Raw genomic sequence first — 57671 nt, forward strand, 5'->3', positions numbered from 1 at the left:
GTACCTTCAGACCGCTCAATCAGCGCCCTCGTGAATAAGGCGGGTTTAGGCGATAGCCGCCTGATAACGACGCTCAACATCTTCCCAATTAACGACGTTAAAAAAGTCTGCTACGTAATCAGGACGCTTGTTCTGGAACTTCAGGTAGTATGCGTGCTCCCAAACATCCAGAACCAATACCGGCGTATTGCCATGCATTAGCGGGCTATCTTGGTTCAGGGTGTTTTCAACAACCAGCTTTTTCTCAGGTGTCACGGAGAGCCATGCCCAACCGCTACCAAAGCGACCCAGCGCTGCTGCCTTGAACGCTTCCTTGAACGCGTCAAGACCGCCTAGCTCGGCTTCAATCGCTTTTGCTACATCACCCTGAGGCTGGCCGCCGCCATTAGGTGACATAATTTGCCAGAACATAGAGTGGTTGGCATGGCCGCCGCCGTGATTAATAACGGCTTGACGCTTCTCTTCAGGTACACGATCAAGATTGGCAACCAGCTCTTCTACCGGCACGTCTTCAAGGCCCGTGCCTTCAAGCGCAGCATTCAAACTAGTGACGTAAGTGTTGTGGTGACGAGAGTGGTGAATCTCCATCGTCATCGCATCGATATGCGGCTCAAGTGCGTCATAAGCGTACGGTAATTCTGGAAGTGTATGTGCCATGCTAACTTCTCCTTAAGTGGCTTTTGTTACGTTCACATAACTAAGTGTGGTCTTACCCCACCTTTTTCAACCATCACGGCTATAATTAATTACCGTGAGTAGCGATTATTGATAACCGATACATTTTATACCCCAGTACCTTAGTCAACTATTGGCAGTTTATCGAATTCATCGCCAATAAAAAAGCCGACTTCTGGTGAAGTCGGCTTTTAGCCAGTTTAGATTCAGTGGCTTATAGCTTGCTTTCAAGCTCCGGCAGAACCTCGAAGAGATCACCCACCAAGCCGTAATCGGCGACTTGGAAGATTGGCGCTTCTTCGTCTTTGTTGATCGCAACAATGACTTTGGAGTCTTTCATGCCCGCCAAGTGCTGAATAGCGCCAGAAATACCCACGGCAATATACAGCTCAGGGGCCACAATCTTACCGGTTTGGCCAACCTGCATATCATTGGGCACAAAGCCTGCGTCTACGGCCGCTCGTGATGCACCAATGGCAGCACCCAGCTTGTCAGCGATGCCGTCAAGCAGCTTAAAGTTTTCGCCGTTGCCCATACCACGACCACCAGACACCACGACTTTAGCACCGCCAAGTTCCGGACGATCGGATTGCGCCAGCTCTTGCTTAACAAAGCTAGACTGACCATTTTCGACCACTACGTCTACCGCTTCTACAGAGGCGCTACCCGTGCTCTCGACCGCATCAAACGCAGTGGTACGCACGGTCATCACTTTCAGTGCGTCGTCGCTTTTTACTGTGGCGATGGCGTTGCCCGCATAAATGGGGCGCAGGAAAGTGTCAGCACTTTCAACGCCAATCACGTCGGACAGCTGGCTAACATCTTTTAAGGCAGCCAAACGCGGCAGTACGTTTTTGCCGGTGGTAGAGGCGCTAGCCAACACGTGGGTATAGTCGCCAGCCAATTCAACCAATAGCGCGCCCATTGGCTCGGCAAGCTGATGGGCGTAAACAGCGTTATCGGCAACGCGAACTTTATTGACGCCTTCAAGCTTTGCAGCAGCATCAGCCGCCGCCTGAACGCCTTCACCGGCCACCAGCACGTCAATGTCACCACCAATCGCCTTGGCAGCAGCAACTACGTGAGCGGTTGCGCCCGCTAACTGACCTTCATGAAGGTCGGCAAGTACCAGAATGCTCATGAGATCAGCTCCTATTAAAGCACTTTGGCTTCGTTTTTCAGTTTGTCGATCAATTCATCTACCGAGGCGACTTTAACACCACCTTTGCGCTCTGCCGGGGACTCCACTTTGAGCAAGCTAACCTTAGAGGCCACTTCAACCCCGTAATCAGCGGGCGTTTTGGTATCCAGCGGCTTCTTCTTAGCCTTCATGATGTCGGGCAGCTTCGCGTAACGCGGCTCGTTCAAACGCAAATCGGTGGTAACGATAGCGGGCAGAGAAAGCGCTACGGTTTGCAGACCACCATCGATCTCGCGAGTAACATTCACCTTGTCACCGTCAACAGCAACCTCAGAGGCAAAAGTACCTTGGGGTAGATTGGTCAACGCGGCCAGCATTTGCCCCGTTTGATTGTTGTCGGTATCGATGGCCTGCTTACCAAGAATCACTAAGCCAGGTTGCTCTTCGTCAACAACCTTAGCTAGCAACTTAGCCACCGCAAGCGACTCAACGCGCTCGTCGGTTTCAATATGAATAGCACGGTCTGCCCCAAGCGCTAGCGCGGTGCGCAACTGCTCTTGAGCCGCCTTGGGGCCAACGGTAACGGCCACGACTTCTGTCGCAACACCTTTCTCTTTGAGGCGCACCGCTTCTTCTACGGCAATTTCGCAGAAGGGGTTCATCGCCATTTTGACGTTGGTAAGATCAACGTCAGAGTTGTCCGCTTTCACGCGGATTTTGACGTTATAGTCGATGACGCGTTTAACCGCGACGAGTACTTTCATAGATTCCTCGCTTGGCTTGTGATGGAAGCCGTTAGCTTGTCTCAGCATCGTACCAACTGATGCTTCTAAAATAGGGGCGACGTGTATTTAAATACGCCACCTTAAAAAATTCATGCAAGCGTTTGATAGGTCTGTAAATGAAAAACCCTATCAATTTGCCACAACCTAGTGACTAGCGACAACACCGATTAACTACGGCCTTGGTCGTAGCAGCGATGTAAACTCCATGGATAAATGGTGCTTTTGCCATCGTAGGGGTGACCTTACAGGGGTATTATGCCTATCATGGGGCATAACCAGAAGCAAACGACCGTTTAAAATTAAGGCCATCTTTTTATAAACTAGTTCTCATAACGCTCATTTGACGTTTGTACAGGCTAGTTTTGGTAAATAATGGCTCTTATGAGAATAAGGAGAAGCCGGGTGGAAAATGTTGAACGCGATGTCATGGACTTCGATGTAGTCATTGTCGGGGCTGGCCCCTCTGGTCTAGCTTCCGCTTGCCGTCTGATGCAACAGGCAAATCAAGCGGAACAAGAGTTGACGGTTTGTGTCGTCGAAAAAGGCTCCGAAGTCGGCGCCCATATCCTTTCTGGTGCTGTCTTTGAGCCCCGCGCACTGGCAGAGCTATTTCCTGATTGGGAAGAGCGCGGCGCACCGCTTAACACACCTGCCGTTCGTGACGATGTTTATCTATTAAAAGATGCTCAAAAAGCGCAAAAAATCCCTAATGCGCTAGTGCCAAAAAGCATGCATAACACTGGCGGCGAGCTTAATCGCTATGTGATTAGCGCAGGCAACCTATGCCGCTGGTTGGCAGAGCAAGCCGAGTCCCTTGGGGTGGAAATATTCCCTGGTTTTGCTGCCCAGGACGTGATTATCGAAGATGATGCAGTACGCGGCATCCTCATTGGTGACATGGGTGTTAGCGCAGATGGCACTCCTAAAGATGGCCATATGCCAGGCATGGAGCTGCGCGCGAAATACACACTATTTGCCGAAGGTGCCCGCGGCCACTTGGGTAAACGGTTAATCAAAGAGTTCTCACTAGATGCTGGTCGTGACCCACAGCACTATGGGATTGGCTTGAAAGAACTGTGGGATGTTCCCGCCGACAAACACGAACCCGGACTTGTGCTTCACGGCTCGGGCTGGCCGCTTGAAAAAGACACTCACGGCGGCTGGTTCCTTTACCACGCGGAAAATCAGCAGGTCGTCGTTGGCCTCATTATGGATCTTGGTTATAAGAACCCCTGGCTGTCACCTTTTGATGAATTCCAGCGTATGAAGCATCACCCGGTGCTTAGCCAATATTTAGAAGGCGGCAAACGCGTTGCTTATGGTGCGCGCGCCATTACCAAAGGCGGTTTTAACTGCCTACCGAAAATGACGTTCCCGGGTGGCCTGTTGATTGGCTGCGATGCGGGCACGCTGAACTTTGCCAAAATCAAAGGCCTGCACACAGCAATGAAATCTGGCATGGTCGCTGCAGAAAGCGTCTTTGAAGCCATTAAGGGGGGTGATGAAGGTGCTCAGGAGCTGGCTAGCTTCACTGAGAAATGGCAGGCTAGCTGGGCCTATGAAGAGCTGAAAGAGAGCGCGAGCTTTGGCCCTGCTATGCATAAATATGGCACGGTAGGCGGCGGTGCTTACAACTTCGTCAATCAACTGCTGGGCAATAAGCTACCCAATGTTCATGACACCACCACCGACCACGGCGTGCTGAAGCCTGCTGCTGAGTTCGAAAAAATTACTTATCCGAAGCCCGATGGCAAATTGTCGTTTGATAAATCGACTTCCGTCTTTTTGTCCAACACCAACCACGAAGAAGACCAGCCCTGCCATCTGCGCCTAGCAGATCCAGAGCTGCCGATTCGCGACAACCTGCCAACCTATGCAGAACCGGCCCAACGCTACTGCCCTGCGGGGGTTTATGAAGTGGTGGAAGATGATCAAGGCAAGCCACGCTTCCAGATCAACTTTCAGAACTGCGTGCACTGCAAAACCTGCGATATTAAAGACCCTGCCCAAAATATTACCTGGGTAGCACCAGAAGGCGGCGGCGGGCCTAACTATCCCAATATGTAACCATCCGACTATGTAATCCGCATCACTAGAGTGCCATACGGCGCGGCCAGTTACGCTGGCTGCGCCGGTGGCTCTAAGCACTCAATCGGCGCGCGTCGAGCAATGAGACGACGCCGGCCAGCCTGTGCAAAGCGCACATCGATGACAGGATCGGAGGGGTTACCTTCTACCGAGGCCACCTCCCCTTCTCCAAACACGGCATGCATCAAGCGTTGTCCTGGGTAAAAGTGTGCATCAGCCTGATAACCTGCCGCTGCCTCATTGATCTGCGGCGCTGCCAGCTCAATATCCGTTCGCCCTAAGCGCTCAAGATAGCGCTTCACCAAGCTCGGCGATGTTACCTGCACAGCCGTTGCGGGTGTATCTTGGCGCGACAAACATGACGCTACCCGCAAACTATCCTGCCAGGCGCTTTCCGCAATAAAGCGACTAGGCCGATGAACACCCCCATCATGCAGCACCAGCAGTTGCTCTTGAGCGCGTGTAATCGCCACGTAAAACAGTCGTCGCTCTTCTTCTAACCTCTCATCATTGAGCGGATTGTCTCGACTGTAGTGCGGAAAGTCCTCTTCGTTCACTCCGGCAACGGCGACCAACGGCCACTCCAGACCTTTCGCTCCGTGAACCGTGCTAATCAGAACACCGCCAGCCTGGTTCTCCACCGGACGCTCGAGCAGTTCGATAAACGCATCTGGATCTTTCACGCTATCGGCCTGCTCGATAAGCACATCCAATAGACGAACGTCCTCTTCGCCCTTATCGCGCCTTGCCGCTGCTCGCTTCAAGGTTTTTTCCGCTTCGATCGTTTCCACCACATGACTCAGCAGCTTTGCAGGCGGCCAACCACTTAATTTGGGCAGCTCACATAGCAGCGCCCAGCGTTTTTTAAGCGTGCGGCGCTGCAGCGGCTTTAGAGAGGTTAGTACCGGCTCGTGGCGTTCAGGCCAGCGTTGGGTGCTGGCCAGCTGATAGGCAAGCTGCTGAAGCCGCTCACGGGCAACAAAAGGCGTTGGCTGAGAGAGCAAAAGCAAGAGTTGCTCTGGGTCGTGCAGCAGCTCTGGCTGGCGAGACAGTTTCAAATAGCCAGCCAATGCCTGCACGAGAGGGAGTCGGAAAACGAAACGATCTTCTCGTTGAAGACGAAATGGAATACCTGCCTGCAGTAACGCCAACTGAAATGGCACCGAAAGCGCCCAACTACGAACCAGCAAACTAACATCGCTCAACGCGCGCCCCTGCGCTTGCCAATCGACTAAGGCATCAAGCAGCAGTCGGCAGCCCTGGCCGACAGATATATGGGTCTCAGGATTATTAGCATCCGCCAAACAGAGCTGGTCTGGTCGGCGCTGATTAGCCATGATGGCATGGTTTGCGGTCAGCGCCAGCGCGTGGCCATGACGAAACGTGATAGAGAGCGGGTAGTTTGTGGCGCTGCCAAACGTGGCGGTAAAGTTATCCAGCATGGTGTCAGGGCGTGCGCCCCGCCATTCGTAGATGCACTGATTCGCATCACCTACCGCCATCACATTGGCGCTGGAGCCCGCCAACACCGCCAGCAACCGCTGCTGGGCAGTATTAATATCCTGGTATTCATCAATGATCACATGATCAAGAAAACCTTCCACACGACTGCGCAAGGTCTGTTCGGCTTCTAACACTTGCAGGGGCCGATAGAGCAAGTCAGCGTAGGTCATGACGCCTTCAACGTGCAGCAGCCGTTCAGCTTCATCAAATGCGCTGGGAAAGTAGTCAGTATCCGGCTCGTAATTAAGACGCTTGTAAAGTACATCAGCCGATAGCATTTCCGCTTTTACCAGCCCACAGAAGTGAGCAAGCGCTTCTAATCGATCACCTTCGATAGCCGCATCGCGACGCTCAACGGCATCGTGAAGCACATTCAGGCTTGCCTGACGTAACAGGCGCTCTAGCTGCCAATCAGCAGACAGCAGGCGTCTCGGTGCAAGCGCCCCCCAGCGACACAGACTCTGCGTCAACCGATGACCAAGGGAGTGAAAGGTGCGCACATCTGGCAATGGTTGCCCTTGAGGCGCCATGCTGATCAGGCGGCGTTGAAAATCGTCTCGGGCTGAGCGGTTAAACATCAGCACCAGCATACGCTTCGGCGATACACCAGACGCCAACAGGTGGAGCACCCTTGCCGCCATGGTGGTGGTCTTACCCGCCCCTGCAACAGCAGCTACGCGGGCATGCCCCTCGCGATGCTGGACAACGGCTTGCTGTTCAGCGGTTAACTTCACGTCACCTCGCCTGGCATCGCATCATTGGCATTAAACTGACCTAAGACATACCAAGATCCTGCGCTGTAGAGTCGGCATTGGCATTCGCCGTCGTCTGCCTCGCTCAGCGTGGCCTGCTCTACCAATCGATAATACACATTGCGATGCAAACGAGCCGCTAGCCCAAAGCGCACGATACACTCAGGGGCAAGGACACCCTCAGGCGTTTTGGAGAGACTAAGCGGATGCTCTGCATCCACACGCACAACGTCATCGAATTGGGTCGTCAGCCACCAGGCATCATCGTGAAAATCTGCTTCTACCGCCACGAACGGGCAGTCAACCACGGTGACACGCCAACGCTCAACAGGCGTTACCAGGCAATAGCCATCGGCATCGCGGCGTAATAGGCTCGCTAACAACCGTGGTATGGCAAGGCGCTCAAACGGCTTTCCTTCATGCAGCCACGTGCCATCAGCCTGAATAACGATATCAATATCGCCACTAAGTGCTGGCTGCCACTGATCAACGGGGGGAATCGTCGCCGAACCGTTAAATTGCTGCATAAGCCGATCAATATTCATCGCTTACCTCCCAGGCTGTGCTTACAGCCACTTATACCACTAAACCGGACTGCGCCAACGCTTGCTTTACGTTATCAGGTGCATCGGGCACGGCAGCGCGGAACAGATGATAAAAATTGGCGGTGGTTTGCATCGCCACTTCATCAACGCTGATCCCTCGTTCTTTAGCGATACACTCTGCCACCTCAACCACCCAAGCGGGTTCGTTGGGCTTGCCACGATAAGGAACAGGCGCCAAATAAGGGCTATCGGTTTCAATCAGCAGCCGGTCAAGCGGCAGTTTTCTGGCCAGCTCTCTAAGCGACGCAGCATTGCGGAAGGTAATAATACCCGATAGCGAGATATAGAACCCAAGCCGCACAGCTTCACGCGCCATGTCTAAATCTTCAGTAAAGCAGTGCAATACGCCACCTACCTCTGGATTAGTGTGCTCACGCAGCAATGCTAAGGTGTCTTCTTTCGCTTCACGGGTATGAATAATTACCGGCAGCTCTAGCTCATTGGCCGCAATTAAATGGCGCTTAAATCGCTCGCTCTGGACCTCTACGGGCACGCTGTCCTGATAGTGATAATCCAGCCCTGTTTCACCGATGGCGACGGCATCGTACTGCTCAGCAGCATCAACAATATCGCTGACGCTTGGCTCTTTCGGAGCCTGATGAAGTGGATGCAGTCCCGCCGAAATAACCACGTCGTGGTGCTCACGAGCGATTGCCGCCAACCCCGGCATCTCCTCAAGCGTCACCGCAACAGCTAAGAACTGGCTCACATTAGCAGCACGAGCAGCCGCCAGCGTTGCGGCAATATCACCGTCGTGGGTTAGCTCAGATAAACGGTCTAAATGGCAGTGGGAATCAACAAACATGCAGCTCTCTTAAATTCTCGTAAACAGGTGAAGGGCAGGCTTTGTTCAGTGTTATTGCGGTGCTAACTCGCGGCTATCAAAGCGTAAAGGACGGAGGTGCTTTATCTAATTGGCCAGCCAACAACGTTTCAATGCGATCACGTACTGAGTAGTCCTGCTGGCTGAAATGTACCCCAATACCTGGCATTCGCTGTCCACTCACGCCCTCAGGAGAAATCCAAACAACATGGCCGGAGATAGAAAGACGTTCACTCTCTCCTGGCAGGGTCAGCAATAGATAAACCTGCTGTCCAAGTCGATAGAGCGCTTTAGTCGGGACAAAAATACCGCCTCTATCTAGAAAAGGCATATACGCGGAAAGTAACGTCGGTATATCCGGCATTGTCAAAGAAAGCGCTTTTTGAACCGTCATAACAGCCTCCTTGGCAACAACCCTATGGCAACAACGTTAGGAGCGTAACAGCGCCGACCAGCGCACCAGCCACGCTTCAAGCACTAGCTGAGGGTTTGGGTTAGCGCCGACTGCGAATAAACGGCGCTGCTCTCGGGCATAATCCAGTAATCGGAACCAATCCTGCACCCGTCCATTTTTCATCGCTTGACGGTATAACGGCTCTAAATCGGGGTTATGCAGCACCGAGGTTTCGCCAGACAAACCCAGCCGGATCAAGTCTTCAAGCCAAGCAATACCGTACCACAAGATGGCATCAATGGCCTGACGATCAAGCCTAGCAGCCTCTGAAACAGGCTCAGCACCACGCACTAACTGCTCGAAACTGTCATGTATTTGATGGCGAAGTGCGCGCTCCTCAGGCGTTGCCAACTCCACTGCAAGCAGCGGCAAGCCACCCGACACTCGCCACCAAAAATGTGCTTCGTCGCTGCCAAGTTTTTCAGTCAACCAGCCTTGGCAATCCTCAAAGGGAACACTGGCTAATGGCCACTGCTGACAGCGGGAGCGAATCGTGGGTAGCGTTCGCGAAGGCACGTCTGACAGCAGAATAAATAGCGTTTTATCGCCGGGCTCTTCAAGGCTTTTGAGCAGTGCGTTTGCCGCTGCAATATTCATTGCTTCCGCGGGGGAGATCACGATCACACGATAACCCCCCTGCTGCGCGGTTTGCGAAACAAAGCGGTTTACATCACGTATGGGATCAATGCGAATCTGGCGCTTACCCTCTTCTGGAGAAATGCGCATCAAGTCGGGGTGGTAGCCTGAAGCCAGCATGGCACAGCTATGACAATGACCGCAGGCTAGCTCGCCAGGTTGTGCGCATAACGTTCGTGCGATCAACGCTTCCGCCAACTGCTGCTTGCCAACTCCGTGAGCACCGCTGATTAATAGCGCATGCGGCAGTCGTCCTTCATTGGAAAGGCGAATCAACTGCTGCCACGTAGACTGATGCCAAGGCAGCACTCCCGTTATTGCCATATAGCCACTCGCTCTTCTAGCGCTTGAGCTAGAGACGCTTGCACTTGATCAAGCGCTTGCCCCGCATCAACAATTGCGAAGCGCTGGGGGGCGGCAGCGGCGCGCGCTAAGTAAGCCCGCCGCACTGCTTCGAAAAAGGTTATTTGCTCTTGTTCAAAGCGATCACGCTGCGTTTGCTGGTCTCTTAAACGCCCTTCAAGACGCTCTTTCGCAGCATCGGGTGACATATCTAGTAGCAGGGTTAGATCTGGGGAGAGGCCTTTTTGCACAAACTGTTCCAGTTGAGCAATCCGATCTGTCTCAATACCGCGGCCACCGCCCTGGTAAGCAAAGGTAGCGTCGGTAAAACGATCACAGATCACCCAGGCACCGCGCTCAAGGGCTGGCACTATTTTTTGCGCTAGATGCTGGGCTCGCGCGGCAAACATTAATAGTAATTCGGCATCGCTGTGCAAGGGCTCATCGAAAGAGGGATCAAGCAGCAATCCTCGAATCGCTTCAGCGCGCGGCGTCCCCCCAGGCTCACGGGTTCGCACAACCTCTATCCCGCGCTCTTGTAGCCATGTCTCTACAAACGCCACGTTAGTAGATTTTCCGACTCCCTCACCACCCTCAAGGGTGATGAAGCGTCCGCGCTTGCTCATTGAAGCCCCTTACTCAGTAAATTCGAAAAAAACACATCGCACTTAAACAATGACTTAACCTAATTAGCGATTGCGAATATAGCGATTAACCGCATTATTGTGCTCACGTAACGTACGTGAAAAATGATGGGTACCGTCACCGCGCGAGACGAAGTAAAGCGTTTCTCCAGGCAGCGGATTCACAGCCGCTTCAAGGGAGGCGCGCCCGGGTAAGGCAATCGGCGTTGGTGGCATGCCGTCAATCACATAGGTGTTATAGGGGGTCGCCTCACGTAAATCTGCACGCGTGATCCTCCCTTCATAGCGTTCGCCCATGCCATAAATGACGGTGGGATCTGTTTGCAAACGCATTCCCTGTTCCATACGACGCTTGAAGACACCTGCGATCTCCCGACGCTCTTCCGGCGCGCCTGTTTCACGCTCAATGAGCGATGCCATAATGAGCGCTTCGTAAGGTGTATCGATGGTCAGGTCATCATCACGCCCGTCCCAGACTTCTGCTAGAATCTGCTCCATGCGGGAAAGCGACTGACGTAGAATATCAACGTCACTCATACCCAGGTGGTAGCGGTAGGTATCAGGGAAAAACCAGCCTTCAGGAAAAGTACCCTCTCGATCCAGCAACGACATAATTTCGTCGTCACTTAACTCTGCCGTCCGATTCTCAAGTTTTGGCGCACTGTCCAATAGCTCGCGCATCTGGCGGAATGTCCAGCCTTCGGGAATCGTTAACGGATAAGTGACAACGTTATTGCTGCCCAAGAGAGCAATCAGTTCAAGACCGCTCATGCCTGGGGTTAGCTGATACTCCCCCACCCGCAAGCGTGGTACACGCTCAGGCTCAACACGCGCCAATAATTGAAATGCCCAAGCATCTTCAATAAAGCCCTGGCTTTCCAGATCTCGAACGACCTGATTGAACCCAGCCCCCGCAGGAACCTGGTAAAGCGCTGGCTCCTCAAGTGTGACCGGTGCCGATAAGCGCTGCTGCCAGTAAGCATAGCCGCCCACAACGGCTGCGAATCCAACCACGACCACGACACCTACGGCAGCTAAAAACCGTTTCACCATGACACCTCAATATTGTTGATAAAATTCTGCCTAACGGGATGTCGGCGAATAGCCAAGTAAGTCATGGCCTATTGTTTGCAACCTATCTTGGCCTGTCAGCGGCCAGGACTTCAGGACTACACCTGTTTCACTTAACAGCTTATTCACTGGCCATACACCTTGTACCGAGTTAGCTACCCAAAGACGCTCAACGTCATGGATAGCGTTCAGCGCAATAGGGGCTTCCTGTACTGCTCCATGATCCAATAATGCCGCTCGCAGCGTACCCGCCACGCCGCACTGCGATAATGGCGGTGTGAAGAGCACTCCCGCTTGCTGCCAAAAGACATTCATACTGGTGGCTTCTACCAGCCAGCCATCAGCATCTCCAAGCAACCCCTCGGCGATGTCGGGATCATTCCACTCCTGGCGCGCTAGCACATTTTCCAATCGATTAAGGTGTTTAATGCCTGCTAAAAGCGGCTGATGCCCCAAACGCAACTGACAAATCCGTACGTTAACTCCCTCATGCCAACGGTCAGCATTTACCACAAAAGGCATTCTACGGCTAAGCAAGCGAGGTTGAGAGCTATCCGGCGTTGCATACCCTCTCCCACCACTTCCTCGGGTTAGGATTAGTTTGAGTATTTCAAGCTCGGCGTTAGACGGAGATTGCCAGGTGGCGACCAACTGCTCCATGGAGGGCAACGGAATATTCAAACGCTGACAGCCCAGCCGTAAGCGCGCGTAATGATAATCCCATAGCACAGGGACACCAGCGCGCAGCAGCACTGTTTCAAATACTCCGTCACCATACGCAAGCCCTCGGTCGTCAAACGGCACCTGGGGCATTGGCATTGCGTGCTATACCTTTTTAAACAGCAGTGAGCCGTTGGTACCACCGAACCCGAACGAGTTTGAGAGCGCTATTTCAATGGGCATCTTCCGCGCGGCGTGTGGTACGTAATCAAGATTGCAGCCTTCCTGCGGGTTATCCAGGTTAATGGTCGGCGGCGCAATCTGGTCGCGAATAGCCAGAATACTAAATACCGCTTCAACCGCTCCTGCAGCACCTAATAGGTGGCCAATCATTGATTTGGTAGAGCTCACGGCAACCTGCTGAGCTGCGCTACCAAGCACTTTTTCAATCGCCCGACTTTCTGCTAAGTCACCCGCTGCGGTAGACGTGCCATGCGCGTTAATATAGTGCACATCCGTTGGATCAATACGCGCATCTTTAATGGCATTGCTCATGGAGAGTGCAGCACCACGTCCATCTTCCGGCGGCGCCGTCATATGGTAGGCATCATCACTCATACCAAAGCCTGCAAGCTCTGCGTAGATATTGGCACCACGCGCTTTAGCGTGCTCGTACTCTTCCAAGACAAGCACACCCGCACCGTCTGACAGCACGAAACCGTCACGATCAGTATCCCATGGGCGACTCGCCGCCTGAGGGTCTTCATTGCGGGTAGAGAGCGCTCGCGCGGCCGAAAACCCGCCCAATCCTAGTGGGGTAGTGGCCATTTCCGCACCGCCACAGATCATCACATCAGCATCGCCGTATGCAATCGTGCGAGCACTGTAGCCAATATTATGGGTACCCGTTGTACACGCTGTAGTGATCGCGATATTCGGGCCTTTGAAGCCGTGCTGAATCGCCATGTTGCCAGAAATCATATTAATGATTGAACCTGGCACAAAAAACGGCGAGACGCGGCGTGCGCCACCTTTATTCAGCGCATTATGGTTATGTTCAATCATCGGCAAACCACCAATGCCTGAACCGATAGCCACCCCAATGCGCTCAGCATTCTCTTCGGTACATTCAAGCCCCGAGTCCTGAACGGCCTGGGCTCCCGCCGCCATGCCGTACTGGATAAACAAATCCATCTTGCGTGCGTCTTTAGGATTCAGATAGGGGCTAATATCGAAATTTTTAACCGACCCTCCAAAACGCGTGTTGAAGCCACTTGTATCAAAGTGCTCAATCGGTGCTATGCCACTTTTGCCGGCGACAATATTTGCCCACGACTCATTAACACTGTTACCCACTGGGGTCACCAGGCCTAACCCAGTTACCACTACCCTTCTTCGCGCCATTAGCTTTCCTCCAGGCATCCATGGTGACACGACCCATCTGGGTCATTTGCTGCAGAGATTTGGTGACTAGTATAACGGAGATTGAACGTTATATTCATTGTGACAACAAAGCAAAAAAGCCGCCCCTACTCAGGACGGCTTTTTATACGGGTGGGTAAGCACCCCACCCTGGTTCACTGCTTCGACTCAACCCTTACTGATGGGCGTTTACGTAGTCGATAGCTTCTTGAACCGTGGTGATTTTTTCAGCTTCTTCGTCAGGAATTTCAGTATCAAATTCCTCTTCAAGCGCCATCACCAGCTCAACGGTGTCAAGAGAATCAGCACCCAGATCTTCAGTAAAAGAAGAGCTGTTCTGGATATCTTCTTCTTTAACGTTCAGGCGCTCTGCCACAACTTTCTTAACGCGCTCTTCAATAGTACTCATCAACGTACTCCAGTCGTTCACATTAGCCGTTTTTGATAACCAGCCATTTGGAAACCGCAAGCCAAAAGCTGCGGGGTAGTTTATAGACGCCCTTAAGCTGACGCAACCGCCAAACCCAAGGCCATCAACGCATATTCATGCCGCCGTTCACGTGTAGCGTTTCGCCAGTGATATAACCTGCAGCATCACTTGTCAAAAATCCAACGGCAGCGGCAATTTCCTCAGGCCCGCCTAAACGCGAAAGAGGAATTTGCTTAAGCAGCATTTCATGCTGCGCTTCAGGCAACGCTTCGGTCATATCCGTTGCAATAAACCCAGGCGCAACCGCATTAACCGTAATTGCACGGGACGCGACTTCACGCGCTAAAGCACGGCTAAAGCCTTCCATTCCCGCTTTGGCGGCGGCGTAGTTAGTTTGGCCTAGGTTACCCATCGTTGCCACTACAGAACTTATCGACACGATACGCCCAAAGCGTGCCTTTGTCATACCACGCAGACACGCCTTGCTAACGCGATAAACAGATTTGAGATTGGTATCCATCACGGAGTCCCACTCATCCTCTTTCATGCGCATTAACAAATTGTCACGGGTAATGCCGGCATTATTGACCAAAATCGTGGGCGCACCAAAACGTTCGCCAATTGTTTTGAGCACCTGATCAATACTCTGCTGATCAGTAACATTAAGGCACATACCGGCACCTTCAATACCATGCTCTTTTAGATCAGCATCAATTTTTTCAGCGCCAGATTCGCTAGTGGCAGTTCCCACCACAATACGTCCTTGGCGCCCAAGCTCATGAGCAATGGCCCGCCCAATACCTCGGCTAGCACCAGTGACCAGTGCAACTCTTCGTTCTTGAGTCATAACGTTCTTCCTTCAACCTAACTAAGCAAGGGTAGCGGAAAATAGCGACTTAACACGCACCATTTTTCACGCACCACCCGCCGACGCCTCACGTGCTAACTCAAGGGCTGAATCCAGGCTATCAGGATCATTTACCGCCAACCCTTTGGCACTACGCACAATGCGCTTATTCAATCCGGTAAGCACTTTACCAGGCCCACATTCAATGAACACATTAGCACCTTGCTCGACCATCGCTTCAACGCAAGATGACCAACGAACGGGCTGATACAACTGTTCGATTAGGCGCGTACGCAATGTCTCAATATCGGCATGAGCTTGCGCATCGACGTTTTGAATAACCGCATAACGAGGGGCACGCAGCTCAATTTTTTGCATAGCTTCGGAGAGTCGCTCAGCAGCTGGCCGCATTAACGCACAATGGGAGGGTACTGACACCGGCAGTGAAAGCGCTCGCTTGGCGCCCGCTTCCTGACAGGCTGCGATAGCACGCTCCACGGCATTTTTGCCACCTGCGATAACAACCTGCCCAGGCGAGTTGTAATTAACGGCAGACACCACTTCTCCTTCAGCCGCTTGGGCACAGGCCGCTTCAACTGCGCTATCGTCAAGCCCAAGGATCGCTGCCATGCCCCCTTCTCCTGCAGGGACAGCTTCCTGCATGGCTTCACCACGCAGGCGAACAAGGCGCACGCCTTCAGCGAACCCCATCACTCCAGCGCAAACCATAGCACTATATTCACCAAGACTATGGCCGGCCATGACACTTGGGCGAGGCCCTTCCAACTCTTGCCAGATACGCCAGATAGCTACGCTGGAGGCAAGTAGTGCCGGCTGAGTGCATGCCGTCGCATTCAACGCTTCTTCTGGACCTTCCTGGACGACTTTCCACAAATCGTAGCCCAGAGCGTCTGACGCTTCCTCAAATGTAGTTCCCACCACACTGTAGCGCTCGGCTAGCTCTCGCAACATTCCAAGCTGCTGAGAGCCTTGCCCGGGAAAAATGAGGGCAAGGGGTTGAGACATGTCGTTCACCTTTGCTCTTGTAGGCATTTGCTCAGTTGAGCGATAAGCGTGCTATTGGCGCCGTTGCTAAAACAGTTTTTGGCACACTCTACTACCACCAATAGCCCGCAAAAAAATATAACGTTTTATTATCTAATGCGCTGATAGCGCTCAAGAACGCGACCAGCGTGCTGCAATTCGTACAGGCAAATCATGCTCCACTTCTTGCAATGCACGCTGAATAGCATAATAAAAACCATCCGCTTGGGTGCTGCCGTGGCTTTTCACCACAATACCCTGCAACCCCAAGAGACTGGCCCCATTATAACGCACAGGATCTAGCTCCCGCTTAAGCCTCTTCAGTACAGGCCTGGCCAGTATACTTGCCAAACGCCCACTCAGGCGTGATTCAAACGCCATTTGTACACGCTCCACCAACATACGAGTCAAGCCTTCACTGGCTTTCAACGTGACATTACCAACAAAGCCATCGCAAACCACGACGTCAAGATCGCCCTGAAAAATATCCCCACCCTCAGCATAGCCAAGGTAGTCAAAGCTTAAATCGCTAGCACTTTCACGCAGCAAACGATCCGCTTCGCGCACATTCGCACTTCCTTTCGTGGCTTCAGAGCCCACATTCAACAAGGCAACACGAGGCCGCTTAATGCGATCCATACACTGAGCCATGGCGGCACCCATCATGGCAAAATCAAACAGCCGGGATGCGGGCGAATCTACATTTGCCCCTAAATCAAGCAAATAACAGCGTCGCCCTCCACGCGCGGGGATTGCGGTACTGATTGCAGGCCTGGAGATACCAGGCAACATACCAAGCTCGCGCCTCGCCAAAGCGACCAAGGCTCCGGTATTTCCCGCACTCACGCCTGCAACTGCTTCACCTGAAGACAGGCTGCGCAGCATACACGCCATGCTGGTAGCATCTCCGCGGCGCATTGCCCAGGCAGCAGTTGCCGCTTGAGAAACACTTTCTGGAGCATCGGCTGCCACCAAACGTGACGTTGCCGCAGCCAAAGGCTGCGGCAAACGCGAAAGTTCAGCATCAATCTGCTGACGCGGACCAAACAGAGTTAATGCTAGGTCGGGGCGTTCAACAACCGCCCTTGCGGAGCCTTCGATAATGGCACGGGGGCCTTGGTCACCCCCCATTACATCAATCGCTAGGCGCACACAGCACCCACCCTGTTTTGCCGCTCATAAAAGCGCTAAGGCTTAAACTTCGACCACTTTACGACCGCGGTAGAAACCGTCGGGAGAAACGTGGTGACGCAGGTGAGTAGTACCGGTTTCCTTGTCCTGAGACAGAGTCGGTGCGCTCAGCGCATCGTGGCTACGACGCATACCGCGCTTGGAACGAGTTTTACGGTTCTGTTGAACTGCCATGGGTGTTTACTCCAAGGTAATTAAGGTAAGTGATGCTTACTTTTTGCCTTTCAAAGCGCCACTGCTTTTCAAAGCATTAAGCACTGCGAAAGGGTTCTTGGCCGGAGCGGAGTCTTCCGCCGTGCCTTCGGTCTTGCTGACCAGCTGCTCCGCCGAGACATGGCATTCGGTCTCATCGTGATAGACCACCTGCGGCAAGCTAAGGATAAGTTCATCCTCTATTACCGTCAGCAAGTCCAGCTGTTCATTTTCCACCAGCACCGGCTCATGACTAGCAGGTAGCTCGGCAGCCAAAGCTTCGTCTGCAATCATTCCTAATAAGAAATCACTGGAAACGTCTTGGCTTAGCGGCACTAGACAACGGCGACAAGGCAACGCCAGGGTCGCTTGCAAATGGCCACGAATTTCGCGACGGCCTTGGGCATCAACGCCAAACTCGAGTACGACATGACAGTCGCCGGTTTGGTCACCTGCTTCTTCAGCTAGGCGTGGCAGCTTGTTCAGCGCCACAATGCCTTCTAGTCGTTCGCGGCGGGCTGCAAGCTTATAAGGCTCAACCCGGCTGGGGATTTGTGAGGTCAACATAGGCGCGCAATGATAGGCACTCGCCCCCCCGCTGTCAAAGCTGTCGGTGCAATTCTTATGAGATTATCTCCCAAAACCACGTAAATAGGCAGGCTACCAAGGTTTCGTTACACTCCTTTGAACGCCGATTAATGCTCAACCAGACCTATTAAGGAGAACACTGTGCCTCAAACCGATAACGCGCCACTTGTCCTGGCATCAAGCTCTCGCTTCCGCCAAGCGCTACTGGACAAGCTATTACTGCCCTATCAGTGCTGCTCTCCAGACATCGACGAAACGCCCTATCCTAATGAGACGCCCAACGCCTTAGTGCACCGCCTGGCACTCAGCAAAGCCAACGCCGTTGCTGAGCGCTTCCCCAATCATTGCATCATTGGCTCTGATCAAATAGCTCTGTTTGAGGGTGACATTCTCGGCAAACCTCATACAGAAGAGCGCGCTCGGGAGAATCTGGCGCGCTTTTCTGGCCAAAAAGTGACTTTTTTGACGGGCTTAGCATTAGTTGATACCCGCCACCAACGGCATCACGTCCATATCGAGCCGCTTGAGGTGGTTTTTCGCTCACTGAGCCAGCAAGAAATTGCACGATATGTTGCCCTTGAGCAACCTTTAGACAGCGCTGGCAGCTTCCGCATGGAAGGACTGGGGATTAGCTTGTTTGAAAAACTCGAAGGCCGAGACCCAAACGCACTCATAGGGCTCCCACTCATCGCACTATGCGACATGCTTCGCCAAGCAGGTATGAACCCACTCGGCGACGCTTAGTCGTTACTGAGCCTGAAAGCGCAAAGGAGCATGCGCATGCTGAAGCCCCAGCACTTCGGCAGCTGTTTGCGTAAAGCGGCGTGTCAAACGCTCGAAGGGGTCTAAGCTGGGCGTATAGTTCTCCCATTCAGCCTCGCCTACCTGCTCACGAGCTACTTGCTCAAGACTGGCCAGCTCATCTATCAAACCTAGCTCTAACGCTTGTTCACCGCTCCAGATAAGCCCTGAGAAAATTTCAGGGCTGTTGCTCAAACGATCACCACGCCCTGCCTTCACATCGTCTATAAACTGCTCATGGGTTTGAGTCAGAACGCCCTGCCAGAAATCAGCAGCCTCTTCATCAAGCGGCTGAAAAGGATCCAAAAAAGCTTTGTTTTCACCGGCAGTCATTACGCGACGCTCTACGCCAATCTGGTTGATCGCTTCCTGGAAGCCAAAGCCAGCATAGATAACACCAATAGAGCCAACCAAGCTTGCACGGGACGCCACGATGCTATCGGCAGCAGAAGCAACGTAGTAAGCGCCGCTCGCACCAATATCCTCTATTACGGCAATAATGGGCTTGTCGCCCTGATCACGCAGCCGCATCATTTCGTCGTAAATACGCTGCGATTGCACAGGGCTTCCACCAGGACTATCAATGTGCAACACAACAGCAGCAGCGCTCTCTGATGACCATGCACGATTCAACCCTTTAATGATGCGTTCAGCATTTGCTGGTGCATCACTGGCAATCACACCATGTACTTCCACCAGTGCTACGTGGCTCTCGGTGGGCAATGAGGCCGTTGGCTCAGCGAGAAACACGCGGTATAGCATTGCTGTTAACGATATCAATACAATCGCTAGCAACATCAAACGAAAGAACAGCTTCCAGCGCCGGGTTCTGCGCTGTTCCTTTAAAACACCGCCAACCCAGCGGTCCATCATTTCCAACTGCGCTAACCGCTGGCGCTCGCGCAGTGTTTCGGCATCATCACTCTCCGCTCCCGGGAGCGGTTGCTTTTTAGCCTGCTGGACAACCTCCGGCCCATCGGTCCAACGGTCACCACTCTCCTGGCCAGGAAAGTCATCACCCGCCTGAGCGCCTCTACCATCACCACTTCCATCGCGCTGCTGCTCATCACTCATATACGATTCCTAGTGTTCGCTTGATCGTACAACCACTACCCACAGGGGTTGCTAACGCCGCTAACCGTGAAGCCAGTCGAACAGGCTATCTACATCATCCGCCAGCCATACAGGCTGACTAGCCGCTAACCGAGCGGGAGTATGCACACCGTAAGTAACACCCACACGATCCATATTAATAGACCTTGCCATTTCAAGGTCATACTCGGTATCACCCACCATCACAGCGCGCTCAACAGGCACTTTTAGCTCTTCGAGCAGTTCAAGCAGCATCTGCGGATGAGGCTTAGAGCGCGTTTCATCTGCTGTTCGGCTAGCATTAAACCAACCACCTGACTCTGTTTCGGCAAAAACCCGATCTAGACCACGACGGCTCTTCCCCGTCGCCACCGCTAAACGCTGATAAGGACGTTCACGCAGCCGGGCAACTTGCTCTTTAACGCCTTCAAAAAAAGGCATGGGCGTCGAATCACCATGAACGAAATGGTAGGCATAGCGTTGACGCAAGCGCTCGGCCTGAACCGCTTCAATACCAGGACATAACGTCGCTATCGCCTCAGGCAGGCCCAAGCCAATAATATTCTCGATAGCACTGACGTCTAACTCATTCCACTCGGCATCAGAAGCAGCTGCCTGCATGCAGGCAACAATTTTCGGCACGGAGTTCATCAATGTGCCATCCCAATCAAAGATAATTAGCTCATAGCGCATGTCGCTTCCTTATTTACGAGCGCGTTTTAACGTTTCTTCCAATGCCTCAGGCAGCGGCGCTTTCACCGTAACGGGTCGACCATTGCCAGGCTCAGGAAACGTTAATGCACGGGCATGAAGAAATAGACGCCCCAAGCCAAGGCGCTGCGCCATATGATTACTTTCGCGGGTACCGTATTTATCGTCGCCCAATAAGGCGTGCCCAGCATGAGCCGCATGGACACGAATCTGGTGGGTGCGGCCTGTCACAGGCTCCGCCTCTACCAGCGTGACCTTTTCAAAGGTTTCTACTACCGAAAAGTGAGTCCGTGAAACCTTGCCATTTGGATCTACCCGCACTCGCCTTTCACCGTTACCCGCATCAAAGCGATCTAAGCGAGCACTCACATAGCTCTTCCGAGCAGGCCAACGACCAGCCACTAACGCTAAGTAGCGCTTGTCCATTGCATGCTTTTTCAGCGATTCGTTAAGTGTGACGAGCGCATCACGAGATTTTGCCAACAGTAGGCAGCCCGATGTATCACGATCCAATCGGTGGACAAGCTCTAAAAAAGTAAGGTCATCGCGCACTTGCCGAAGCGCTTCAATGAGACCAATTTTGACGCCACTTCCGCCATGGACGGCCAATCCGGATGGTTTGTTAATCACCATCCAATCGGGTCCTTCCATAATGACGCTACCAATTAATAAATCACGTAAGTTGTCACTCACCTCTTTAACCGCTTCTCTCGGTGCTAATCGCAGCGGCGGCACACGCACTAGATCACCCGCTTGAAGTCGATAATCTACTTTGACGCGCTTTTTATTAACCCTTACTTCGCCTTTCCGCACAATGCGATAAATCAATGCACGAGGAGCACCTTTTAAACGCGTCATCAGAAAATTATCGATTCGCTGACCTGCTTGTTCCGGGGCGATATCCACCCACTGTACTTCCCGCCCTTCGGACATTAACGCTCACTCCTGGTGTGATCTAATAGCGACAGGCTAAAAACGGCATTCTAGCGTAGACCAATGCGCATTGCGTCAATTGCTGGTAGTTGTCTTTACTGTTATATTCCAAAACGTTCAGCGGCCAAGTGTGGCTTACCCGTAAACAGACACGTCGTAACGGGAGTACTACCACGCTTGCCAAGCGCCTGCCCGACAAACACGCAGGCCAGAGCACAGGCAAAATGGCGTAGTGTACGCATTACCCACACGCCTTACGTACTGGATATACAGTTACTCTGTCGCATGCTTTTTGACGGCAGAGACACTTTTGCTTCGCCCGCAATGGCAGGCAATTGAATTAACAAACGTCACGCCCCAAGCAGCCTATCCTGTTCGTCACAAGGTGCTGCTTGACTTGGGGCGCCAAGTTCAACGCTGTGCCGATGACCGGCGTTGACGAATCGATGAATGCCAGGTGTTGGCGGTGTCAGCAGAGCCGGATGGACGTGACAGCCACCGAAACATGTTCTGCCTCCGCCACGTACTCAACGCCCTTTCGGCCGGGTCGGCATGATTGCCTTCCCGGCTTAATGCGTCAGCATAGCAATGCGCCGAGCACAAGCACGCAGCACCCAGCGATTCGTCTACGCCACGCCTAGACGGCTCGTCGGCTCGCAATGCTATGTGAGACAATATGAAACGGATGCTGATTAACGCAACCCAGCCAGAAGAGCTGCGGGTTGCGCTGGTAGACGGGCAACGCCTTTACGATTTAGACATCGAATCTGGCGCTCGAGAACAGAAGAAAGCCAATATTTACCGGGGCAAAATCACCCGGGTAGAACCTTCCCTTGAAGCCGCTTTTGTTGATTTTGGCGCCGAACGCCATGGTTTCCTGCCACTAAAAGAAATTTCCCGCGAATATTTTATCAAAGATGTGTCTGGTCGCCCTAGCATCAAAGAGGTGCTGAAAGAGGGCCAGGAAGTCATCGTCCAAGTTGATAAAGAAGAGCGTGGCAATAAAGGGGCAGCACTGACTACCTTTATTAGCTTAGCGGGCCGCTTTCTTGTTCTGATGCCGAACAATCCCCGTGCAGGTGGTATTTCACGCCGCATTGAAGGTGATGACCGCAGCCAGCTGAAAGATGCCATGGGCCAACTGACAGTGCCAGACAAAATGGGCCTGATCGTTCGCACCGCCGGTATCGGCCGTAGCCCAGAAGAGCTGCAGTGGGACTTGGATTACCTTGTCCAAGTGTGGGAGTCCATTACCACTGAAGCTGGCAAGCGCTCAGCCCCATTCCTGATTTACCGCGAATCTAATGTCATTATCCGCGCCATGCGCGATTACCTGCGCCAAGACATTGGCGAGGTGTTAATTGACAGCCCCGAGATTCATGCAGAAGCGCTGGGCTTTATTCGTCAGGTAATGCCCTCTTATCAGCAGAAAATTAAACTTTACGCCGATGAAGTCCCTCTTTTCTCGCGCTTCCAAATTGAGTCGCAGATCGAAACTGCTTACCAGCGCGAAGTAAAGCTTCCCTCTGGTGGCTCTATTGTTATCGATCATACCGAAGCGCTAGTCTCGATTGATATCAACTCTGCCCGGGCCACACGCGGCAGCGATATTGAAGAAACCGCGCTGCAAACCAACTCTGAAGCAGCCGATGAGATTGCGCGACAGTTGCGCCTGCGTGATATCGGTGGTCTCGTGGTTATCGACTTTATCGATATGGGCCCTGCGCGCAATCAGCGTGAGGTTGAAAACCGCATGCGCGATGCCCTGAAGCTGGATCGTGCACGCGTTCAGATTGGTCGGATTTCTCGCTTTGGCTTGATGGAAATGTCACGCCAGCGGCTGCGCCCCTCGCTAGGCGAAACCAGCGGCGTTGTTTGTCCGCGCTGTAACGGCCAAGGCACTATTCGTGATGTTCGCTCGCTTTCGCTCTCTATCATGCGCCTGATCGAAGAAGAAGCCATGAAAGAGCGCAGCGCACAAATCCGCGCCATTCTTCCAGTACCTGTCGCCACCTACTTGCTGAATGAAAAGCGCAGCGTTCTGGCAGACATCGAATCACGTCAAGGCGTACGCGTAGTTCTCCTGCCGAATCCCGAGATGGATACGCCGCATTACGACGTTCAGCGACTGCGTGATGACCACCTAGACGATGATGAAAGCCTGACGTTATCCAGCTTCGAGCTTTCGACTGATACTGAAGTAGGCAAAGAACCCGATCCTAGCTTCACTCCGCCCGCCATGCGCGCTGAAGCAGCGGTTAAAAGCGTTGTACATAATGCACCCGCGCCCGCCTCTCTTCAGACTGAAGAAAAGGCAGAGAGAGCTGCCAAAGCAGATAAAGCCGTTACAGCGACTCCCACCGTCACTGAAGAGCAACCCAGTGTGATTGGCCGCTTTATCAGAGGCTTTGCCAAACTGCTAGGCGGTGAAGATACCAGCACGAGCCAGCCCGAACCGGAAGCTCCTGTTGCCCGCAAGCAGCCTGAGAGAACGAGCAAAAATCGCTCACAGCGCAGCGAAAGCAAGCCAAAGCCTGCCCGTGAACGTGGCGAAAGCGCCAGCAGAAACGAGCAGCGCAGTCAGCAGCAATCGAGCAATCAACAGCCGAGTAACCAGCAGCCTAGCCAACCGCGCAACGCTGATAATAACGACGACGCTAACGATAAACGTAGCGGTCCTAGTCGTACTCGCAACCGTCGACGCCACCCTCAGCAAGATGAGGCCAAGCTCCAGGACAATGATCAAAAGAGCAGTCGTCAAAAAGAGCAGCAGACAAACCTAGCGACTAAAGAGTCATCTAAAGATGAGGCGGCTAAACCTACTGCTCAACCAGAAAATCGTCGCGATAAACCACGTGATGCCAAACCGAAAAACGAAGCTGCCCGTGAGCCCGCATCACAAACGGACGACAAACAGGATGACGGCAAGCCGAAACGCACGCGTAACAATCCGCGCAACCGCACGCGTAAACAGGCCGTTAATCCTCAAGCCGAAGCGGAACAGCTGAAACTGCAAGCCGCAGCGGCTGAAGCTCCTTCTGCAGACGCTCCTTCTGCAGACGCTCCTTCTGCAGACGCTCCTTCTGCTGAAGCTGCTGTTGAATCACCGGCGGTAGAAGCGCCTGCTGTTGAAGTGAACAGCAGTAAAGCAACGCCGGCCAGCCCCTCTTTACAAGATGAGGCCAGCACAGCTGCCACACCAAGCGTTGAAGTAGCCACTGAAGCGCCTGAACCAGCTGTAGAGGAATCAGCAGCTGCCGATGGAACAACGGCTGAGCGCCCTGCCGAAAAGGCGGAGAAAGCACGCAAGGCTACGCGCCAGCGTCGCCAACCTCAGCAAGCGGCAGAGAAAGCGGAACCTGAAGCAGAGGAAGGTGTAGAGAAAAGCGCTGAGGCCAAACCTCAACAGCCAACTGATGACGCAACTGCTGCTCAAGAAGCGCCCCAAGAGGCGGCTAGCGGTTCGTCTGAGCTCGTGAAAGCTGATGCAGGAGTAGAGCTGGAGGAAGGGAGCACTTCAAACGTGAAAGAGTTTGATACCGCCAACAGCGAATCAGTAAGCTCACGTGACGAAGAAACTGCAAAAGAGACTGACAAGCCCCAGCAGTCGCTATCTCAAGCTGCTGAGCCTCAAGAACCTTCTGAGTCTCAAAAACCTGTATCTCAAGAACTTGTGCGTCAGGAACCTGTATTGTCTCAAGAACCTCAGGAGACGGCACAAGAGACATCCGCAGACGCCGACACACATGCAGAAGCGCCGAAAGCTGCTGAGACTACTGAGACTGCTGAGACTGCTGAGACTGTCGACAGTGACGCTAACACTCAGACACCGTCGCAAAGCGTAGCAGCTAGCATTGAAGCAAGCTCACCAGAGTTTGCTGAGCAGCCGGAAGCATCTTCTTTAGACAGCGACGCAGTGAGCAATACAACTGCTTCAGACACGAGCGCTGCTTCAGAAACCGCGAATGACAGCGCTGCTGCTCAAGAAAGCACAGAGCAGCCTACATTGGCGACTAATGAAGAGGTTCAAACGCCTTCACCAGAGGCCCCCGTTGAAACAGTGGCACCTGAAGAAGCAAAGCAAGCGCCTGCGGCTTCTCCCCAAGACGAGGCACCTAAGCCACGCCGCCGCCGTCGTGCTCATAACGATCCTCGTGAACTGCGTAAACAAGCACAGAACACGACTAATGAGTGATCGCTAGCACTCGACACTAGCACTAAAAAACCCCGCTAAGCGGGGTTTTTTTATGCTTGTACCAAGCGTGGCTCAGGCTCTAACTCAACACCAAATTGGTCATAGACCTGGTGGGCAATATGCTCTGCAAACTGCAGTAGCTCGCACCGATCGCCACCGCCAAAATGCACAAGCACCAAGGCCTGCCGCGCGTGAACACCGAAAGCCCCTTGCCGAACCCCTTTCAACCCACACTGATCAATCAACCACCCCGCTGCCAGTTTGGATTGACCGTTAATCTGCGGAAAATATGGCATGCTAGGGTATGCCTGTAACAAGCGTGATAACTGATCGCTGTTAACTAGCGGGTTTTTAAAGAAGCTACCCGCATTTGCGAGCACCTGAGGGTCCGGTAGTTTTTCCTGACGAATAGCACACACTGCTTGAGCCACCGCCAAGCAATTCGCCGAAGCGGCTACCCGGGCAGCTAAATCTCCATAACCCAGTCTTGGTAGCGGCGTTTTTGATAGCCGAAGCGCCAACTGAGTAATGACGACTTTATCCGCTAGCGATTTTTTGAAGATGCTATCTCGGTAACCAAATTGGCAAGCATCGGCGCTTAACCAACGTACACTACCCGACGCCAACTCTACTACCTGCACCCCTACCAGAACGTCTTTAAGCTCGACACCGTATGCACCAATGTTCTGTACCGGTGCTGCGCCGCAATCACCAGGAATCAGCGCTAAGTTTTCAATACCCCACAGGCCGCGAGCCGCTAGCGTCATGACTAACGAATGCCAATTAACGCCTGCTCCCACATGAGCAACAACAGACTCTCCGCAACTCTCTAGCCACCACTGCTGCATAGCAGGCCGAATCGTAATGCCTTTCAGCTTAGCGGGAAGCAGCACATTACTGCCACCTCCCAAGAGCGTAATGTGCCACTGCTTAGCAACGGCTTCACGCACCACATGCTGGAGTGCACTTAGCGTTTTAGGGGCAACATACCGCTCCGCCTGACAGGGTAAACGCAGCGTGTTCGCAGAGGTTAAATCGACTGACTGGCAACGACTAAGCAAATCATTATTACCTCTTTCACAACTCGTCATTTCTCAGCCCGTCATTTCTCAGCTGGGCAATTAGCCCTGTAGAAGCCGCCTCAATTAGATTCAGGACATGTTCAAAGCCCTCATCACCACCGTAATAAGGGTCGGGCACTTCAGCATCTGGCATATCGGCAAAATCTAGCAAGAGCCCCACATGGGCACGACTGGTACTCGGCTGTAGCGCTCGCATTGCCTTGAGGTTGTCGCGATCCATGCCTAGCACATAGTCGAATTCAAGAAAGTCACTGGCGCTTAGCTGACGAGCGCGCAAATGACTAATATCGATACCACGCTGCAAAGCAGCTGCCTGGGCACGGCTGTCTGGCGCTTTTCCAACATGCCAGCTACCTACACCACAAGAGTCAACGTTGATATGACGACTTAAGCCAGCCTCTTCAACAGCGTGCCAAAAGACGCCTTCGGCCGTTGGCGAACGACAAATATTGCCCAAACAGACAAATAGGACGCGCTTCATTCGCTTCCACCTTCACTTTCACTCGCCAGAAGCGCTCTCACCCTGGCTAAGTCTTCCGGCGTATCCACACCAGGAGGATTGATAGTGCTGGCTAGCGCAACTTGAATGGCATAGCCATGCTGTAGCGCACGCAGCTGTTCTAGCTGCTCCAACTGCTCAAGGCTCGACGGCGCCAGCTCACGATAAGCGGCAAGGAAACTGGCACGGTAGGCGTATATACCAATATGACGCAACCACGCATCGGTGGCTAAAAGCGCGGGCTGGACTTTAAATTGCTCTCGATCCCAAGGAATGGGAGCACGAGAAAAGTACAGAGCACGCCCCTGCAAGGAGCGAACAACTTTGACGACGTTAGCGTTAAATAACGTTTCAACATCAGTAATAGGCTCAGCAAGCGTCGCAATGGCCGCTTCTCGATCTTCGGCTAAACGCATCGCCACTTGGTCAATTAAGGCCGGGGGGATAAGCGGCTCATCGCCTTGCACATTCACCACTAAAGTGTCGTCGCTTAGCCCGAGCTGCTCTGCCACTTCGGCCAGCCGGTCCGTACCAGAAGGATGATCCGCGCGAGTCATAACGACATCCGCACCGTAGGGCAACATCGCATCACGTATACGAGGATCGTCAGTGGCTACCACGACACGACTTGCTTGGCTTTGACAGGCTCTTCGCCAGACATGGGCAACCATAGGCTCACCCGCGATATCCAGCAGTGGCTTACCCGGCAAGCGGGACGAGCCAAAACGCGCGGGAACAACGGCAATAAATTCGGTCTTAGCGACTGACATTACACCTCTCCGGTACGACCAGGCGAGATAGGTAGCTTTTCATCGGCATCCATCGCGCGCGCCTCTTCAGGAAGCATCACAGGGATGCCTGCTTGAATAGGGTACGCCAAACCGTCGTAGTGGCAGCAAAGTTCCTGGGCTTCACGATTATACTTGAGCTTGCCATTGCAAAGCGGGCAAACCAGCATTGCCAGTAGTTCTTTATCCATCGGTGTATCCCTTTTCAGAAAGCGCTGACAATTTAGCTGCCAGCCAGTGTTCAAACTCTGGCGGAAGCACGGCTTCTACCTCTAGCACCCAGCTATCGGGTGGCGCTAACGCTTGGCACTTCACTGCGTCTTTGGCGGTCATTACAACGGGGCGCTGATGACTAAAACGGAAAGTCTGGTCATCAAAACGCTGATGATCTGCTAGCGGATGCATCTCGCCTTCCACCCCTAAACTTCGCAGCGTATTAAAAAAACGCTCAGGATGGCCAATACCCGCCACAGCATTCACAGGTAGCGTAAATGGCAGAGGGGTAAGTGGCATACGCTGACCATCCTGCACTCGGCGCCAGCTGAGCGGCGCTAGTCGCATCGCCACTCCCTCTCTAGGCAGAGGGCGGCGCTGCTCACCATTAATAATCACAGCATCAACTTGAGCTAATCTACTGGGTGATTCTCTCAGCGGCCCAGCAGGTAAGCAGCGCCCATTTCCTAGCCCCCTAGCTCCATCAACAACAACCAATTCAATATCACGTCCTAACGCCAGATGCTGTAACCCATCATCACTGACAATAATGTCGCACCCACTATCAACCAGGGCTTGAACGCCTCTTGGACGGCGCGGATCAGCTACGACCGGGCAGCCCGTTTGTTGCGCCAACATTAATGGCTCATCGCCGCTTTGCGCAGGGTCAGTGATTGCAGTTACCCGTAACGGATAGTGCGATGCTTTACCACCATAACCACGGGTAATAATACCTGGCGACCACCCCTGCTTCCTCAGCCAGTCGACCAGCCACGCCACTAGCGGCGACTTGCCGGTTCCACCAAGAGTGATATTACCCACCACGATAACGGGTACGGATGCTTTAACAGCTAGCTTTTTACCAGCGTGATAGTGAGAGCTACGGCGCGCCATAAGATAACGGTATAAAGCACCCAACGGATACAGCGGCGTTAGCCATCGGCTCCCCTGGTAAGCCGCCTTAAGCCAGCGTTGTTCCAGGCTCATTCACTCTCCTGAAACTGAAGCTGATGCAGCGCCGCATAGGCACCTCCCGCTTCTAGCAACGCTTGGTGGGTACCCTGCTCAATAATGCGCCCTTGATCCATCACCAAAATACGGTCAGCCCGTTCAATGGTGGATAGACGGTGGGCAATGACCAATGTGGTACGCCCTTCACACACATGCTCCAGCGCTTTCTGGATATAGCGCTCGGACTCGGTATCCAGTGCCGATGTCGCTTCGTCCAAGATAAGAATAGGTGCATCTTTAAAAATCGCCCGAGCGATTGCTAAGCGCTGGCGCTGCCCTCCGGATAACATCACACCGTTTTCACCCACTACCGTGGCATAGCCCTGAGGCAGTTTTTCAATAAACTCACTGGCGTACGCCGCCTGAGCGGCCGCTTCAATGGCGGCTGGGTCTGGGTTGGTAACGCCATAGCCAATATTGTCAGCAATGGTTGCATTAAACAGCGTGACTTGTTGCGATACTAACGCAATTTGCTGACGCAAAGGGCCCAACGCATAATCATCGGCATTTACCCCATCAATCACAATGCGCCCTTCACTAGGACGATAAAAACGCGGCAGCAGGCTGACCAATGTTGATTTACCGCTACCAGAGCGCCCAACAATCGCCACTAGCTCACCAGGGGCAACACTAATATTAATATCGTGCAATACATTAGGCTGGTCATCAGCGTAGCGGAAACTGACATTATCAATCACCACGCTGCCTGTAAGCTGACGGGGAATTGTCTTCCCTTCATCCTGCTCAGGGGTCAAATCAAGCAAGCCAAATAGCTCCGAAGCCGCCGCAATGCCTTTTTGAATCTCACTATTCACTTCTGTGAGCTGGCGCACCGGCTTGATCATTAGCGCTGCTGCGGTAATAAAGGCAACAAACTCCCCCGGCGTCATGTTTTCCATAAGCGCAGGCGCCATGGCAAGCCAAACCAGAATAGCCATGGAAATCGCTACCAGCATCAAGATCACTGGTGAACTCACAGCACGCGTCATCGCCTCTTTCATACTCTGACGGCGATTTTCTTCGCTTACCCGTTCAAAACGTTGTTTTTCATACTCTTCAGCACCATGCGTGCGCACGACGCGATAGCCGGAGAGCGCTTCAGAAGCGACATGAGTAACGTCTCCCATGGAGTGCTGAATACGCTTGGAGATACGCCTAAAACGTTTGCTGGCATAGCTCACCACAACAGCAATCACCGGCGTTACGCCCAGAAATAGCAGCGTTAGCATCCAGTTGGTCCAAAACAGATAACCGATCAGCCCGATAACGAACAGACCTTCACGCAGAATAATAGTGACCGCTTTCGTGGCAGCACCTGCGACCTGCTCTACGTGATACGTTACTCGAGATACCAAATGGCCACTGGAATGGTGGTCGAAGAAACGCCCAGGCAAATGTAGCAAATGCGCAAACACATCGCAGCGCAGCGTGTGAATCACATAACGTCCGACATAAGACATAAAGTAGGTGCTTAAAAATGTCCCCAACCCACGCGAAGCGAACATAATCACCACAAACAGTGGGAGCAGTAAACGAAAGGTAGCATCAGGGTTTTGAATGCCATCAATCAGCTGCTTCATCATTTCAGCTAGTGCCGTACTAGAGGCGGCATAAATAATAAAACCGACGATCGCTAACGCGAATGCGCGCCAGTGAGGTTTGACGTAAGTTAATAATCGCTTGTAGAGAACCCAACCTGAATCAGTCACACGCGCTCCCGGCCATAGTGTGCAGTTGCGAGAATTCTACCTTATGGTGACGCGCATCAACACCGCTTACGAACGCCCTGTTGCTTTCGCATGGGAATGATCTGAATTGGCTGAGTCGCTGTGAGGCTAAATTCGAGAGCGCCATCCTGGGCGGTACTCCATAAGCAGCTCTGTTGTTGTCGAAAGCGGCGCACTACCGCGTCGACCGGATGGTTAAAGGGATTATCTTTCCCAGCACTAAAAATGACATGCCGAGGACGACTTACTTGAACGAACTGAACACCCGAACTTGTATTGCTTCCATGATGCCCAGCCACTAACACGCCAATCGGCGTAATAACATTCGCTAAGATTCTTCTTTCAACGTCCTTACCAACGTCACCGGTAATCAACAAACGCTGCCCACCCGCGCTTATTTGAAGTACACAGGAGCGATCATTTGAGGAGAGCACGTTCTCCCCTTTTGGGGGCCATAGTATCTGATAGTCAATGCCATCACGTCGCCACTGCTGCCCTTGAACACACTCTGTACTCGCAACAGGCAGAAGATCTCCACTGGGAACCCACCATTGCGTTACTTGATGGTCTTTTAAAAGCGCACTAATCCCTCCCGCATGATCGGTATCAGCATGGCTGACAATAACGTGGTCGAACGATTGGCCTGGGGGCCAAAGGGTTTGCAGCGGCATAAACCCACTGCGAAAGCGAGGTCCTGTGTCGTATAGCAATCGATAGTTGGCGCTACGTAATTCAATCAGTTGGCCTTGCCCGACATCATAAACAATGACACGCAGCTCACCTTGGTTAAACTGTTCGTCCGCTGACCACCACGGAAAGCTTAATAGCAGTAATGTCGCACTAACACGCAACCATCCTGGGACATTGGGAAGCCCCCAACACAGCGACATCAATAACAGTGCACCTACTAGCGGAAACATCAGTATTGACGGTGGCTGCAAAAGCGGTGCCCACTGCACGGCGATGACGAGTAACTGATGAAAAACCTGCAGTGCCTGCTCAAAACACCACCACACAAAAAGCCCTATTCCAGGCAGTGGCGACAGCACCCACCCCAATAGCGCACTAGGCACCATCACGGAGCTTACCCAAGGTACAGCAACAAGATTAATCAGCGGGGCCGCAGGGGCTACTCTTCCAAAAGCCAATAGCACTGCAGCCGCCATCAGCGGTGCAATGAGTAGTTGAGAACGCAGTAGCGCCCAGCACCACCCTTTTAGACCCTGTGGGCGGGGGCGGCCTTGCCAAATAATAATCAACCAGCCTACCGCAATAAACGATAGCCACAGACCAGGCCTCCACAGTGCAAGAGGATCAACCACTAACACTATCCCGAGCGCAAGCCACCAAGCTTGCCAAGCTCCTGGCGCATGGCGCCCGCTAAGCACCCACAAGCCTAACAGCGTCATGATCATGGCGCGCATGGCAGGAGGTGCTAGTCCGGCTAACATGGCGTACCCCACAGCCGCCACCCCTGCTAACCACCAGGGCCAAGCACGCAGACGCCAATTGGTGGGCGTTATCAGCCTGGCAGTAAAACGTGCCAACAACAGCACAAATGAAGCGACAAGCCCAACATGCAACCCAGAAATGACCACTAAATGCGTCGTACCCGTTGCATTGAGCAAGGTCCAATCATCTTGGGTCAACTGCTCACTATCTCCCAGCGTTAGCGCCGCAAGCCAGCGCCGGGTTCGCTCTTGCAACGGCTGGCTAGCCAGCGTCGCCATTGCTCGCTGACGAAGTGTCGGCGCAGCCCCCGACAGGCGTTCGGGCGTAGGCTCCTGGCGCACATAGCCCGTCGCATGTATGCCTTCACGCCATAACCATTGCTGAAAATCAAATGTATTTGGATTAGAAAAGCCACTGGGCGGGCGGAGCCGCAGCGTCATCCGCCAGCGCTCACCAACGAGGTAGCGCTGGTTGCCATAGGCACTTACTCGCACGCTACGCAGTGCGCTACAACTTGGCAGTCCCTCGGGAGAGCGGCAAGATTCCACTGCCAAGCGCACTCGTGACGACTCCGCTTGCGTTTGAACATTGATTACTCGGGCCTCCAGAGTGACATCCTCTCCACTGAGCCCAGGTGGCAAACGGTGCCCCCACTCCTGCTGCACGCTGATAAAAACCCAGCTTGAAATAACCAGCCAAATTAATAGGCTACGCCGATATACAACCAAGCAAAGCAGCACCACAAGCACACCTGGCAACAAAACCTGCAGGTGCGCCTCGGGGCCGCTGATCCACGCCGCTAGTGCCCCCATCAATACTGCCAAGGCAGCCGGTAGTGCAGCGCCTAGTTGCATATCCCCTCCTTGGAACTGGGTCATTCATACCCACGCCATAGCCGAAGCACGCTGCTATATGGATAATAGGATGTACCAATCGAAAGAGTACCTGACATGCCGCGCCGTTTCCTGCAGCGCTACATGCCCAAACCCGACACATTAAGGCGACAGCGCTCACTACGCTTTATTGCGCCGTTAATTGCGGACCCCGGGTTATGGCTTTTAACACGTCGAAGCGTTGCAAACGCATTCAGCGTGGGGCTTTTTTGCGCCATGCTGCCTATACCGTTTCAAATGGTAGTTGCAGCACTGGGGGCAAAATTTAGCCGTTGTAACTTGGCACTTTCGGTAGGGTTGGTGTGGATTACCAATCCACTTACCATGCCGGTTATTTTTTATTTTAATTATCGAATTGGCACGTTTCTGTTAGAAGCACCAGTGAGAGAGGCACCATCGCGTATATCCACGCGCTGGATTGCAGAACAAATGCACGACATCCTGCCACCGCTAATGCTTGGATCGTTAATTTCTGCCTTACTATCAGCCATGCTTGCCAATATCGTCATACGGCTAATTTGGCGCTGGCATGTTTCCCATCACTGGAAGCGCCGCCGCCTGAAGAGACGGCAGCGCCGGGCTTGTATTGAATCAGAGTTCGACGACTAACCCCCTAGGGTATTAGTCGCTGTTCTGCTCAATTAACCGCCCACTATCCAGCCTTAATACCCGATCCTGATGGGCAGCCAAACTGACATCATGAGTCACAATAACAAACGCGCAGGCACTCTCTTTAGCCAATTCATCCATAAGCGCTAAAATGGTACCTGCCGTGGTTTGATCAAGATTCCCGGTTGGCTCATCCATTAGCACAAGACGGGGATCTGTCACTAATGCACGGGCAATGGCCACCCGCTGACGCTCCCCTCCCGAAAGTTCGCCCGGTTTATGATCTGCTCGCGCTTTCATGCCCACTCGTTCGAGCAACTGCATAGCCCGCTGCTCCGCTGCCTTCTTAGACTGGCCACGAATAATTAACGGCAGCGCGGCGTTCTCTAGCGCAGTGAACTCAGCTAGCAAGTGATGAAACTGATAGACAAAGCCGATATAGCGGTTCCGAAAACGGCCTAATGCCGCTTCGTTAAGACCGGCTAACGGCTCACCAGCAATCACTACGCTACCAGCGCTAGGCCGATCAAGCCCTCCCAGCAGGTTTAACAGCGTTGTTTTACCCGAGCCTGAGCTCCCTACAATGGCAACACGCTCTCCAGCATGTACCTTAAGCTCAAGCTGATCTAATACGGTAAGATCTTGAGGGCCTTCGCTATATACCCGTGTCAGGCTGTTACATTCCAACATAACTGTGGTTGAGTGCTGGGTACTTGAGGTCATCGTTACTTCCTTATTCATAACGCAGTACATCGGCAGGCTGAACCCGAGCGGCCCGCCAAGCGGGATAAAGCGTCGAGAGGAAGGTCAGACCAAAGGCAGCGATGACAATATCACGCACATCACCCCACTGCAGTTGAGAGGGCAAGTCACTAATAAAGTAAACCCCGGCATCCAAGAACTGAATACCGAAAGTTGTTTCAAACCAACTGATCAAATCAGAGACAGTCAGTGCCAGGAGAACACCCACAGTAACGCCAATCGCAATACCTATCAGACCGATGGTGAGCCCTTGCACGATAAAAATCCCCATGATCGAACGTGGGGTGGCGCCTATGGTGCGTAAAATGGCAATATCCGCTCGCTTATCGGTCACTACCATCACTAGCGTAGACACTATATTAAATGCGGCAACGGCAATAATGACCGTAAGCAGCAGTGCAATCATGCGCTTTTCCATCTGAATCGCTTGAAATAGACTGCCATGGGAAGCAGTCCAATCCGTACCGCGGTACCCTGCGCCAAGTTCGTTAACAATCGCTTGCGTTTCACTGCCAGCCACGAACAGGTCATCTAGCTCCAGCCGTAGGCCACCCACCGCGTCGCCCAAGCGCGCTAACGTTTGCATATCTTCAATATTGGCATAGGCCAGATTAGCGTCTAAATCAGCGCCTACACTAAAGATACCGCTAACAGTGAATCGCTTGAGTCTTGGAAAAACCCCTGCGGGTGTAATCGATGCCTCTGGAACAAGTAGCGTGACGCGATCACCTACCCCAACGCCCAAGCGGCGTGCCAGCATAGACCCCAGCACTACGTGCCACTCACCAGGCACCAGATCAGAAAGCTGACCTTGGCGCATATGCTCACCAATAATCGACACTTGATCTTCCCAGTCTGGGTGAATGCCATTCACCATAGCGCCTTGGTTTCTGCCACCCGCTGAAAACATACCTTGCTGTTCAACATAGGGCGCTGCACCAATAACTCGCTCTCGCTCAACAAGCTGCTCTGCTAACGCCTGCCACTCAACTAACCCTGCTTGTGATTCAATTTTAGTGTGAGGCACCATGCCCAAAATTCGAGTACGCAGCTCGTGATCAAAACCATTCATCACCGACAGCACAAGTATCAGCACTGCCACGCCAAGCATTAACCCCAGCATTGAAGTTAGCGAAATAAATGAAATAAAGTGGTTCCGGCGTTTAGCGCGCACGTAGCGCAGCCCCACCAGAAAAGGCAAACGATCAAGCATGGCATCATTCCTTAGTAATAAGCGTCCATGGTACGGTTTTTTTAGCATGGGTGCATGTACGAACGCTGCGTTAGAGTAACAAGTCTGCCTAGCGTTCCCTCAAGCACGGTAACGCTTGCATGTTGCTAAGCGAGCCCCTAAATTGCGCCCATTCTGCTTGTCTTTAGGGCAAGGATTTTTTCGACTATTAAGAGCATTCGTGACGTTGGCTAACAAGACTTACCGTTTATTGCCCGAGTGGTCCCCCCAAGACGGCTTGCAACTGACTTGGCCCCGCCCAGACGGCGACTGGGCACCGCTGTTATCGCGCATCGAAGCAACACTTGAGCGTATCGTGATTGCCACGACACGCTATCAGCGCGTGTTAATCAGCGTTCCTGATGACACCACCCAGCATCGCTTGGCTGCGACGTTTGAGGCCTATGGCATTGCCCAACAACAACTGATGCTCATTGTCGCTCCCACGGATGACACTTGGGCCCGAGACCATGGGCCGATCACCGTGGTGGACGAAACGCAGCAGCCACTCATGCTGGATTACACGTTTACTGGCTGGGGCGGTAAATTTCCTGCCGAGCATGACAATCGCCTCACTCAGTGGCTGAACGATGCAGGGGTGTGGACCTGCCCCATCGCTCCACGCAGCATGGTGCTAGAAGGCGGCGCGATTGAAACCGACGGAGAGGGCACGCTGCTAACCACTGAAGCCTGCTTACTGAACCCCAACCGCAATCCGTCACTTTCGCGTACGGATGTTGAAGCCCAGTTAGCGGAAGATTTTGGCGTCGATCGAGTCCTATGGCTAGCCAATGGGCATCTTGAAGGTGACGATACTGACAGTCATGTTGATACGCTCGCGCGCTTTTGCAATCCCTCTACCATTGCGTATGTCCGCTGCGACGACCCGACTGATCCTCACTATCCAGCGCTAAACGCAATGGAGCAAGAGCTCATGGCGTTTCGCCAGCGCAACGGCGAGCCCTACCAGTTAATCGCCTTGCCGTGGCCACAGGCCTGCTTTGATCCTGAAGATGGTCATCGCCTCCCGGCTACCTATGCGAATTTTTTAATTATCAATAATGCCGTACTGGTGCCCACTTACGGCGATCCCGCCGACCTGGTCGCGCTGCAAGCGTTGAGTATTGCCTTTCCAGAACACACCCTGATTCCTATCGAGTGTAATAGCGTCATTCGCCAGCATGGCAGCCTTCACTGCTTAACCATGCAGCTACCGAAAGGCACCCTTGCCCCTGCGCTTAGTCAATCCTAAGGAGCCATCATGTCTAACAGCTTAACCGTCGGTGTTGTTCAACAGCCCGCGTGGCCAGATAAAGCACGTAGTCTTGCTGCCAGCGAAGCAGGCATACGCTCAGTTGCTAGCCAAGGCGCACAATTAGTGTTGCTTCAGGAGCTGCATGCCACGCACTACTTTTGCCAGTACGAAGACCCTGCACTGTTTGATTTGGCTGAACCATTAGACGGCCCTACTGGTCAGCACCTGGCCGAACTAGCCAAGGAGCTGAATATTGTGCTGGTGGGGTCGTTGTTTGAAAAACGGGCGGCGGGGCTTTACCACAATACAGCCGTCGTTTATGACCGCGCAAAAGGACGTGTAGGACAGTACCGTAAAATGCACATCCCGGATGATCCGGCCTTTTACGAAAAGTTTTACTTTACCCCTGGCGATGTTGACGACAGACGTGGCCAAGGCTTCACGCCTATTGACACCTCTGTTGGGCGGCTAGGTATTCTGGTTTGTTGGGACCAATGGTACCCGGAAGCGGCACGCTTAATGGCACTAAGTGGTGCGGAGCTGCTTCTCTACCCCACGGCCATCGGCTGGGATCCAAGTGATGATGACGCTGAAAAAGCCCGTCAGAAAGATGCTTGGACAATTATACAGCGCTCCCATGGCGTCGCTAACGGGCTGCCCGTGCTAGTCGCTAACCGAGTCGGCTTTGAACCCGACCACTCTGGCGTTGGTAACGGCATTGCGTTTTGGGGAGGAAGTTTTGTATGCGGCCCACAGGGAGAAATGCTAGCGCATGCAGGTGAAGAGACGCAGCAACTAGTCGTCAACATCGATATGGCGCGCAGCGAGAACACTCGGCGTATTTGGCCTTATTTGCGCGACCGCCGTATTGATGCTTACGGTGACTTAACACGCCGCTATCGCGATTGATAAAAACATAGACGCCTGCTCTCATCGAGAGCAGGCGCAGCATTCAAAAAGCTAACGTGTGGCGATTGGCTTTACTTCCAAAAATCACGAATAGACGCAATTCCCTGAGCGCCAACAGCGCGTGCATGGTTAGCATCAAAACGTGTCATACCACCCAGTGCAAATACCGGCATACCAGCACGTTCCACTAGCTGCTGGAAGTCATGCCACCCCAGTGGCGCCACTTCAGGATGAGAAGGCGTAGTGCGCAACGGCGACAGCGTGACAAAATCACAACCCAAAACTGCCGCCTGAGAAAGTTGCTTTTGATCGTGAGTCGATGCCGAGAGCCATTTATTTTCTGCAATCGGGCGACGCTCAAGGTCCATTAACCGTGCGCTGGTTAAATGAATACCGTCAGCATCAACAGCATCAAGCAATGCAGGCTCGCCATTCAGCAACAGCTTTGCATCGTACTGACGGCAAAGGCGCAGCGCGCGCTCAGCACGGGCAATGTATGCCGCTTCATCAAGATTTTTTGCCCGCAGCTGTACGAGTCTGACACCGTCCTCACTAAGCGCTCTTTCTAACAAGCTATCGAAACGCTCTTCGTCAGCTTCTTCGCCGGTAATCAGATAATCGGTGGGCAACATCACCGCACGCAAAATAGGCAAGTTAGCGGCAGGGAAAGGATAGTTCACCAACTCTTCCATAGGCACCCAGCGCACAGCCTGCCCCTCACGGCCAAACGGCTCACCTGCAAACTCTTGGACTTGCCAAACATCTAGCAGGATGTGCTTATCAGGATACTCATGATGAACACGGATAAGAGGCCGGGCCCGTACAATCTCGACGCCAAGCTCTTCGTGAAGCTCACGCTTGAGACCTTCCAAGCCTGTTTCATAAGGCGCCAGCTTACCCCCAGGAAACTCCCATAGGCCCCCTTGATCGACATTAGAGGGCCGACGCGCAATCAGCACCCGCTTCTGATCGGCGCTGATCATTGCAGCCGCCGCGACATGAACTCGTCGTTTTACCATTACACTCATTACGTCTTTACCCACTTTTTGCGCGCCGCCCTAACCAAAGACGACGCTATCTCGCTGCATTAGCACGTCACTGCAACTGTTTTTGGCTACTTTTCAGTGCACTTCAGCTACGGTAATCCGCGTTGATAGTCACATAGTCATGAGATAGGTCCGAGGTCCACATAGTGGCACTCTCTTCACCACGGCCCAAATTAATGCGAATGATGATCTCTTCCTGCGCCATGACGGCACTGCCCGCAGCCTCTGTATAACTGTCGGCACGGCCACCCTGTTCAACCAAGCGAACGTCACCCAAATCAATCACGACTTGGTTAACATCGAATGCCTCAACCGGCGCGCGCCCAACAGCGGCTAGAATACGCCCCCAGTTAGCATCAGAAGCGTAGAGCGCAGTCTTCACCAGCGGCGAGTGAGCAACGGTAAAAGCGACATCCAAGGCTTCCTGCCGAGTGGTCGCTTCATCCACCTGGAGCGTCACAAACTTAGTTGCCCCTTCGCCATCACGAATAATCGCTTGAGCAAGCTCGGTCATGACGCATTGCAGCGCATTGCGGAAAATGGCCACCTGCTCTTCGTTTTCGATGCGAGCGCCGGTACCTGTCGCTGCCAACATGCACGCATCGTTGGTTGATGTATCGCTATCGACAGTGATGCAGTTGAAGGAGTGATCTACCGTTTCACGTAACAAACTTGCTAACAACGGCTGTGCAATCGCCGCATCCGTTACTACAAAGCCCAACATGGTCGCCATATTAGGCTTAATCATGCCTGAACCTTTGGTAATACCGTTGATCGTGACCTGCTGATCGCCAATTGAAACGGTTGCCGTTGCGCCCTTGGCACGGGTATCCGTGGTTAGAATTCCCTCACCCGCTTGCTGCCAAGCAAGGCTAGTATCCGTTAAGGAATTTAGCGCATGGGGTATACCGGCAAGCAGGCGCGTCATGGGAAGAGGTTCGCCTATCACGCCGGTTGAAAAGGGCAAGACCTGGCTTTTATCAACGCCCATTTGCTCAGCAAGCGCTTCACAGCTGGCATAAGCATCCTGCAAGCCTGATGCGCCAGTACCAGCATTGGCATTGCCAGTATTTACCAACCAGTAGCGAGGCACACGCCCTGCGCTTGCACACGCTTCAAGATGCGCTTTCGCAGCGACCACTGGGGCAGCACAAAACGCATTACGAGTAAAAACCCCAGCTACCGTGGCAGTTTCAGGTAGCTCAATCACCACAACATCACGGCGATCCGGCTTTTTAATACCTGCCATTGCACTACCCAGGCGCACCCCATTAAGGGGTGGCAATTCCGGAAAAGCAAGATTTCCCACCGCCATGTTTTTCTCCTTTGCGCTCAATTTCGCCACGCGTGATTAGCTTAGTTTTCCGCAGCACTGCTTATATTTTTTACCGGACCCACATGAGCACGGATCATTGCGCCCTACTTTCGGTCCTTCACGACGCAGCGGACGACCATCAGCCCCTGGCGCGTCCTGTGAAACATCGTCCTGCTGGGCGTTAGGGTCGTCGTGGCGGCTTGCTGCTGTCGCACGTTCACGTACTGACTCTTCACGGCGCTTTTGCTCTAACGCATCAACCTCTTCAGGCTGACGAACCTGAACATGGCTTAAAATACGCGTAACGTCAGCTTTGATGTTCGTTAGCAGATGCTGAAACAACTCGAAGGACTCTCGCTTGTACTCTTGCTTAGGGTTCTTCTGGGCGTAACCACGCAAATGAATACCGCGACGCAAGTGATCCATCGACTGAAGATGCTCTTTCCAACGGGTATCCAATACCTGGAGCATGACTTGTTTTTCAAAACGGCGAATCAACGTGGCACCAGCAGCCTCAATTTTGGCTTGATACGCATCGCGGTGCATCGTTTGTAAACGCTCACGCAGCTTCTCTTCACTGAAACGCTCATCCTCTGCCGCCCACTGCGTAACAGGAGCATCAAGATTGAATTCAGTTTTAAGATGCGCCTCTAACCCAGGCAAATCCCACTGCTCAGCCAAGCTCTGAGGAGGCACATAATCACTGATGGCATCTTCCATGACTTCTTCACGAATACCGATAACGGCGTCGGAAACCTCATCAGCGGAAAGAATTTCATTACGCTGTTCGTAGATAACTCGGCGCTGGTCGTTAGCGACATCATCGTATTCAAGCAACTGCTTGCGGATATCAAAGTTGCGCCCCTCTACTTTTTTCTGGGCGCGCTCGACAGCGTTAGACACCATCTTGTGCTCAATCGCCTCACCGCGCTCTAGCCCAAGAGCCAGCATCAAGCGCTTCACTCGGTCAGAACCAAACAAGCGCATCAAACTGTCTTCTAACGAGAGGAAGAAGCGTGTAGAGCCTGGGTCACCTTGACGTCCCGCACGGCCACGCAACTGGTTATCAATACGACGGGACTCATGGCGCTCAGAACCAATCACATGCAAGCCACCCGCTTCTAAAACACCATCATGACGCTTCTGCCACTCTGCCTTTAGCGCATCAATCTGTTCTTGAGTGGGATTCTGCAGCTTAGCTGCTTCTGCTTCCCAGTTCCCCCCCAGGACGATATCGGTACCACGACCCGCCATATTCGTTGCAATAGTAATGGCGCCAGGACGACCTGCTTGAGCGATGATTTCTGCTTCGCTTTGGTGCTGTTTAGCATTCAGAACATTAAACGCCAGGCCAGCTTCGCGCATAAGGCGAGCTAGGTACTCAGAGGTTTCAATCGATGCAGTACCGACGAGCACGGGGCGCCCGGCCTCGGTTTCAGCCCTCACATCTTTAATAATCGCTTCGTATTTCTCTTCCGCACTCAGATAAACCAAATCATTCAGATCTTTACGAGCAAGCGGTCGATTCGTTGGAATAACGACCACATCCAGGCCATAAATTTGCCGAAATTCGAACGCTTCGGTATCAGCGGTGCCGGTCATACCTGCGAGCTTTTCATACAAACGGAAATAGTTCTGGAAAGTAGTCGATGCCAGTGTCTGGCTCTCTCGCTGAACCGTCACCCCTTCTTTCGCTTCAACCGCTTGGTGCAGCCCTTCTGACCATCGGCGTCCCGGCATACTACGCCCAGTATGCTCATCAACGATGACGACCTGGCCTTCAGACACGATGTAGTCAACGTCTAAATGATAAAGATGCCGTGCGCGCAGCGCGGAATGCATATGCTGAAGCAAGTTTAGGTTTTGTGCGGCATAAAGCGACTCGCCCTCGCCCAACAACCCTTCGGCACGCATTAGCTCTTCAACTTTGTTATGCCCCTGCTCGGTAAGCTCTACCTGCTTTTGTTTTTCATCAAGCAGGAAATCTCCCGTAACCGGCGCATCGCTGTCTTCAGAGGCTTCACCTTGCTCTAACTGTTGAGCCAGACGATTCACAATGCCATACAAATCAGTGTTTTCATCCACTGCGCCCGAGATAATTAACGGCGTACGGGCCTCATCAATTAAAATAGAGTCGACTTCATCGACAATGGCGTAATGCAGGCCACGCTGCACTTTATCCTCAAGCGAGAACGCCATGTTGTCGCGCAGATAGTCGAAACCAAACTCATTGTTAGTACCGTAAGTGATGTCACACTGATAGGCATGGCGCTTCTCTTCACCCGTTTGACCAGCATAGATAACGCCTACCGATAGCCCAAGAAACTCATACAAGGGCCGCATCCACTCAGCATCACGGCGAGCAAGGTAGTCGTTAACGGTGACAACATGCACACCCTTGCTTGGCAGCGCATTTAAATAGACGGCCAGCGTCGCCACCAGGGTTTTACCCTCACCGGTTTTCATTTCCGCAATACGGCCACGATGCAACGTCATGCCACCGACCATCTGGACGTCAAAGTGGCGCATTTTCATTACCCGCTTACTGGCCTCTCGCACGACGGCAAATGCTTCAGGCAACAAACTATCAACAGACGCGCCTTCTGCTAATTTTTGACGGAGCAGCCCTGTTTTTTCCTGCAACTCAGCGTCACTCACCCCTTCAAGCGCCTGCTCTAAAACGTTAATACTGAGCACACTTTTTTGCATGCGTTTAACGTCGCGATCATTTTTAGAGCCAACAACTTTACGTAACAAATTATTAATCATGAAAGTTCCAAATCTTCACGAGCGCCCCATTCAGGCACGCCCTTTTATATAAGGCAAATAAGGGTAAATTTAGTAAACGGACAGCTGAGCTGGCGGACCACGAGGGGTCAGCACATCAATCGCGGCAACCAATCGACGTGGGATATGAAGAAAATAGCGGGAACCGTGCAAGACGACAGGATGGATGCGCGTTTTTTTTCGTACCCAGCGGCGCAGCGCACAGCGCTTCTTGGCGATCCATTCAGATTGGGCACGCAGCATCGCGGGCACCCAAAAACAGATGATGACGCCGCGCTCACCACTACGAAATGCATCTGAAGGATGTAAACTAGCAGGTAACAAACAGCTCACTAAGAGGCCTGCCAGCCACCAACGCGCTAGGCCGTTTCGGCGTTGCCGCCGCGGCGAAGCAGACAAAACATCTGGCGTTGATGACATGCTGTGGACTGGCTCCCGAGCGTGTTAGGCTCTATCAATTAAAAGACAATACAGAACGCTGGTGGCAACCGCGAGTGTGGCGCAGCCAGCAACGTTCCAGGAATCAAGTTAATGAGTATAAAGGTTAAGCGATCCCGCGCACAGCCCATTACCCAACTGCTGACTAAGTCGGGCAGCGCTGGACAGCTTATGCGACAGTCCCGCTTAATTGATCAGGCTCAGCGCCATTTACGCGCCCACCTTCCTGAAGCAATGCGTGAGCATATTTTCGTCGGGGGCTTTCGGGACGGACGATTGACGCTAATAAGTGGCCAAGCAAGCTGGCTAACGTGGTTACGCTATGAACAGCCGCGATTGCTAACCCTACTGCATCAGTTGCCAGGGTTTGAAAGCGTTACTGGCTTTACTTTGAAAGTGCGGCCCGTTCGGCCGATTGAAAGCCCCAAGCGCTACACGCGCACCCTCTCAGAAAACGCAGGAAAAACGCTAACTGAATGCGCTAAAGACACTGACAACCCCTCGCTTAGAAACGCCCTGGAGCGTCTTGCGGCGCATGCACCTAATCATTCAGATGACAAACATTCATAGCCATGCATTGCCAGCGCCAATACGCAAAAAAGCACCGCTTTAGCGGTGCTTTTTACTATTGCCACATGCAACTCACCCGCCCAACAAGCGTGCAATCTATGCCATTGCAGGTGCCGAGTAAGAGATAGGTGCAACCGCTTTGTCTTCTTCAAAGGTGACGATTTCATAGGCGTCGGGCTGCGCTAACAACTCGCGGCACAACCGATTGTTGAGCGCATGGCCTGATTTAACCCCCTGGAACTCACCAATCAAACTGTGGCCAAGTTGGTACAAATCACCAATAGCATCCAGCACTTTATGCTTGACGAACTCATCGTCATAGCGCAAGCCACCTTCGTTAACGATGCGGTAATCATCGACAACAATGGCATTGTCTAAGCTACCGCCAAGCGCAAGATTATTGGATCGCAAAAATTCCAGATCGCGCATAAACCCGAAGGTACGTGCACGAGAAACCTCTTTCACAAACGACGTTGTTGAAAAATCGATTAACGCGGTTTGTTTTTGTTGCTCAAATACAGGGTGATTAAAGTCGATTGAAAAGGAGACTTTAAACCCTTGATGAGGCAAAAAGACGGCTTCTTTGTCGCCATCACTGACGGCAACACGACGCTTAATGCGGATAAATTGCTTAGGTGCATCTTGCTCTAAAATGCCAGCTGACTGAATTAAGAACACAAATGGACTGGCGCTGCCGTCCATGATAGGCACTTCAGGCGCACTTACATCGACATAGGCATTATCAATGCCCAATCCAGCAAATGCCGACATTAAATGTTCGACCGTCGCGACTTTCACACCGCGGTAAGAAAGCGCGGTGCATAATGTGGTGTCTTCCACCAATTCGGCACGAGCCGGCACGTGAACCACAGGCTCCAGGTCGGTCCGGATAAATACAATTCCGGTATTAGCTGGCGCCGGGCGCAAAGCCAAGTGGACTTTTTTGCCAGAGTGCAGACCCACTCCGGTGGCGCGAATGACGTTTTGTAATGTGCGTTGTCTGATCATGGGCAGTGGTCGAACTCTAATGACGGCGGTCACCGGCAAAAGTGCCGACAAGTACCGCTAGGGGAAAGAAAGTTAAGAAACAGTGTTCACTTTAACAGCAAACGAGCGTTTTAACCAATAAAACTCTCGTTTGCTGTTTCAATGACCCCGATAGCGTCAGTTAATCTGCCTGACGGCGTAAAAATGCGGGAATGTCCAAATAGTCATCTGCATCAGGCGCGCGACGCTTCTCGGCCCGAGGTTTTGCAGCGGGCTCAGGCGCTTCTTTACGCGCCGTTGCCTGCTGACGCATGACAGTTGGCTGTTGCAACTTGCGGTAATCTGAGGACGCTTCAGCAGCAGACCGACGCACTGGCTCACGTGAGGCAACTTTGCCTTTGTTACCATCCAGCCCAGCAGCCACCACGGTCACACGTAGCTCATCGGACATTTCCATGTCGATAGAGGTACCCACCACAATAGTTGCTTCCTGAGAAGCAAACTCTTGAACTGTAGCACCTACGTCATTGAACTCACCGATCGACAAGTCAGGGCCAGCAGTAATATTAACCAAAATACCGCGAGCACCGTGCAGATCAATGTCTTCAAGTAGCGGGCTACGAATGGCTTTTTCAGCCGCTTCGCGAGCACGATTCTCGCCAGTTGCCCCACCGGTACCCATCATCGCCATGCCCATTTCGGACATAACGGTGCGAACATCAGCAAAATCGACGTTAATAATGCCTGGGCTGGTAATCAGCTCTGCGATACCTTGAACGGCCCCCAACAACACATCGTTAGCAGCGCTGAAGGCGGTTAGCAGCGTGGCGTTCTTACCTAGCACAGAAAGCAGTTTTTCGTTGGGAATAGTGATCAACGAATCAACGTGCTCAGAAAGCTCTTTCATACCTTCTTCAGCGGCGCGCATGCGCTTCGGCCCTTCAAACGGGAAGGGGCGAGTTACCACGGCAACCGTCAAAATACCTAACTCTTTGGCAACCTGAGCAACAACAGGCGCACCGCCGGTACCTGTACCACCACCCATGCCAGCCGTGATGAATACCATATCTGCACCGGTTAATAACTCAGCGATGCGGTCACGGTCTTCCATGGCGGCTTGACGGCCGACTTCAGGATTGGCACCGGCCCCAAGCCCCTTGGTGATTTCACCACCAAGCTGCAAGACTGTTTTTGCAGACACTCGCTTAAGCGCTTGAGCGTCGGTATTAGCGCAGATAAACTCAACGCCTTCGATATTACTTTCGACCATGTGGTTGACCGCGTTGCCACCGCCACCGCCAACACCGACCACTTTGATGACCGCACTGCTCGAGGGTGCGTTATCTACCAATTCGAACATAAGCCCCGTCTCCTGAACCGCGCTTGCGGCCCTGTCAGAAATTTCCTTTGAACCAGCCTTTAATTCTTACCAGCGCCGATTGACCTTCCTTGATATCACGCCTGACGACTTCGTTGCGTCCTTTATGCGCAGCAACGACTTCCCCGTGGCTTTCTAGGCCTTGCCCATGTCGCGCTTCTTGCAATGCATAATGCAGTAAACCCACACCTGTTGCATAAATTGGATTGCGTACCACATCAGCCAACCCTTTGACATTTTGCGGACATGCAATACGAACAGGCATATGAAAAATCTCTTCTGCCAATTCGCTAACCCCTTCCATACGCGAGGTGCCACCAGTGAGCACAACACCAGCAGCCACCATATCTTCATAGCCACTACGGCGTAATTCGTCTCTCACCAACGTAAATAGTTCCTCGTAACGCGGCTCAACCACTTCAGCAAGTGCCTGTCGCGATAAATCACGAGCCGGACGATCTCCTACGCTGGGAACTTTAATCATTTCATCGCTTGCCGCCAGCTGTGTCAGTGCGCAAGCGTATTTAACTTTAATCTCTTCGGCATGCTGCGTTGGTGTGCGCAATGCCATTGCTATGTCATTAGTGACTTGGTCGCCCGCTATCGGTATAACGGCAGTATGGCGAATGGCACCTTCACTGAAAATGGCCATATCAGTGGTTCCCCCACCAATATCCACCATGCAAACGCCTAATTCTCGCTCGTCTTCGGTAAGCACCGCCATACTAGAAGCTAGCTGTTCAAGAATGATTGCGTCAACGTCCAGACCACATCGCCTAACACATTTCTCAATATTTTGAACGGCGTTCAATGCCGCTGTCACAAGGTGAACCTGCGCCTCTAAACGAACGCCTGACATTCCTAAAGGTTCACGGATACCACCTTGAGCATCGATTGAGAACTCTTGGGGCAATACATGTAATACACGCTGCCCTTCCGAGACCGCACGTGCGCGGGCTGAGTCAATAACGCGCTCGATATCGGATGGTGTGACTTCCCTTTCTTTAATAGCAACCACACCATCTGAGTTCATTGAACTGATATGGCTACCAGCAACGCCGACATAGACAGAATGAATATCACAACCAGCCATTAATTCCGCTTCTTCAACAGCACGCTGAATAGATTGCACGGTTGATTCGATATTAATGACCACACCGCGCTTCATGCCGCGTGATGGATGAGAGCCGATACCCGCTATCTCAATCCCGCCGTCATCGGTGGGTTGACCGACTATCGCGACGACTTTGGACGTTCCAATGTCCAGCCCGACAACCATATTGGATGCGTTGGGTGAGCCTGCCATGAGTCGGATAATCTCCTAGAAAAATTTTAAAAGAAACTTGTTAGTCGTAACTGCGCCAACATTGTTAAAACGGCGATACAAAATCACGCTGAATAACATTGACGCCTACCGTAATATCAAGCCAAATGCTGATCATGATTAAATAAAAAAGCCCATAAAAAAGCATCAGCTATAACATAGTATAGAAACAATACTGACAATACGACTAGCGCACGCCTACGATAATCGCCTTTGTGTGCGATTTAAACCCTATTCATGGCTTTTCGCTGTTGGCAACCACTTACATTTACCTACTTTTTGCACATTGTAAGTCGCTTATTACTCATCCTCTTCTGCAAAGTCACTTTCTCCGTGCCAGGCAACTGCAACACCATTGGGGTAACGCAAGTCAATATAGCGAATATGCTCACCAACCTGAGCAAGCTCACGCTGCCACGATGCCGACAAACGAGCTAATCGGATTTCATGCTGACGTCTTCCTAACATTACCCAGGCACCATTACTTAACTGGAGCCGCCATGCACCACGAGGCTCTAGGCGTAATTGAGAAAGTGACAACGATAATCCCTGGAAATGAGGCGTTAAGCGGCGATAATAAGTAAGCACTTCTTCGCCACTTCCCGTCGGCCCAGCCAAATCAGGGAGCCCTTGAGGCACACCTAGTGGCGCAAACGCAAACGACTCACCTTTGGGGTTAAGTAGAAAATCATCGTTCCAGCGGGCCACTGGCGTTTGCTCTACCAGCTCAAATACAAGTGCATTTGGCCACTCTCTGGAAATTCTAACTTCATCCAGCCAGCCAATTTTCAATGCACGCCTACGTAGCTCACCTAAATCTGCCGAGAGCCAAGTTGCCTCTTGAACGAGTGGCGCTAGCTGAGTACGGAGGTAATCAGCACTCACATATTCCCACTCGCCACGAATAGACACACGCTCAATAGGCTTATCTAACCATAGCCATAAGGCACGCCCACCAGCACCTAGTAACAGTGCCAGCAATATGAGGCCTAACCACGCATTACGCTTCTTCATGAGCAGCTGCGTTGAACCGCAGTATTCAGTATACGCAACACCAACTGATCAAACTCTATGCCCGCATGCGCCGCCGCTTGAGGCACTAAACTATGATCCGTCATTCCTGGCACAGTATTAACTTCAATCAGCCAAAACTTGCCTATCGCATCGCGCATCACATCTACACGCCCCCAGCCTTCGCCACCTACAGCATCAAACGCTTTCTTGCATAGTTCTGCCAAGGCCTGCTCGTCACTAGATGCTAAGCCACTGGGCAGGTGATACTGAGTAGTGTTAGCAATGTATTTGGCTTCGTAATCATAAAAACCGCCTGGGACTTCGACACGAATTGCCGGCAACACGTCATTATCAAGCAGAGCAACGGTATACTCTTCACCTACAATGAACCGCTCAGCCATGACACGGGCGTCATAGTTCGCCGCCTCGTGATAGGCCGCTTCTAGTGCCTCCTGGCTTTTAACGATACTAATCCCCAGCGTGGAACCTTCGTGAACAGGCTTTACCATCATTGGTAAACCTAATTGCGACACCACCATAGACCAATCAGATGTCTCGCTGAGCATGATGCTTTGAGGGGTGGGTAGCCCTACGGCTTGCCAGACTTGCTTCGTACGCTGCTTATCCATTGCTAACGCTGACGCCAACACCCCACTGCCAGTGTAGGGCAGCCCTAAAAGCTCTAGCGCTCCCTGCAGCGTACCATCTTCGCCACCACGACCATGAAGAGCCACAAAAATAGCCGTTGGGGCAAGGCGTTCTAGCCCTACCAAACCCTCTTCTTTTGGATCATAGCCAATGGCATCGACACCTTGACGCTTTAACGCGTCAAGCACAGCCGCACCGCTTTTAAGCGACACTTCGCGCTCTGCTGAAGTACCACCATAAACAACAACAACGCGTGCCAAGGGGTCATTCAATGACATTGCTGTACTCATAGCTCTACCTTATCTAGCGATAATTTGGCATGCGCGAAACGAAGCGAAATACCACCCACATCACCAGCGCCTTGAGTAATAAAAATATCCCCAGGACGCAGCAGCTTGCTTAACAGCGCAGGTAGCTCCTGCTTATGCTCAACGAACAATGGATCGACTTCTCCTCGCTGACGAATAGACCCAGCAAGGGTGCGACCCTCCGCGCCTGGAATCACAGCTTCCCCAGCGCTATAAACATCCAATAGAACGAGCGTATCCACTTGAGAAAGCACACGAACGAAATCTTCATAAAGATCGCGGGTGCGACTGTAGCGATGCGGCTGGTACAACATGACCAATCGACGTTCGGGCCAACCTGCACGAACTGCCTGGATAACCATGTCAACTTCACGGGGGTGGTGTCCGTAATCGTCTACTAACATGATATCGCCATCAGCATTGGGGGCGCTGAAGTGGCCATGCACTTGAAAGCGGCGCCCTACACCGGCAAAACTTGCCAGCCCACGAAGAATGGCATCGTCACTTACCCCAGCATCCGTTGCTACAACAATCGCCGCCATCGCGTTTAACGCATTGTGGCGACCGGGCATTGCTAGCCGAATAGCCAATGGAGCAGCTTCCCCAGGACGCACTGCGGTGAACGAGACTTCACCGCCTTGCTGAGTAAAGTCCACAATGCGGTAGTCAGCATCTTCATCGAAACCGTAGGTGACAAACTGACGTTTTACCTGGTCACGCATCGACCGAATGTTAGCGTCATCAATACACAGCACTGCCAGCCCGTAAAACGGCAAATTATGCAGAAACTCGATGAATGTGCTTTTTAAGCGCTCAAAATCCCCACCATAGGTCGCCATATGGTCTGCATCTATGTTCGTCACAATAGAGACCATTGGCTGCAGATGAAGAAACGACGCATCCGATTCATCTGCCTCAGCGACTAGATAATCACCCTCACCCAACCGAGCGTTAGCGCCAGCACTGGTAAGTTTTCCACCAATCACAAAGGTGGGATCCAATCCGCCTTCCGCCAGCAACGTTGCCGTCAAACTGGTTGTGGTCGTCTTTCCATGGGTTCCTGCGACAGCAATGCCATGGCGAAAGCGCATTAGTTCGGCCAGCATTTCAGCACGCCTAACCACGGGCACACGATGCTCATGAGCCCAACGGATTTCAGGATTTGTTGCATCAATGGCGCTGGAGACAACCACGACGTCAGCGCCTACCACATTCTCTTCAGCATGACCGATAGCAACGTTAACGCCACACTGTCGAAGGCGCTCAACAACAGTCGATGCCTTCATATCGCTACCGCTGACGCTGTAACCCTGATTTGCGAGCACTTCAGCGATTCCACACATACCTGCGCCACCGATGCCAACAAAGTGCAAACGCTTAATACGGCGCATACCAGGGCCGCTTGGACGGACACCCGAGTGCAACGCATTATTAATAGAGTCGGTCACGCAGTCTCTCCTTGTTTAACCAGCGCTAAACATCCCTTCGTAAGACGCTCAGTCGCCTCTAAGTAGGCCGCCTGGCGGGCTTTAGAAGCCATGCCTGACAAAACGCTAGGGACTAATAGCTCATCTAAATAGTGTGTTAATCGCTCGGGGGTCAGCTCAGACTGTGTGACACAAAGTGCTGCCCCGGCCTTTACTAAAACGTCAGCATTGACCCGCTGATGATCATCAACAGCAAATGGAAACGGCACTAGCAAGGCGGGCTTTGCAGCTGCGGCAAGCTCTGCCACTGTTAGCGCTCCGGCACGACAAACGACTAAATCGGCCCACTTATACGCAGCCGCCATATCGTCAATAAAGGGAGTAACATCCGCCACAATTCCATGCTCGACATAGGCGCTTGCCGTCGCCACATCTCGGTCTTTGCCCGCTTGATGGCGAACATCAGGGCGTCGCTCTGGCGGCAAGCCCGCCAGCCCGGGCGGTAAACGCTCATTCAGTGCGACCGCTCCTAGCGAACCACCAACAACTAATAACCGCAGCGGGCGAACGGCCAGTTCAGAAGCACTCCTTGGATGCTCACCCAGTGCAGCAATATCTTCTCGCACCGGATTGCCAATCACTTCTGCCTTGTCACCAAAAGCCTCAGCAAACGCCGCGTATGTGCGAGTCGCCAATTTTGAGAGCACTTTATTGGTCAGCCCAGCAATAGCATTTTGTTCATGTATCACCAATGGCACCCTGGAAAGCCACGCTGCCAGCCCACCTGGGCCACTGGCAAACCCGCCTAACCCAACCACCACATCAGGATTGAAGCGGCGAATTACCTTTCGAGCTTGCAGTACGGCTTGGGAAAGGTTCAGCGGTGCCTTCAGCCAGCCAGTTACTCCGTTGCCACGCAGACCGCTTATGTCGATGGTATGAAGCGTAATACCTGCTTCTGGTACTAGGCGATTTTCGATCCCTCTTGGGCTTCCCAGCCACTCAACGTCGACATTGTGGGCTTTGAGCGAACGTGCTAGCGAAAGCGCCGGAATAACATGACCTCCGGTACCTCCTGCCATAATTAAAATGCGTCGACGTGCGTTCGTCGTCACAAACAACTCCTTGAGTAGTTACGGTAACCGAGGTTCATGGCGTGATTTATAGGGTGTCGATACACGACGCGGACGGTGACGCGTCTCCGCATCTACGCGCAACAACAAGCCAATCATCATACCGGTTACCAATAAACTTGAACCGCCATAGCTAATCAACGGCAATGTTAGCCCTTTCGTTGGCAACAGCCCCGAGCTTACCGCCATATTAATAAATGCCTGAGCTGCGATAACGAAACCTATGCCATAGCTGACATAGGCACCAAATAAATGGCCTGCCAATTCTGCACGACGACCAATCAACATTGCCCTGGTAATGAGCAAGGTAAATAGCAGTACAACGAGAATGGCCCCCATCATGCCGAGTTCTTCTGCGATGACAGCAAAAATAAAGTCGGTGTGAGCTTCAGGCAGGTAGTGAAGTTTTTGAACACTATTACCTAAACCAGTACCGGTCACATGCCCACGACCGAAAGCAATCAGCGCCTGAGTAAGCTGATAGCCAGTGGCAAACTGATCAGCCCATGGGTCCAAAAAGCTCGTCCACCGCGCTAATCGGTAAGGCTCCATAACGACCATCATGACGGCGCCAACAGCCAATACGCCACCACTACCAAATAGCAGGGTAAGTGAAGCGCCGCTCATCATTAACATACCAATAACGCACACGGTATATACCACCATGCCGCCAAAATCGGGAGCAAGAAAAAGCAGCCCCGCCGGAACGGCAAGCACCGCTAAAGGTCGCCACATACTGAATGCCCGTTGGCGTAGGTCATAGGTAAAGCGGGACATGAAAGCCGCCATGTAAAAAATCAAACCGATTTTTCCAAGCTCGGAAACTTGCAGGCTAGGCAAGGGACCAGGTAGTGAAATCCAGCGTTTACTGCCGTTAACTTCCTGACCAACCACGAGCACCAGCACTAGCATGATGATGCTCACTAGCAAAATCAGCGCTGCGTTTTGCCGCCATGCTTCCAAAGGAACACACAGCATAAAAAAACAAGCCAATATAGCCAGAAATAGAAAAATGCCATGCTGCCGAGAGTAGTGATAGGTATTTTCAAGCAGACCTACCGATGCCGAACTTACCATCACCCAGCCTAACCCAGCTAACGCTACGGCGGCGACGATCAACCACACATCGGAGGGTAAATGCCGCGTTGTCAAAGTATCGCGGATACGCTGCACTCGACTCATAACCTCTCTCCTGAGTGATTATGCTGTTTATGCTTCTGCTCAACCCAATCCCGAAAGGCATCGCCTCTCGCCTGGTAATTGACAAACTGATCTAGGCTTGCGCAGGCGGGTGACAGCAATACACAGTCGCCGGGTTCAGCTATTTCCCAGGCCACTTCCATCGCTTGAGTTAAATCGTTGACTAGATGCACTGGAACAGCAGATGAGATAGCGGCCTCAAGACGGCGTGCGTCAGCACCAAATAGCACCGCAGTTTTAGCGCTCTCTGCCAGAGGCATCGCCAGAGGGGTAAAGTCAGCACCTTTGCCGACACCACCGGCCAATAATATTACTTTCCCTGTCAGCGATGCGCTGATGCCTTGAATGGCGGCCAGCGTAGCGCCAACGTTAGTACCTTTTGAATCATTCACCCACATAACGTCATTGATACGAGCGATTACTTCACTACGATGGGGCAGCCCCTTAAAAGCAGTTAATGCTTGGCACATCGGTGCTTTTGCGAAGCCCAACGCCTTACCCATTGCCAAGGCTGCTAGTGCATTGGCATAGTTATGCCGCCCTGCCATGCTGAGAGCTGCTGTGCCAAGCCAAGCAGTATCACCTTGGAACAGCGTTAACTCGCCCCCTTTTTCAACTACCCCCCAGTCATTACCTGCGGGTGCGAAGGCCGTAAAACGCTCTACATGATCAACAGGCGACTCTGGCCAAGTGAGCGCATCATCCGCGTTGACAATGACTGATTGCGCACCGCGAAAAATACGCTGCTTAGCGCGGCGGTAACCCACCATATCTCCATGACGATCTAAGTGATCTTCACAGAGGTTTAAAAAAGCAGCCGCTTTAGCACCCAAATGAGGCGTTGTTTCCAGCTGAAAGCTTGAGAGTTCAAGGATGTAAAGCTCGGCATCAGGGCATTCAGCTAATAAATCCAATGCAGCCGTACCCAAATTGCCACCCACCGCAGCTTTAACACCAGCCACTCTAGCCATCTCGCCGAGTAATGTCGTAACAGTTGACTTGGCATTAGAGCCAGTAATAGCGGCGATCGGCGCATTCACCGCGCGAACAAACAAAGCAATCTCACCTACCAGTACGGGCTCCCCCGTTGCTGGATTATAACGCTCTAGCAAGCCATCAAGCCCTGGCGAATGAGGATCGACACCAGGGCTGACCACCACTTCGTAGGCATCTGTAAAATCAAGCGCCGTTAACGGACCACAATAAACCTCAACATTGGGGTTTTCGTTCTGAAAAGCGTGTAGCCCCGGAGGCTCGGCTCGCGTATCTGCCACCATAAATGGCACGCCTTGACGCGCCAAATGCCGACAAATAGCTTGCCCAGAAATTCCCAGGCCAATAACAACGGTGATTCCATTTGCGACTCGCACGATGACCGGCTCCTTTGTGCATCACGCTAATAGTGGCAACACTGCCGCTATTACTTTGCTAATCATCGAACTTTAAGCGTAGCCAACCCTAACAGCACCAGTACGACGGTAATAATCCAGAAACGCACAATGACCCGCGGCTCTGGCCAACCTTTCAACTCGTAGTGGTGATGCAACGGCGCCATACGGAAAATACGCCGACCGGTAAGCTTATAAGAGCCAACTTGAAGAATCACCGAGACCGTTTCAAGTACAAAGATACCGCCCATAATAAACAGCACAATTTCTTGGCGCACAATAACGGCGACAACGCCTAGCGCGGCACCTAGCGCCAGCGCCCCTACATCACCCATAAACACTTGAGCGGGATAAGTGTTGAACCACAAGAAGCCCAGGCCCGCACCAGCAATAGTGGCACAGAAAACAGCCAATTCGCCGGTCCCATGAATAAAAGGAATATGTAAATAGTTGGCAAACACAGCATTCCCGCTTGCATAGGCAAATACGGACAAGCCCATCGCCACCAGCACAGTGGGCATGATCGCTAGGCCATCAAGGCCATCCGTGAGATTGACTGCGTTAGAGCTGCCAACGATCACAAAATAGGTCAACACGATATAGAACACGCCAAGCGGCAACGCGACATCTTTAAACATCGGGATCAATAAGCTAGTTTCAGCCGGTGTCGCGGCCGTGAGATAAAGCACCAATGCAGCGCCAATACCCACCACCGACTGCCAGAAATACTTCCAACGAGCGGGTAATCCACGCGGGTTCTTTTCAACAACCTTGCGATAATCGTCGACCCAGCCAATAGCCCCGAAGCCTAATGTGACCAGCAGCACCACCCAAACATAATGATTGGTTAAATCGCCCCAGACCAGCGTGCTGATAGCAATAGCCAACAATATCATTGCCCCACCCATCGTGGGCGTACCTGCTTTAGACAAATGAGATTGAGGGCCATCATCACGAATTGCTTGGCCAATCTGGCCTTCCACTAACCGGCGTATAACCCAGGGCCCAAGCCACAGGCATAGCATGAGGGCCGTTAACGCTGCGAGAATGACACGTAAGGTTAAATAGTTAAAAACTTGGAAAGTAGACTGATATTGGGCTAGAAAATTCGCCAGGTGAAGTAACATGAACGGCGCTTACCTTGTTTCATCCGCACGTAGCGCAGCAATGACATTTTCCATGCCTGCACTACGCGATCCTTTCACCAACAGTGTGGTGTTAGGCGGCAGAGTATTAATAACATGACGCACTAGCGTCTCGTGGTCGTCAAAATGCAGCCCGCGACCGAAGGCTTCACTTGCTGAACGGGCGGCATCACCAAAAGTCAGTAATGTATCGATACCCAGTGACGCAGCGTAATGACCAATCTCAGTATGTAGGGCATGAGACTCGTTGCCCAGCTCCCCCATTGCGCCAAGCGCGCACCAGCGCGGTGAAGGAAAGTTCGCTAACGCATCCAACGCCGCTTTCACAGCACCAGGATTTGCATTGTACGTGTCGTCTAACAACGTCGTATTGCGCACACCGGGCACGATGCTTAACCTACCTGATAATGAGGACAATTCGCATAGCCCCGTCACTACTTGCTCTGGTGTAACACCTAATGCGAGAGCCGCTGCAGCAGCCGCCAAAGCATTACTCACATTATGCTTACCAATCAAGGGCAGCTGGACGTCACCCAGGATTTGGCCACGTTCAACAAGCGTAAAAGCATACCGCCCCAAAGAGTCACACGAAAGTGCGGACGCGTGAACGTCCGCATCGCCATGAAAGCCGTAGCTTACAACTTTCTTGCTTCCCGCACAGGCTGACCAAAATTCAAAGTAGTCGTCATCGCGGTTTAGCACCGCAATACCATCTTCCACTAGCCCGGCTAATATTTCGCTTTTGGCTTGGGCAATTTGCCCCATACCGCCAAACTCTCCAACATGCGCGCCTGTTACATTGGTAATGATGGCGACATTAGGGGAGGTCAACTGGCTGGTCCAGGCAATTTCGCCCAAATGATTAGCCCCTAGCTCAATCACACCTGCCTGATGGTGCGTTGCTAAACGCAGCAACGTCAGCGGCGCACCAATATCATTGTTTAAGTTGCCCTCGGTAGCAAGCACACCACCCAATGGCGAAAGTAGCGCGGCCGTCATCTCTTTAACGGTTGTTTTACCGCTGTTGCCGGTGACAGCCACCAGCGGCAGCTCACAATGCTCACGCCAAGCCCGGGCCAGCAGGCCAAGGCCCAAACGCGTGTCTGCGCATACCAGCTGAGGAAGCAAACTGCTTACCGGGCGCTCAACCAGAGCAGCTGCAGCGCCTTTCTCAAGCGCCTGCTCAATAAAATCATGGCCATCAAAACGCGGCCCCTTCAAAGCCACAAACAGACAGCCCGGCACAATATGACGCGTATCGGTAATGACCGCCGTCACCGACAACTGGCATAAAGCTTGCGGGACAGAAAGTTTTAGCGCTGAAGCAATACTAGCTAACGACCAGTTCATCACATGGCAGCCCTAAGTTTGAAGGCTTTTATCACTTGTTCGCTATCTTGGTAGTCATGACGCACGTTACCAATGTGCTGATAGGCCTCATGCCCTTTTCCGGCCACCAAGATAACGTCCTGGGGATCAGCCTGCTGAACCGCATGACAAATCGCCT

General features: G+C 52.6%; 54 protein-coding genes (1 of these 54 running past the window's edge). 7 read left to right on the forward strand and 47 right to left on the reverse strand.

The features are described from left to right. Window positions 1–45 precede the first annotated feature (45 nt). From INT21_RS12485 to INT21_RS12495, 3 genes are all read right to left on the reverse strand, one after another. Complete coding sequence (locus INT21_RS12485) at window positions 46–657, reverse strand: superoxide dismutase (protein WP_193067984.1); 612 nt, start codon at window positions 655–657, stop codon at window positions 46–48. 232 nt (window positions 658–889) lie between these two features. Then, window positions 890–1816: an electron transfer flavoprotein subunit alpha/FixB family protein gene (locus INT21_RS12490; protein ID WP_089037764.1), complete on the reverse strand. Its 927-nt coding sequence runs from the start codon at window positions 1814–1816 to the stop codon at window positions 890–892. Window positions 1817–1830: 14 nt separating this feature from the next. Beyond that, window positions 1831–2580 carry an electron transfer flavoprotein subunit beta/FixA family protein gene (locus tag INT21_RS12495; RefSeq protein WP_038485245.1) on the reverse strand — a complete coding sequence of 250 codons (750 nt, stop codon included), beginning with the start codon at window positions 2578–2580 and terminating at the stop codon, window positions 1831–1833. Between the two features lie 423 nt (window positions 2581–3003). Here INT21_RS12495 and INT21_RS12500 point away from each other — a divergent pair, with 423 nt between their 5' ends. Beyond that, window positions 3004–4668, forward strand: a complete 1665-nt coding sequence (locus INT21_RS12500) for an electron transfer flavoprotein-ubiquinone oxidoreductase (protein ID WP_193061336.1) — start codon at window positions 3004–3006, stop codon at window positions 4666–4668. Between the two features lie 50 nt (window positions 4669–4718). Here the strand turns inward: INT21_RS12500 and INT21_RS12505 are convergent, their stop codons facing one another. The 15 genes from INT21_RS12505 to INT21_RS12575 form a co-directional block, all read right to left on the reverse strand. Next, a complete protein-coding gene (locus tag INT21_RS12505) occupies window positions 4719–6926 on the reverse strand; it encodes an ATP-dependent helicase (protein ID WP_193085306.1) in 2208 nt (735 codons plus the stop codon). Further along, window positions 6923–7489, reverse strand: a complete 567-nt coding sequence (locus INT21_RS12510; RefSeq protein ID WP_193061334.1) for a DUF1285 domain-containing protein — start codon at window positions 7487–7489, stop codon at window positions 6923–6925. Before INT21_RS12510 ends, INT21_RS12505 begins: the two co-directional genes overlap by 4 nt. A 31-nt stretch (window positions 7490–7520) precedes the next feature. Then, a complete protein-coding gene (locus INT21_RS12515) occupies window positions 7521–8354 on the reverse strand; it encodes a TatD family hydrolase (RefSeq protein WP_193061333.1) in 834 nt (277 codons plus the stop codon). Between the two features lie 76 nt (window positions 8355–8430). Then, window positions 8431–8766 (reverse strand): PilZ domain-containing protein, encoded by a 336-nt coding sequence (locus INT21_RS12520; protein ID WP_089037759.1) that lies wholly within the window; start codon window positions 8764–8766, stop codon window positions 8431–8433. A 36-nt stretch (window positions 8767–8802) separates the two neighbouring features. Continuing rightward, window positions 8803–9786: a DNA polymerase III subunit delta' gene (locus INT21_RS12525; protein ID WP_193061332.1), complete on the reverse strand. Its 984-nt coding sequence runs from the start codon at window positions 9784–9786 to the stop codon at window positions 8803–8805. After that, window positions 9777–10430, reverse strand: coding sequence for a dTMP kinase (gene tmk, locus INT21_RS12530; protein ID WP_193061331.1), 654 nt, complete (start codon window positions 10428–10430; stop codon window positions 9777–9779). The genes INT21_RS12525 and tmk overlap by 10 nt, the downstream gene beginning before the upstream one ends. Window positions 10431–10493: 63 nt before the next feature. Continuing rightward, window positions 10494–11501, reverse strand: a complete 1008-nt coding sequence (mltG, locus tag INT21_RS12535) for an endolytic transglycosylase MltG (RefSeq protein WP_193061330.1) — start codon at window positions 11499–11501, stop codon at window positions 10494–10496. Between the two features lie 30 nt (window positions 11502–11531). Then, window positions 11532–12338 (reverse strand): aminodeoxychorismate lyase, encoded by an 807-nt coding sequence (gene pabC, locus INT21_RS12540; RefSeq protein WP_193061329.1) that lies wholly within the window; start codon window positions 12336–12338, stop codon window positions 11532–11534. Window positions 12339–12344: 6 nt separating this feature from the next. Further along, window positions 12345–13583: a beta-ketoacyl-ACP synthase II gene (gene fabF / locus INT21_RS12545; RefSeq protein WP_193061328.1), complete on the reverse strand. Its 1239-nt coding sequence runs from the start codon at window positions 13581–13583 to the stop codon at window positions 12345–12347. 193 nt (window positions 13584–13776) lie between these two features. Next, window positions 13777–14010 carry an acyl carrier protein gene (gene acpP, locus INT21_RS12550; RefSeq protein ID WP_008956801.1) on the reverse strand — a complete coding sequence of 78 codons (234 nt, stop codon included), beginning with the start codon at window positions 14008–14010 and terminating at the stop codon, window positions 13777–13779. A gap of 124 nt (window positions 14011–14134) precedes the next feature. Further along, on the reverse strand, window positions 14135–14878 hold the full coding sequence (gene fabG, locus INT21_RS12555; RefSeq protein ID WP_038485281.1) for a 3-oxoacyl-ACP reductase FabG: 744 nt from the start codon (window positions 14876–14878) through the stop codon (window positions 14135–14137). Between the two features lie 66 nt (window positions 14879–14944). Next, entirely contained in the window at window positions 14945–15904 is a 960-nt protein-coding gene (fabD, locus tag INT21_RS12560; RefSeq protein WP_095603137.1) for an ACP S-malonyltransferase, read from the reverse strand. A 150-nt stretch (window positions 15905–16054) separates the two neighbouring features. Further along, window positions 16055–17074 carry a phosphate acyltransferase PlsX gene (plsX, locus tag INT21_RS12565; protein ID WP_089037753.1) on the reverse strand — a complete coding sequence of 340 codons (1020 nt, stop codon included), beginning with the start codon at window positions 17072–17074 and terminating at the stop codon, window positions 16055–16057. Between the two features lie 42 nt (window positions 17075–17116). Next, entirely contained in the window at window positions 17117–17287 is a 171-nt protein-coding gene (gene rpmF, locus INT21_RS12570) for a 50S ribosomal protein L32 (protein WP_009099300.1), read from the reverse strand. 36 nt (window positions 17288–17323) lie between these two features. After that, entirely contained in the window at window positions 17324–17872 is a 549-nt protein-coding gene (locus tag INT21_RS12575) for a YceD family protein (RefSeq protein ID WP_038485316.1), read from the reverse strand. Between the two features lie 162 nt (window positions 17873–18034). Here INT21_RS12575 and INT21_RS12580 point away from each other — a divergent pair, with 162 nt between their 5' ends. Next, entirely contained in the window at window positions 18035–18637 is a 603-nt protein-coding gene (locus INT21_RS12580; protein WP_193061327.1) for a Maf family protein, read from the forward strand. Between the two features lie 3 nt (window positions 18638–18640). Here INT21_RS12580 and sppA read toward each other — a convergent pair whose 3' ends face one another. From sppA to INT21_RS12600, 4 genes are all read right to left on the reverse strand, one after another. Beyond that, window positions 18641–19768 carry a signal peptide peptidase SppA gene (gene sppA / locus INT21_RS12585; RefSeq protein WP_193061326.1) on the reverse strand — a complete coding sequence of 376 codons (1128 nt, stop codon included), beginning with the start codon at window positions 19766–19768 and terminating at the stop codon, window positions 18641–18643. Between the two features lie 60 nt (window positions 19769–19828). Further along, entirely contained in the window at window positions 19829–20479 is a 651-nt protein-coding gene (locus tag INT21_RS12590) for an HAD family hydrolase (protein WP_193061325.1), read from the reverse strand. Window positions 20480–20488: 9 nt separating this feature from the next. Further along, the gene (locus INT21_RS12595) at window positions 20489–21430 is read right to left on the reverse strand and encodes an RluA family pseudouridine synthase (protein ID WP_193061324.1); all 942 of its coding nucleotides are present in this window, start codon (window positions 21428–21430) and stop codon (window positions 20489–20491) included. Between the two features lie 101 nt (window positions 21431–21531). After that, window positions 21532–21672 carry a hypothetical protein gene (locus INT21_RS12600; RefSeq protein WP_167457118.1) on the reverse strand — a complete coding sequence of 47 codons (141 nt, stop codon included), beginning with the start codon at window positions 21670–21672 and terminating at the stop codon, window positions 21532–21534. Window positions 21673–22106: 434 nt separating this feature from the next. Between INT21_RS12600 and rne the strand changes: the two genes are divergently transcribed. Further along, window positions 22107–25625: a ribonuclease E gene (gene rne / locus INT21_RS12605; RefSeq protein WP_193085307.1), complete on the forward strand. Its 3519-nt coding sequence runs from the start codon at window positions 22107–22109 to the stop codon at window positions 25623–25625. 50 nt (window positions 25626–25675) lie between these two features. On the opposite strand, the gene murB is transcribed toward rne, so the two are convergent. From murB to INT21_RS12640, 7 genes are read right to left on the reverse strand one after another with little or no spacing between them, the layout of a single operon-like run. Then, window positions 25676–26716, reverse strand: a complete 1041-nt coding sequence (murB, locus tag INT21_RS12610) for a UDP-N-acetylmuramate dehydrogenase (protein WP_193061322.1) — start codon at window positions 26714–26716, stop codon at window positions 25676–25678. Beyond that, window positions 26703–27188, reverse strand: coding sequence for a low molecular weight protein-tyrosine-phosphatase (locus INT21_RS12615; RefSeq protein ID WP_193061321.1), 486 nt, complete (start codon window positions 27186–27188; stop codon window positions 26703–26705). Before INT21_RS12615 ends, murB begins: the two co-directional genes overlap by 14 nt. Continuing rightward, window positions 27185–27976, reverse strand: coding sequence for a 3-deoxy-manno-octulosonate cytidylyltransferase (gene kdsB / locus INT21_RS12620; protein WP_089037746.1), 792 nt, complete (start codon window positions 27974–27976; stop codon window positions 27185–27187). Before kdsB ends, INT21_RS12615 begins: the two co-directional genes overlap by 4 nt. Next, on the reverse strand, window positions 27976–28185 hold the full coding sequence (locus INT21_RS12625) for a Trm112 family protein (protein ID WP_089037745.1): 210 nt from the start codon (window positions 28183–28185) through the stop codon (window positions 27976–27978). The genes kdsB and INT21_RS12625 overlap by 1 nt, the downstream gene beginning before the upstream one ends. Continuing rightward, on the reverse strand, window positions 28178–29194 hold the full coding sequence (gene lpxK / locus INT21_RS12630; protein ID WP_193061320.1) for a tetraacyldisaccharide 4'-kinase: 1017 nt from the start codon (window positions 29192–29194) through the stop codon (window positions 28178–28180). The genes INT21_RS12625 and lpxK overlap by 8 nt, the downstream gene beginning before the upstream one ends. Next, complete coding sequence (msbA, locus tag INT21_RS12635) at window positions 29191–30927, reverse strand: lipid A export permease/ATP-binding protein MsbA (RefSeq protein WP_193061319.1); 1737 nt, start codon at window positions 30925–30927, stop codon at window positions 29191–29193. The genes lpxK and msbA overlap by 4 nt, the downstream gene beginning before the upstream one ends. A 56-nt stretch (window positions 30928–30983) precedes the next feature. Next, window positions 30984–33251 carry a DNA internalization-related competence protein ComEC/Rec2 gene (locus tag INT21_RS12640; protein WP_193061318.1) on the reverse strand — a complete coding sequence of 756 codons (2268 nt, stop codon included), beginning with the start codon at window positions 33249–33251 and terminating at the stop codon, window positions 30984–30986. 96 nt (window positions 33252–33347) lie between these two features. Between INT21_RS12640 and INT21_RS12645 the strand changes: the two genes are divergently transcribed. Beyond that, complete coding sequence (locus INT21_RS12645; protein WP_193085308.1) at window positions 33348–33899, forward strand: DUF2062 domain-containing protein; 552 nt, start codon at window positions 33348–33350, stop codon at window positions 33897–33899. Window positions 33900–33911: 12 nt separating this feature from the next. On the opposite strand, the gene INT21_RS12650 is transcribed toward INT21_RS12645, so the two are convergent. Further along, on the reverse strand, window positions 33912–34622 hold the full coding sequence (locus tag INT21_RS12650; RefSeq protein ID WP_193061316.1) for an ABC transporter ATP-binding protein: 711 nt from the start codon (window positions 34620–34622) through the stop codon (window positions 33912–33914). Between the two features lie 10 nt (window positions 34623–34632). Beyond that, entirely contained in the window at window positions 34633–35874 is a 1242-nt protein-coding gene (locus INT21_RS12655; RefSeq protein WP_089037739.1) for a lipoprotein-releasing ABC transporter permease subunit, read from the reverse strand. Between the two features lie 199 nt (window positions 35875–36073). Between INT21_RS12655 and INT21_RS12660 the strand changes: the two genes are divergently transcribed. Further along, on the forward strand, window positions 36074–37144 hold the full coding sequence (locus tag INT21_RS12660; RefSeq protein WP_193061315.1) for an agmatine deiminase family protein: 1071 nt from the start codon (window positions 36074–36076) through the stop codon (window positions 37142–37144). 9 nt (window positions 37145–37153) lie between these two features. Then, entirely contained in the window at window positions 37154–38056 is a 903-nt protein-coding gene (locus tag INT21_RS12665; protein WP_193068242.1) for a carbon-nitrogen hydrolase, read from the forward strand. Between the two features lie 71 nt (window positions 38057–38127). On the opposite strand, the gene INT21_RS12670 is transcribed toward INT21_RS12665, so the two are convergent. The 4 genes from INT21_RS12670 to INT21_RS12685 form a co-directional block, all read right to left on the reverse strand. Beyond that, the gene (locus INT21_RS12670; protein ID WP_038485369.1) at window positions 38128–39075 is read right to left on the reverse strand and encodes a Nudix family hydrolase; all 948 of its coding nucleotides are present in this window, start codon (window positions 39073–39075) and stop codon (window positions 38128–38130) included. A 112-nt stretch (window positions 39076–39187) separates the two neighbouring features. Next, window positions 39188–40417 carry a bifunctional glutamate N-acetyltransferase/amino-acid acetyltransferase ArgJ gene (gene argJ, locus INT21_RS12675; protein WP_193068241.1) on the reverse strand — a complete coding sequence of 410 codons (1230 nt, stop codon included), beginning with the start codon at window positions 40415–40417 and terminating at the stop codon, window positions 39188–39190. 36 nt (window positions 40418–40453) lie between these two features. After that, window positions 40454–43186 (reverse strand): preprotein translocase subunit SecA, encoded by a 2733-nt coding sequence (gene secA / locus INT21_RS12680; protein ID WP_193085309.1) that lies wholly within the window; start codon window positions 43184–43186, stop codon window positions 40454–40456. A 69-nt stretch (window positions 43187–43255) separates the two neighbouring features. Continuing rightward, a complete protein-coding gene (locus tag INT21_RS12685) occupies window positions 43256–43624 on the reverse strand; it encodes a hypothetical protein (protein ID WP_193068240.1) in 369 nt (122 codons plus the stop codon). A gap of 111 nt (window positions 43625–43735) precedes the next feature. Here INT21_RS12685 and INT21_RS12690 point away from each other — a divergent pair, with 111 nt between their 5' ends. Then, window positions 43736–44212 carry a DUF721 domain-containing protein gene (locus INT21_RS12690; RefSeq protein ID WP_193068239.1) on the forward strand — a complete coding sequence of 159 codons (477 nt, stop codon included), beginning with the start codon at window positions 43736–43738 and terminating at the stop codon, window positions 44210–44212. Window positions 44213–44308: 96 nt separating this feature from the next. On the opposite strand, the gene lpxC is transcribed toward INT21_RS12690, so the two are convergent. The 12 genes from lpxC to INT21_RS12750 form a co-directional block, all read right to left on the reverse strand. Continuing rightward, window positions 44309–45220, reverse strand: coding sequence for a UDP-3-O-acyl-N-acetylglucosamine deacetylase (lpxC, locus tag INT21_RS12695; protein ID WP_089037732.1), 912 nt, complete (start codon window positions 45218–45220; stop codon window positions 44309–44311). Between the two features lie 160 nt (window positions 45221–45380). Continuing rightward, a complete protein-coding gene (gene ftsZ / locus INT21_RS12700) occupies window positions 45381–46559 on the reverse strand; it encodes a cell division protein FtsZ (RefSeq protein WP_089037731.1) in 1179 nt (392 codons plus the stop codon). Between the two features lie 34 nt (window positions 46560–46593). Beyond that, window positions 46594–47883 carry a cell division protein FtsA gene (gene ftsA / locus INT21_RS12705; protein ID WP_089037730.1) on the reverse strand — a complete coding sequence of 430 codons (1290 nt, stop codon included), beginning with the start codon at window positions 47881–47883 and terminating at the stop codon, window positions 46594–46596. Window positions 47884–48201: 318 nt separating this feature from the next. Continuing rightward, window positions 48202–48915 carry a cell division protein FtsQ/DivIB gene (locus INT21_RS12710; protein WP_089037729.1) on the reverse strand — a complete coding sequence of 238 codons (714 nt, stop codon included), beginning with the start codon at window positions 48913–48915 and terminating at the stop codon, window positions 48202–48204. Beyond that, entirely contained in the window at window positions 48912–49853 is a 942-nt protein-coding gene (locus INT21_RS12715; protein WP_193061309.1) for a D-alanine--D-alanine ligase, read from the reverse strand. The genes INT21_RS12710 and INT21_RS12715 overlap by 4 nt, the downstream gene beginning before the upstream one ends. Further along, window positions 49850–51262 carry a UDP-N-acetylmuramate--L-alanine ligase gene (gene murC, locus INT21_RS12720; RefSeq protein ID WP_193061386.1) on the reverse strand — a complete coding sequence of 471 codons (1413 nt, stop codon included), beginning with the start codon at window positions 51260–51262 and terminating at the stop codon, window positions 49850–49852. The genes INT21_RS12715 and murC overlap by 4 nt, the downstream gene beginning before the upstream one ends. A 53-nt stretch (window positions 51263–51315) precedes the next feature. After that, window positions 51316–52413: an undecaprenyldiphospho-muramoylpentapeptide beta-N-acetylglucosaminyltransferase gene (gene murG / locus INT21_RS12725; RefSeq protein WP_193061308.1), complete on the reverse strand. Its 1098-nt coding sequence runs from the start codon at window positions 52411–52413 to the stop codon at window positions 51316–51318. Between the two features lie 18 nt (window positions 52414–52431). Continuing rightward, complete coding sequence (gene ftsW / locus INT21_RS12730) at window positions 52432–53613, reverse strand: putative lipid II flippase FtsW (RefSeq protein ID WP_089037726.1); 1182 nt, start codon at window positions 53611–53613, stop codon at window positions 52432–52434. Beyond that, window positions 53610–55004, reverse strand: a complete 1395-nt coding sequence (gene murD, locus INT21_RS12735) for a UDP-N-acetylmuramoyl-L-alanine--D-glutamate ligase (RefSeq protein ID WP_193061385.1) — start codon at window positions 55002–55004, stop codon at window positions 53610–53612. The genes ftsW and murD overlap by 4 nt, the downstream gene beginning before the upstream one ends. Window positions 55005–55063: 59 nt before the next feature. Continuing rightward, window positions 55064–56146 (reverse strand): phospho-N-acetylmuramoyl-pentapeptide-transferase, encoded by a 1083-nt coding sequence (gene mraY, locus INT21_RS12740; protein ID WP_089037724.1) that lies wholly within the window; start codon window positions 56144–56146, stop codon window positions 55064–55066. A 9-nt stretch (window positions 56147–56155) separates the two neighbouring features. Further along, window positions 56156–57514 (reverse strand): UDP-N-acetylmuramoyl-tripeptide--D-alanyl-D-alanine ligase, encoded by a 1359-nt coding sequence (locus tag INT21_RS12745; RefSeq protein ID WP_193061307.1) that lies wholly within the window; start codon window positions 57512–57514, stop codon window positions 56156–56158. Beyond that, window positions 57514–57671: the end of a UDP-N-acetylmuramoyl-L-alanyl-D-glutamate--2,6-diaminopimelate ligase gene (locus INT21_RS12750; protein ID WP_193068173.1), read on the reverse strand. 1336 nt of this gene lie beyond the right edge of the window; the window shows 158 of its 1494 coding nt (coding positions 1337–1494); the start codon falls outside the window, past its right edge — the gene reads right to left on this strand; the stop codon is at window positions 57514–57516. Before INT21_RS12750 ends, INT21_RS12745 begins: the two co-directional genes overlap by 1 nt.

Source organism: Halomonas sp. 3F2F, from assembly GCF_014897805.1.
In the GTDB taxonomy this organism is placed as follows: Bacteria; Pseudomonadota; Gammaproteobacteria; order Pseudomonadales; family Halomonadaceae; genus Vreelandella.

What these genes read in the sequence shown, in the direction of transcription:
- INT21_RS12510 (WP_193061334.1), bottom strand. Translation starts at nt 7,489, where the DNA reads ATGAATATTGATCGGCTTATGCAGCAATTTAACGGTTCGGCGACGATT.
- INT21_RS12650 (WP_193061316.1), bottom strand. Translation starts at nt 34,622, where the DNA reads ATGACCTCAAGTACCCAGCACTCAACCACAGTTATGTTGGAATGTAAC.
- INT21_RS12485 (WP_193067984.1), bottom strand. Translation starts at nt 657, where the DNA reads ATGGCACATACACTTCCAGAATTACCGTACGCTTATGACGCACTTGAG.
- INT21_RS12715 (WP_193061309.1), bottom strand. Translation starts at nt 49,853, where the DNA reads ATGAGTACAGCAATGTCATTGAATGACCCCTTGGCACGCGTTGTTGTT.
- acpP (WP_008956801.1), bottom strand. Translation starts at nt 14,010, where the DNA reads ATGAGTACTATTGAAGAGCGCGTTAAGAAAGTTGTGGCAGAGCGCCTG.
- ftsW (WP_089037726.1), bottom strand. Translation starts at nt 53,613, where the DNA reads ATGAGTCGAGTGCAGCGTATCCGCGATACTTTGACAACGCGGCATTTA.
- INT21_RS12495 (WP_038485245.1), bottom strand. Translation starts at nt 2,580, where the DNA reads ATGAAAGTACTCGTCGCGGTTAAACGCGTCATCGACTATAACGTCAAA.
- secA (WP_193085309.1), bottom strand. Translation starts at nt 43,186, where the DNA reads ATGATTAATAATTTGTTACGTAAAGTTGTTGGCTCTAAAAATGATCGC.
- mraY (WP_089037724.1), bottom strand. Translation starts at nt 56,146, where the DNA reads ATGTTACTTCACCTGGCGAATTTTCTAGCCCAATATCAGTCTACTTTC.
- argJ (WP_193068241.1), bottom strand. Translation starts at nt 40,417, where the DNA reads ATGGCGGTGGGAAATCTTGCTTTTCCGGAATTGCCACCCCTTAATGGG.
- INT21_RS12690 (WP_193068239.1), top strand. Translation starts at nt 43,736, where the DNA reads ATGAGTATAAAGGTTAAGCGATCCCGCGCACAGCCCATTACCCAACTG.
- INT21_RS12640 (WP_193061318.1), bottom strand. Translation starts at nt 33,251, where the DNA reads ATGCAACTAGGCGCTGCACTACCGGCTGCCTTGGCAGTATTGATGGGG.
- lpxC (WP_089037732.1), bottom strand. Translation starts at nt 45,220, where the DNA reads ATGATCAGACAACGCACATTACAAAACGTCATTCGCGCCACCGGAGTG.
- fabD (WP_095603137.1), bottom strand. Translation starts at nt 15,904, where the DNA reads ATGTCTCAACCCCTTGCCCTCATTTTTCCCGGGCAAGGCTCTCAGCAG.
- ftsZ (WP_089037731.1), bottom strand. Translation starts at nt 46,559, where the DNA reads ATGTTCGAATTGGTAGATAACGCACCCTCGAGCAGTGCGGTCATCAAA.
- murB (WP_193061322.1), bottom strand. Translation starts at nt 26,716, where the DNA reads ATGACGAGTTGTGAAAGAGGTAATAATGATTTGCTTAGTCGTTGCCAG.
- INT21_RS12615 (WP_193061321.1), bottom strand. Translation starts at nt 27,188, where the DNA reads ATGAAGCGCGTCCTATTTGTCTGTTTGGGCAATATTTGTCGTTCGCCA.
- INT21_RS12520 (WP_089037759.1), bottom strand. Translation starts at nt 8,766, where the DNA reads ATGACGGTTCAAAAAGCGCTTTCTTTGACAATGCCGGATATACCGACG.
- rpmF (WP_009099300.1), bottom strand. Translation starts at nt 17,287, where the DNA reads ATGGCAGTTCAACAGAACCGTAAAACTCGTTCCAAGCGCGGTATGCGT.
- sppA (WP_193061326.1), bottom strand. Translation starts at nt 19,768, where the DNA reads ATGAGTGATGAGCAGCAGCGCGATGGAAGTGGTGATGGTAGAGGCGCT.
- mltG (WP_193061330.1), bottom strand. Translation starts at nt 11,501, where the DNA reads ATGGTGAAACGGTTTTTAGCTGCCGTAGGTGTCGTGGTCGTGGTTGGA.
- pabC (WP_193061329.1), bottom strand. Translation starts at nt 12,338, where the DNA reads ATGCCAATGCCCCAGGTGCCGTTTGACGACCGAGGGCTTGCGTATGGT.
- tmk (WP_193061331.1), bottom strand. Translation starts at nt 10,430, where the DNA reads ATGAGCAAGCGCGGACGCTTCATCACCCTTGAGGGTGGTGAGGGAGTC.
- INT21_RS12575 (WP_038485316.1), bottom strand. Translation starts at nt 17,872, where the DNA reads ATGTTGACCTCACAAATCCCCAGCCGGGTTGAGCCTTATAAGCTTGCA.
- INT21_RS12600 (WP_167457118.1), bottom strand. Translation starts at nt 21,672, where the DNA reads ATGCGTACACTACGCCATTTTGCCTGTGCTCTGGCCTGCGTGTTTGTC.
- INT21_RS12645 (WP_193085308.1), top strand. Translation starts at nt 33,348, where the DNA reads ATGCCGCGCCGTTTCCTGCAGCGCTACATGCCCAAACCCGACACATTA.
- INT21_RS12590 (WP_193061325.1), bottom strand. Translation starts at nt 20,479, where the DNA reads ATGCGCTATGAGCTAATTATCTTTGATTGGGATGGCACATTGATGAAC.
- INT21_RS12595 (WP_193061324.1), bottom strand. Translation starts at nt 21,430, where the DNA reads ATGTCCGAAGGGCGGGAAGTACAGTGGGTGGATATCGCCCCGGAACAA.
- rne (WP_193085307.1), top strand. Translation starts at nt 22,107, where the DNA reads ATGAAACGGATGCTGATTAACGCAACCCAGCCAGAAGAGCTGCGGGTT.
- INT21_RS12655 (WP_089037739.1), bottom strand. Translation starts at nt 35,874, where the DNA reads ATGCTTGATCGTTTGCCTTTTCTGGTGGGGCTGCGCTACGTGCGCGCT.
- murC (WP_193061386.1), bottom strand. Translation starts at nt 51,262, where the DNA reads ATGCGCCGTATTAAGCGTTTGCACTTTGTTGGCATCGGTGGCGCAGGT.
- fabG (WP_038485281.1), bottom strand. Translation starts at nt 14,878, where the DNA reads ATGACTCAAGAACGAAGAGTTGCACTGGTCACTGGTGCTAGCCGAGGT.
- INT21_RS12745 (WP_193061307.1), bottom strand. Translation starts at nt 57,514, where the DNA reads ATGAACTGGTCGTTAGCTAGTATTGCTTCAGCGCTAAAACTTTCTGTC.
- INT21_RS12525 (WP_193061332.1), bottom strand. Translation starts at nt 9,786, where the DNA reads ATGGCAATAACGGGAGTGCTGCCTTGGCATCAGTCTACGTGGCAGCAG.
- INT21_RS12710 (WP_089037729.1), bottom strand. Translation starts at nt 48,915, where the DNA reads ATGAAGAAGCGTAATGCGTGGTTAGGCCTCATATTGCTGGCACTGTTA.
- INT21_RS12685 (WP_193068240.1), bottom strand. Translation starts at nt 43,624, where the DNA reads ATGTCATCAACGCCAGATGTTTTGTCTGCTTCGCCGCGGCGGCAACGC.
- INT21_RS12665 (WP_193068242.1), top strand. Translation starts at nt 37,154, where the DNA reads ATGTCTAACAGCTTAACCGTCGGTGTTGTTCAACAGCCCGCGTGGCCA.
- INT21_RS12515 (WP_193061333.1), bottom strand. Translation starts at nt 8,354, where the DNA reads ATGTTTGTTGATTCCCACTGCCATTTAGACCGTTTATCTGAGCTAACC.
- INT21_RS12670 (WP_038485369.1), bottom strand. Translation starts at nt 39,075, where the DNA reads ATGGTAAAACGACGAGTTCATGTCGCGGCGGCTGCAATGATCAGCGCC.
- INT21_RS12490 (WP_089037764.1), bottom strand. Translation starts at nt 1,816, where the DNA reads ATGAGCATTCTGGTACTTGCCGACCTTCATGAAGGTCAGTTAGCGGGC.
- lpxK (WP_193061320.1), bottom strand. Translation starts at nt 29,194, where the DNA reads ATGAGCCTGGAACAACGCTGGCTTAAGGCGGCTTACCAGGGGAGCCGA.
- INT21_RS12625 (WP_089037745.1), bottom strand. Translation starts at nt 28,185, where the DNA reads ATGGATAAAGAACTACTGGCAATGCTGGTTTGCCCGCTTTGCAATGGC.
- fabF (WP_193061328.1), bottom strand. Translation starts at nt 13,583, where the DNA reads ATGGCGCGAAGAAGGGTAGTGGTAACTGGGTTAGGCCTGGTGACCCCA.
- kdsB (WP_089037746.1), bottom strand. Translation starts at nt 27,976, where the DNA reads ATGTCAGTCGCTAAGACCGAATTTATTGCCGTTGTTCCCGCGCGTTTT.
- ftsA (WP_089037730.1), bottom strand. Translation starts at nt 47,883, where the DNA reads ATGGCAGGCTCACCCAACGCATCCAATATGGTTGTCGGGCTGGACATT.